Origin of the sequence: Actinospineispora spinosispora DSM 44797, from assembly GCF_000429025.1 — a bacterium.
GTDB lineage: Bacteria > Actinomycetota > Actinomycetes > Mycobacteriales > Pseudonocardiaceae > Pseudonocardia > Pseudonocardia spinosispora.
On the sequence record NZ_KE386834.1, the window covers coordinates 274,891 to 329,949 of the forward strand.

Genomic DNA, 55,059 nt, shown 5'->3' on the forward strand with positions numbered 1-55,059 from the left:
GCGACTCGCGCCGCGGAGTCTGGCGACTCGCGCTGCCGAGGAGGCGCTCTTAGGAGCCGAGCTGGAGTGCCTGGGCGGCGTTCGTGCGCATCATCTCCACCAATGCCGGGGGCGCGGTCTTCGGGCCGCCCGCGTTGTACGGCGGCTGGGGGTCGTACTCGATCATCAGCTGGATCATCTGCGCCGAGTCGTCCCCGGCGATCCTGCCGGCGAGGGTCAGCGCCATGTCGATGCCCGCCGACACCCCGGCCCCGGTGACGTACTTCCCGTCGATCACCACTCGCTCCTCGACCGGCAGGACACCGTGCGCGGGCAGCTCGTCCATGGCCAGCCAGTGGGTGACCGCGCGTCGGTCCTTGAGCAGCCCGGCGGCGGCCAGCACCAGGGAGCCGGTACACACCGACGTCGTCCAGGTGCTGGTGAGGTCGGCGGCGCGCAGCCAGTCCTGGGTCGCTTTGCTGGTCATCGGACCGGTCACGTCGGGGCCGCCCGGCACCACGAGGATGTCCGGCGAGGGCACCTCGTCGAGCGAGGCGGTCGCGTTGACCGACAGCGTGCCCACGTCGTTGGTGACCGGGCCCTTCCGTTCGGCGACGAAGACCGTCTCGGCCCCGGGTAGCCCGCTGAGCACCTGGTAGGGCCCGATGATGTCGAGGGCGGTGAACCTGTCGTAGAGCAAGAAGGCGATCTGCATGGTGATGACCCTGCCGCCCGAGCCGTGCGGCAGCAATGCCGCACACCCCACCTTTCCTGCCACGTGGCTCAGTGGTGGTGGGCGTGAACGACCGCGTGGCCCTTCCCTCGGCTGATCATCCACCGGTTGACCGGGAGCGCGGCGACGAACGCGACACCCAGTGAGATCACCAGTGAGACCCAGAACAGCCACTGGCCGAGGCCGGCGTTCATGGCTCCGGGGATGACCAGCATGACCAGGTTGTCGGCCACCTCCATGACCGCGATGGACACCGTGTCGGCGGCCAGCGCGACCGCCGCCGCGCGCCGTAGGTCGAGGCCGGCGCGCAGCATGCCGCTCATCGTGAGCGCGTAGCCGAACACGAAGGCCAGCGCGATCGACAGCACGACGGTCGGGCCGTTCGACCAGCTCGCGGCCGTTCCGACGACCATCCCGACGATCTCGCCGATGGCACACCCGGTCAGGCAGTGCCTCGTGGCCATGACCGCCGTTCCCCAACTCGCCTGTTCGCTCATGACCGCGAAGCTACCCCTGGGGGGTATCTGTGTCGAGTGGATGTCAGAAAAGGTGGGGGAGTAGACATTGCTGCCATGCCCGTGCCCGGGCAGCCTGGGACCATGGCGCCGCGTTCAGTCCTGTTCGTGCTGTTCGACGATCTGCAGAGCCTCGACCTCACCGGCCCGATGGAGGTCTTCACCGGCGCCAACCTGTGCCTGAGGTCGCAGCGGGAGGAACCGCTCTACGAGCTGCGGACGGCGAGCCTCGGCGGGGCGCCGGTCCGCTCCTCGAGCGGGCTGCGCATCACCCCGGACGCCGATCTGACCGACGAGCCCACACCCGACATCCTGATCGTGCCCGGCGGTCACGGCGCGCACAGCGACAACCCGGCGCTCGTCGAGTGGCTACGGGACAACGGCCGGAAGGCCGGCCTGCTGGTGTCGGTGTGCAGCGGGGCGTACCTGCTCGCCGAAGCGGGGCTGCTCGACGGGCGGCGGGTCACCACACACTGGGACTACGCCGACCGGCTCGCCGCGAGACACCCGGAGGTCACCGTCGACGCGGAGCCGATCTTCATCAGGGACGGTGACGACCTCGCCACCTCGGCAGGCGTCACCGCGGGCATCGACCTCGCGCTCGACCTCGTCGAACGGGACCTGGGGCACCAGGTCGCGCTGACCATCGCCCGCCACCTGGTGGTGTTCCTGCGCAGACCGGGCAACCAGTCGCAGTTCAGCGCCCAGCTCGCGGCGCAGATCGCGCACCGCGAACCGCTGCGCGACGTGCAGCGCTGGATCGCCGAGCGGCCCGACGCCGACCTGTCGGTCGAAGCGCTGGCGAAGCGTGCGCACCTGTCACCGCGCCAGTTCGCGCGGTCCTTCACCGCCGAGGTCGGCATGACGCCGGGCCGCTACGTCGACCTCACGAGGCTGGAGGCCGCGCGCCGGCGCCTGGAGGACACCAGGGACGGCATCGCGGCGACCGCGAAGGCTTGCGGCTACGGCACACCCGAGGCGATGCGCAGGGCGTTCGTCCGGGTGCTCGACCTCAGTCCAGCGGAATATCGCCGGAGGTATTCGTAGCCAGCAGCACCGCGAGCGGGATCCCGGGGTCCTCGGCGATCGGCGCCAGGGCGGTCAGGGTCGGGAAACCGGCCGCGAGCAGCGCGACGTCGCTGTCCGGACCGTGTTCCTGGGCCGGCCCGAGCAGGCGTACCCCCAGGTACTCGCCGTCCAGGTCGTCCACCCGGCCCTGCATCTTGCCCAGTGCGGCCAGCGGTGCGGCGGTCAGCTCGCCGAGCCTGTCCGGCGACACGTCGGGGACGTTGAGCGAGAGCACGGTGCCCTGGGGCGTGTCGGCCAGCACCTTCAGCACCTCGGGCAGCAGCGCGGCGGCCGTCGACCAGCCGGGCTCGGTGCCTGGTTCGAGGTGATCGGAGTCCAGGGACACGGCGAGCGCCCGGATACCGAACCGTCCGGCGGTGAGCGCCGCGCCGACCGTGCCGGAGTGCAGCACCGCGCGGCCCAGGTTCGGGCCTTCGTTGATGCCGGACAGCACCAGCTCGGGCGGCTCCGCGAACCACCCGTTGGCCGCCGCGTAGGTGATGAACGCGGGCTGCGCGGCCACCGCCCACGCGGTCACCGAGCCGAGGCCTGGCAGCGTGTGACGTTGGACCGGCACCCGCCCGGAGTCCATCGTGGCGATGACCGAGGCGCCGGCCCCGCTGGACTGCTCGGTGGGGGCGGCGACCACGACGTCCAGCCCCGCCGCGACCGCGGCGGCGGCCAGCGCATGGAGCCCGGGTGCCGCGATGCCGTCGTCGTTGGTGACCAATGTCCAGCTCACGGGGTGTGACGCTACCGGTTACCGTCAGAGCATGACGAGTGAGCGGCGGTCGGAGTCGGGCGCGGTGAGCGCGGTACGCGAGGGTGACGAGCTTGACTGGGCGAAGATCGGGCGGTGGCTGCGTGACACGGTCCCCGAGCTGACCGGCCCGCTGAGTGTGCTGCAGTTCCCGCACGGCAGGGCGAACCTGACCTACCTGCTGGAGATCGGCGGCACCCAGGTCGTGCTGCGCCGCCCCCCGTTCGGCAAGCTCCCGCCCGGTGCGCACGACATGCGCCGCGAGCACCGCGTCCTGTCCCGGCTGTGGCGCGCCTACGACCGCGCGCCGAGGGCGTACGCGTTCACCGACGACCACTCGATCGCGGGCGCGGACTGTTTCGTCATGGAGTACCGCACCGGCGAGGTGATCCGCGAGGACCTGCCCGCCTCGATGCGCGACTACGACGACCTCGGCCGCAGGCTCATGTTCGCGCTGACCGACGCGATGGCGGACCTGCACCTGGTCGACCCGGGCGAGTGCGACCTGGAGGAGCTGGGCAAACCGGAGGGCTTCGTCGCGCGGCAGGTCTCCGGGTGGGCGCGGCGCTGGGAGCTCGCCGCCCCCGACGGCGCTGACCCGCTCATGGTTGCGGTCGGCGAGCGGCTGGCGAAGACCCAGCCGGAGACGCAGACGCACGGCATCGTGCACAACGACCTGAAGATCGACAACTGCCAGTTCGACGCGGCCGACCCGGACCGGGTGAAATCGGTGTTCGACTGGGACATGGCGACACTGGGCGACCCGCTCGTCGACCTCGGCACGCTGCTGCACTACACCCCGAACACCGACGACCCCGAGCTGATCCAGGGCGGCGTCCGGTACCCGAAGGAACTGACGCTGCCCACCCAGGCCGAGGTCGCGGAACGCTATGCGCAACGCACCGGAGCGGACACCTCACAGATCACCTGGTACCTCGCGTTCGCCAGGTGGAAGACCGCCACCGTCTACCAGCAGCTGGCCAACCGGTCCCTGCGCGGCGAGTCGAAAGACGCCCGCAACGCCGAGCTCGGCGATACGGTCTCGGTGCTGGCCCGCAGCGCGGACACGCTGCTGGACGGTTTGACCTGACGACTACTCACAGGGGGCACGCGTGGCCGATCTCCTCACCTACCGGGCGGTTGCCGACCAGAAGCGGGCCGAGGCGCTCGCCGAGACCAGCTCACCGTTCACCATCGAGGTCCGGTTCCTCGGCGGCCTGAACGACCGCCAGCAGCAGGCGTTCAAGGTCGCCGCCGACCGCTGGTCCAGGATGATCGTCGGTGACCTGCCGAGCGCGGTCGTCGACGGCGAGGAGATCGACGACGTCCGGATCGACGCGAAGGGCAGCTCCATCGACGGACCCAGGGGCGTCCTGGGCCAGGCGGGCCCGACCCGGCTGCGGCCCGCCTCGGCGGGCGCGGCCGCGTACCTGCCGATCACCGGGACGATGGAGTTCGACTCCGCCGACCTCGCCGACATGGAGTCCGACGGCACGCTCAACGACGTCATCACGCACGAGATGGGGCACGTGCTCGGGTTCGGCACGATCTGGGACCAGAAGAAGGTCCTGGCCGGTGCCGGCACCAACAACCCGACGTTCACCGGTGCCGGCGCGGTCGCCGCCTACGCCGCGCTGCGCGGGGACAAGGCCAAGACCGCGATCCCGGTGGAGAACACCGGCGGCGAAGGCACCAGGGACTCGCACTGGCGCGAGTCGGTGTTCATCAACGAGCTGATGACCGGCTTCGTCGGCGAGCAGGGCAACCCGCTGAGCAGCCTCACCGTGGCCAGCATGGGCGACCTGGGCTACCAGGTCGACCTGGCAGCCGCCGAGCCGTACACGCTGCCGGCCCCCGGCACGAAGCCACAGGCCCGCAGGGCGGCCGTACACGCCCGCACCACGAGGCCGTCGATCATCGAGTAGCGACCCGTGAGTGGCGAGTGGTCCCATAGGACCACTCGCCACTCACGGCTCCTGGCCGTCCTCCGGCTCGGGGTCCTTCGGCAGCTCGTCGAAGTAGGTGTGCAGGTTCGTGAGCAGACCCTCGTACACCGAGCGCAGTGCGAGCTGCTCCTTCTGCCTGCTCATCAGCGCGCCGAAGCCGTCCGGGCCCTCCCAGTTCGCCTCGACCCGGACCGCCGTGCGGTCATCGCCGGCGTCACTCATCGTCCAGGTGGTCACCAGCGACGACGTGGTGTCCCGCTCGACGATCGAGTTCTCGCCCGCCTCGACGCGCACCAGACACTCCCGGGGTGGGCCCTTCTGCTTCTTCGGCTTCTTGCCCCGCTTGTTGCGGATCGCCTCGTCCAGCGCGATCGTCCAGTGCACCTCGTCGTCGGCGCGGACCTCGTAGTCGGCGAACTCGGCGGTCAGCAGCTTCGGTCGGGTCTCGCGGTAGTCGATCAGCGCGTCGTAGACCTGCTGGATCGGTCCGTTGATCATCGCCACCGCGGTTGCGGCGAGTTGAGCCATGCGGTCATCCTGCCGTCCGGCCCGGCGGCTGCTCCTTCCGGGCCACCACCGCGTAGCCACTGGACTGCGCGGTTCCGGTCTCCTGCTCGGGCCGCCACTCGTGGACCGGCACCAAACCGGGTGGCGTGGGGACGAAATCGCCGAGCAGCGCAAGGATCTCGTCCGGCTCCCTGATGAGCAGCGGGGTCGTCGTGTTCCGGGTCAGCTCCAACAGGGCCTCGACCTGCTCGGGCGTGCCGTAATTGCTGCTGAAATGGGTGAGCACCAGACAGCTGCCCGGCACGGTGTGCGCGGTCAGCCTGCTCAGCAGCTCCGCCGGACCGTCGGAGTCCGGAATGACGTGCAGCAACGCGACGAGCAGCACCGCGACCGGCCGGTCGAAGTCGATCAGCGACCGGGTCGCCGGGTCGTCGAGGATGGCCTCCGGCTGCCGCAGGTCGGCGTTGACGACACCGCTGAGCTCGTCGCCCTCCAGGATCGTCCGGCTCTGCATCACCGCGACCGGGTCGAGGTCGACGTAGACCACACGCGCGTCCGGGTTCACCGACCGCGCGATCTCGTGCACGTTGCCCTCGGTCGGGATACCGGAGCCGATGTCGAGGAACTGGTCGATGCCCTGCGCCGTGCAGAACTGCACCGCGCGCCGCAGGAACGCCCGGTTCTCCCACGCCGTCCGGATCGTGCCCGGAACGGCCCGCTCGATCCGGTCAGCCGCCTCACGGTCCACGGCGAAGTTGTGCGCACCGCCGAGCATGTAGTCGTAGATGCGGGCAAGCGTCGCCGTGTTGACGTCGATGTCCATCTTTTGGCCTCTTCCGCGCTCAAAATCCTCAAGAGGCCCCCTCCGGGGGCCGTCTTTAGGATTTTCGGCCTTCGGCCCAGGCGCGCGCTTGGTGGAACCTGGGGAGCCGCCTCCTTACGGTGGCGAGGTTGTTGCGGACATGCACTGCGCAGTGCTCCGCACTGAACCCCCTTCGGGGTGACTCGCGGAGCCAACTTTGCAGACCTTCTGGCCCACCTCGCAGAGCCTCATGTCACGTCGCAGATGCTGCAACGTCTGCGACGCGACATGAAGCTCTGCGAAGTCACCCAAAACACTTCCTGGACCCCGGGGCGGCCTGCGGCTGAGGGGCGCGGCGCAGCCGTGGCCGCTTTGGGCGCGCAGACTGCCCCCTTCCCCGCGATCCTGGCCTGCACTTGGCGTGGGTGGGTGGTGTCAACCCGGAACCCTCGCCCCTGAACGCGTGCAACCAGGAGCGGGCGCGAGGCCGGCGCCAGCCGGGGGTTGATACCACCCACCCACGCCAAGACACTGGATGGCCAGCGGGGATGAACCACCACAATCCCGACCCCCAGCCACCGAGCTGGTCAGGTGACGTCGCCGGGGTGCAGTTGGGGGGCTGTCACGCCGCAGTGGGGGTACTCGGAGAGCTTCAGGGGCTCGGGGGCCACGCGCGGCGGGCGGACCAGCACCGCGGACAGCACGGCGGCCACGGCGAGCAGGGCGGCGCCGATCAGCATGGCGTGCCGGAAGCCGGCGTTGAACGCGACCGGGTCGGTGTAGTCGGCGCCGGCGAGCCCGGCGGCGACCGGGATGACCGCGACGGCCAGCAGGCCGGCCGACCGGGCCACCGCGTTGTTGATGCCCGACGCGACGCCGCTGTGGTGGTCGTCGGCCGACGCCAGAACGGTTGCGGTCAGCGGCGCGACGGTGAGCGACAGCCCCAGTCCGAGCGCGATCGCGCAGGGCAGCACCTCGGTCAGGTACGACGCACCCGGCCCGACCCTGATCGCCAGTAGGAACCCCGCGCAGGCCAGCAGTGGCCCGACCGTCATCGGCAGCCGGGGCCCGATCCGGTCGGCGAGCGCACCCGCCTTGGACGACAGCAGCAGCATCAGCACGGTGACCGGCAGCAGCGACGTGCCGGACACGGTGGGCGAGAACCCCGCGACGGTCTGCATCTGCAGCACCAGCAGGAAGAAGAACACCCCGAGCGCACCGTAGACCAGCAGCGTCACGACGTTCGCCGCCCGGAACAGACCGTTCGAGAACATCGACAACGGGACCAGCGGATGCGGCGACCGCATCTCCACGACCAGGAACGCGACCAGCGCACCGATCCCGACCACCCCGGAGACGATCACCGGGACGGTCCACGCACCTCCGGTCAGCGCGAACGTCACACCACCCAGGCCGAGCGCGGCGAGCGCCGCGCCGAGCGCGTCGATACCGCCGGTCGCATCCGGGTCGCGGCTCTCCGGAACGTGGCGCAGCGCGATGACCACGACGGCGATCGCGACCGGCACGTTGATCCAGAACACCGCACGCCAGTTCCACGCGACCAGCGCGCCACCCAGGAACGGCCCGATCGCGCCCGCCACCCCGCCGAGCCCGGACCACGCTCCGACCGCCCGAGAGCGATCCTCCGGCCGGAACGACGCCGCGATGAGCGCCAAGCTCCCGGGGGCCAGCAACGCCCCACCGATGCCCTGCAGGACCCGCGCGGCGACCAGCAGCGGCGCGGTCGGCGCCAGACCGCACAGCGCGGACGCGGCGGCGAACCACACCACCCCGATGACGAAGACCCGGCGGCGGCCGAACCGGTCACCGAGTGCGCCACCGAGCAGGATCAGCGCGGCCAGCGACAGCGTGTAGCCGTTGATGATCCACTGCAGTGCGCCGAAATCCGCTCCGAGGTCCCGGCCGAGGCGTTCCAGCGCGACGTTGACGACCGTCGCGTCGAGCATGGCCAGCCCGGAACCACCGACCGTGGCGAACAGCACCCACCGACCCGCGGCCTGGTCCATCCGCAGCTGACCGGTCATCTAGGGTCCCGCGTCGAGAAGTCGCACCGTGATTCCGGCGCCCAGATGCCGTATGTCTGGACCGTCGTCGCGAGTACCAGGTACGAGCTGCCTCCGGCGGTCCGGCCAGACGACATCTGGATCATCGGACTCATGGCACGAACTTCCGGCGCGAGACACTGGTCACCGGTCGGATTCCAGCCGATCCCGCAGCCGGACGAGAGTCTGGGACAGCAGGCGCGAGACGTGCATCTGCGACACGCCGACCCGGTCGGCGATCTGGGTCTGGGTCATGTTGCCGAAGAAGCGCAACATCAGGATGCTGCGCTCACGGTCGGGCAGCTCGGCGAGCAGCGGCTGCAGCGCCTGCTGGTAGTCGACGCGCTCCAGCTCGGCGTCCGCCTCGCCGAGCAGGTCGCCCAGCGTCGTGCCGCTCTCGTCGGTCGACAACATCTCGTCGAGCGACGAGCTGCGGTACGCCTGCGCCGCTTCGAGGCCTTCGAGGACCTCGTTGGTCGGCACCCCGAGCCGCTCGGCGATCTCACTGGGCTTCGGCGCCCGCCCGAGCCCCTGGGACAGCTCGGACACCGCCGAGTTGATCGAGACGTGCAGGTCCTTGAGCCGGCGGGGCACCCGCATCGACCAGCCCTGGTCGCGGAAGTGCCGCCGGACCTCGCCGCTGATCGTCGGCACGGCGAAGGAGAAGAAGTCGCTGCCCCGGTCCGGCTGGAACCGGTCCACGGCGTTGATCAGGCCGACGGTCGCCACTTGGACCAGGTCGTCCAGCGGTTCACCCCGATGGGCGAACCTTCTGGCGATGTGCTGCGCCACCGGCAGATAGCCGGTGACGAGCCGGTCGCGCAGCGACTCCCGGCGCGGGTCGTCGGCCTCGAGCTCTGCGTACTCGGCCAGCAACGGCACGAGGTGCTCGTACTCCGAGTCCCGGTTCGACCGCGCCGTATCAGGATCGGGCTCGGCCGAGGCCGGGCTCACTGCACCGCACCGGCGTGCTTGGTCAGCTGGATGAACAGAGAGTCGGGGGCGCTGTCAATGCCCCGTCCGGTGCTGACCTCGTCGGCCAGCGTCTCGAGCACGCGCCAGCCGAAGCTGTCGGTGTTGACCGACGTCAGGGTCGGCTCGGCCTTGGCGCTGACGGTCACCTCGATACGATCGGTGGCCAGCACGAAGCGGCAGCTCAGCACCTCGTCCTGATCGGCGACACCGATCAGCGTCGTGCACGCCTCGTCGACCGCCATGCGCAGGTCAGAGATGGCATCGAGGTCGAAATCGGCGCGCCCGGCAAGGTCGGAGGCAACCGCGCGGACAGTGGGGATCAGCGCGGGGCGGGCCGAGATGCGCACCTCGACTACCGCCTCGCCGCTCTCGGCAACGGACACAGGCAGAATCCTCTCCCGCACGGCCGCGGACGTGCGCACCGGGGTCGCCCTGGCAGTCCCTGAAAGTGCGGACAGGGTGAACTTGAGCTCTCGATCGCGGGGTTTCGCGCGCTGTGCGGTCGGCTAGTCTCAGCACGCCCGAACGGGGTATGAAACGCTGACCGCTCATGGATCTTTGGCAACCGTTTGTCGTTTTTCGGACGGTTCTGCCCATGGATCGGTTTTCGCGCGGTTAAGTAGTCCCCAAGAACTCACGGGGGAGCAGATGGCAGCGGGCGATCTCATGCCGGGACCGAAACCGGGTTCCACGCATACCGGAGGCCTGCCCGAGGCACTCAACGGGTGCCTCCGGGTGGTGGCCGTCACGGTGCACCTCCCGGAATTCCTGCTCTCCGCCGCGGGTCTGATTCAGCGCTTCGGTGACGCGGGCATCCCGGTGGATGTCCTGGTGTCCGCCGCGTCGGACCACGACGTCGACGAAGCGGCCGCGCTGGGTCTCAAAGAGCTGCGGGTCGCCGATGTGTCCCGCCACCGTCTCGCCTTACCGGCGCCGTTCGGCAGCGAGCGTGAGGACGATCTGGTGGCCGCGATGAGCGAGCTCGTGGGATTCGACCCCGAGCCCGGTGTCGTGTGCCTGGCACCGGACGCGGACTGTTCGGACCCGAGCCGCACCACCGTGCGGGACGCGGCGCGGCGAATCGCGTCGGTTTACAAGCTGCCGTTGCTGCGTTTCGCGGCGATGCCCGACGAGGCCTCGGTGAGCCTCGAATTGGATCAAGAAGAATGGGCCCGCAAATGTGCCGGCCTCGCCGCGTGCGCGACTCAGGTGACGCCGCTCAGCGGCCGTCTGGAGTATTTCGCGCTGTAATCGCGTGCACACGGAATCCCTGCCGGACGGGCCCCCCGGGTGCCGTCCGGCAGGGACCCGTTACTGGTGGAGGCCGTCGTTGTGAGACGGTCCGGCCCGCACCACTGGGCAGGCCCGCGTGATGCGGGCCGTGAGGACTCTGTGGAACTGGCGGGCGTTCAGCTCGCCACCGCACTGCGCTCGATGATGGCGCGGCGCTCGGCTTCAGCGAGGCCACCCCAGACACCGAAGGGCTCCTGCGTGCGCAATGCGAACTCACGGCACGGTTCGAGCACCGGGCAACGGGAGCAGACTTCCTTGGCAGCGGCGGTACGCCGCGCTCGGGAGGGGTTCCGCTCACCATCCGGGTGGAAGAAGGTAGCGCTGTCCATGCCTCGACACGACCCAAGCCGCTGCCACTGCCACTCGTGATCCATCGGGCCCGGCAGTCGTGACACGTCGCTCACGGTGATCACCTCGTCTCTGGGGTCGGTGGACCCCGACCGAGGTGGCTGTTCCCCGCCCGCGAAGCGCTCAAACGTCGCGCTGGTCAGATAATTATTTCGCCGCGTCCAAAATCTGTGTCGCGCTGTCGGTGATCCGGAAGAGCTCCACGAGGCCCGCGATCTCCAGTGGTCGTAACACCTGGCGGGACGAGCAGATGAGCCACAGCTCCACCTCGTGCGACAACGCCTGCTCCCGGGCTTCGACGAGCGCGGCGAGCCCGCTCGTCCCGAGGAACTCCACGCCGTCGAGATCGATCAGCAGGCGTCCGCTGGTCAGCTGGTCCGCGATCGCTCTGCGCAGACTGGGTGAGGTCAGCATGTCGACCTCGCCGTCCACCCGCAGCAGCGTCGTGCCCGGCACCGGCTCTTCGAGCTGGATGCTGATGGGGTCTTCGGTCGACGCATGGGCCACGTCGCGCACGGTAAGCCCGTCAGCGTGTGTCCTCAACTCGTGGCGCCTCACATCGTGTTGACGATGAGACCGATGTGAGTGAAGTAATTGAGTGCGCCGAACAACAAGAAGATTGCGCCTGCAACTGTCCAGGCGAGTCCTGTGATGCTGAGCACAACGCCCCGGCGCGCCCGCAGTGCGAACGGAAACAGGACGGCACCGACCCCGACCAGGGCGTACAGCAGCGAGATGAACGTGGCCTCGACCCACGGCACACCCGCGAACACACCCGTGAGCGGCTCCTGAGGCGGAGCGGCGAACAGCTGATAACGCACCCCGGCGGCCGCGATCCCGAAACAGGCCAGCCCCATGGCGAACACGAACAGCGAGAGCGGCCCCGCCACCCGGGCCGCGGTGCCGAGCGGGTCGGCGTCGGCGAGCACGTCACCGCGCCGCCACAGGTAGAACGAGGTGGCGAGCAGCATGACGCCGAACGCCAGCGAAGGCTCCCCGAAGATGATGTTGTCGAACGGGAACCCCTGCCCGGCGAGCGGCCAGGTCAGCGTCATGTGCAGTCCGGTGGCGGTCAGGATGAACCCGAGCACCCCGAACGCGAGCGCCCACCCGTCGGCGGTGGTGGGCTGCTCCTTGACCAGCCGCCGCCCCAGGGCGACGACCAGCAACAACCCGCACCCCGCCGCGACAGCCATCACGGTGTTGTAGGTGGGCATCTCGACCCACTTGATCTTCAGCTCGTCCACCGGATGAGCGTAGATCGATCGTGGTTGATTCGCCTCACAATCAACCTCCGGGACTGCCGCTCAGAAGGGCGGCAGGTCGTCTTCCGGGGCTGTGAGCGGCGGGATGATCACCGGGTCGCCTCGGGTGCGGTGGACCTGGCCGAGCGGGCTGGTCCAGAGGAAGACGCCGGGTTCGGGTTGCTTCAGACACCAGTGGCCGCGGGTTTTCAGGTCATGGTCGTGGGCGCACAGCTGCCCGCCGTTGGCGTCGGTGGTCGGGCCGCCGCGTGCATGGTCGACCGTGTGGTCGAACTGGGACTCGGTGGCCGGGCGCCGGCATCCCGGCCCCCGGCACGTGCGGTCACGCATCCGGTTGGCGCGGCGGAGCCCCGCTGTCGGGAACCGGCGCCCCGGCTGGGAGTCGAAGGCGGCGCTGGCGGTGGGCCACGCCGCGTACTGGGCGGCGATGTCGGCGATCACCGCCTCCCAGCCCACCGGAGGACTCTCCATCAACCGGGCCAGCAGCGAGGTCGAGACCTGCAGCTCGACCATGCCGCCGTCGCGCAGATCACGAGCCTGGAGCGGGCGGCGGCGGGTGATGCCCGGTACGAGGAGGTAGCCGTCGTCGTCGCAGACCGCGAAGTACCAGGAGCCGCCGCGCTGGGCCAGGACGGCGGACCGCGTGTTGTCCGCCAGGAGCGGTCCCCAGCCCGGAAGCTCTCCCGGACGTCGGCTGATGCCGAGCAGCGTGCCCAGCTCGGCTCGCACCTCGATGCCTTGGGCCTTGCCCGAGGGGACCGAGCCGAGGAAGTGGTCGATGATCTCGGTGCGGCTGAGGGAGTGCAGGGTGCCGTCGAGCAGCCCGCAGAACAGGTCGGCCCGCAGCTGATCCATCCGCGCGGGGTGGCCGCGTCGTTTGACGGCGGCGGCGAGCCTGCTGATCCGGGTACACGCGGCCGCCATGTCCTCCGGGGCGATGTCGTTCGCGGACAGGACCGCGGTACCGGCGGAGTCGAGGTAGCCGACCACGCGGCGGCGGGCGAGCGCCTTCTCGTACAGCTCGCGGGCACTCTGCGGGTCGGCGCTGATCACCAGCTTGCGCAGGTGCGCCGCCAGTCGCCCGGTGGTCCAGCCCGGCGCCTTCGGCAGCACCGCGGCGCAGATCTCCGTGCGCCGGGCGAGTGGAAGGTCGGCGAGATAGGTGGCGAACACCCGAGCCTTGGGTAGATCGATGTCGCCGGAGTCGAGGGCGTCGAACACCCAGGGCAGCCGGACGGTCAGCTCCCAGGAGAAGTCCAGCTCGGCCTCGGCGCGGCGGCGGGTCCACGACAGCGCGGGCCGCAGCTCATCGGCGGCGAACTGCCCAGGCTCCGGCAGATACGCCACCGAGCCCCGATCACTCCGCGGGTCACGCAACCCGATGTCGGCGATGTCGGCGGCGAGCTGAGCATCCAGATGCGCCCGCAGCCGATACCGGGCCCGCAGCACCTCGATCATGTCCCCATTGGACACCCGCGCACGATCGATGCAGGCCAGAGCAGCGGCCAACGACGGCCCCGGCGGCATCTCCGCCAGGCCAGCTGCATCAGTGACTGCGCTCATGACAAGAACGCTACGACCACCCACCGACAAAAACCGCAGCAAAGGAGCAGCCCAAGACTAGGCCATTAGGGTGATAATATAACGCAAGAGCAGGAGCGAAGCCGAGCCCCCAAGTGCGCAGCCCAAAGTGCGTAGCCCGGTATCACAAGCCGCGCACACTCCACCCATCCCCGCGATCCTGGCCCGCACTTGGCGTGGCCGGGCGCTGTCAACCCTGAAACCTCGCCCCCGAACCCGCGCAACCAGGAACCCGTGCGAGGCCGGCGCCAGCCGGGGGTTGATAGCGCCCGGCCACGCCAAGACACTGATCGGCCAGCGGGGATTGCTCAACTACACCTTGACGGCCGCGACGAACGCAGCCCACGAGCTACGCGGAACAGCGAGCACGGGCCCTGAAGGCCCCATCTTCGTGTCCCGGACACCGATCCACTGTCCGACCCGACCTACCGCCACGCAATCGCCGGTAGACGTGCTGTGCGACGACTTCCGATAAGTCGCGGCGCGCAGTTCGGACAGTGGACCGTGAGTCATTCCAGCTCCTCGATCAGGCTCTCGATCAGCACCAGAGAGTCACGGACCGGCAGCGCCGCGGTCTGGGCGCTGGCGAATGCGTGCAGGTACTGACGGATCAGGCCGACGCGCTCGTGCACCGTCCAACTGGTCTGACCGTCGACGTAGACCGATTGTGGATCTTGCTCATCGGCCCACTCGATGATCGCGAACTGGTCGCCCAGTGCTGCGTGCGCGTCGGCTGTGAACGGTACAACCTGGATCGTGACGTCGTGCTGCTGAGTGACCGCGATCAGGTGGCGCAGCTGCTCCGTGTAGATCTCGACCCCGCCGACCCGCCAACGAACGACCGCCTCCGAGACAACGGCGCGCACCTGCATGCCTTCCTGCAGGCGCCGCTGGCGCCGCATCCGCAGCTCCAGGTAGCGATCAATGTCCCCGATCCTCAGGTGGGGAGCGCCCGCCGTGATGATTCGCTCGGCGTACCGGCGGGTCTGAAGCAGGCCGGGCACGACGGAGCCTTGATAGGTCGACACGCGTGACGCCGCCGCTTCGAGTTCGATCAGCATCTGGACCGGCTCTGAGAGCACGTCCCCGTAGTCCTGCCACCACCCCTGCTCCTCGGCCCGCTGACGAAGCTTCTCCAGTGCCTCACGCTCGTCCACGGGCACGTCGAAAAGCTCCATGACCTGCTTCAGATGCTCAGGGCTGATCCGAGCCTTACCGGTCTCGATCTTCGACCAGTGCGGCTGCTGCACCCCCAACTCACCTGCCACGACGGCGCCCGAGAGCCCCTTCCCCTGTCGATGGACGTTCAACCGGGTGCCGAGCCGACGGCTGCGGACGGTGGGCCGCATGAGATCCTCCGCTACATCTGATATCACCTGATTGGGTCGCTATACTTCATACAGCGAGCCGCGGCATTATTCCCAGCATGTTAGAACCAACGAGTGACGAGCCGTACGACCCTGACCTCGACACGACCTTCGGCGGTGCGGCCCAGCTGATCGCGAATCAGCCCGACGGCCCCGACCTGCTGCTCGCCGAACATCGCAGGACGAGCACCGGCGAATGCGCGGCGTGCAGCGTCTACCGGCCGACGGACTGGCCGTGCGTGCTGGTGACGATCGCCCGGCTCGCGCAACGCATCGTGCTCAGACAGGTCGGCCGGTGACGGTCATGCGAAGCGTCACGACGGCCACCGCGGCGCAGCAGACGACGGCGACGGCGCCGTCCCAGGACCGTTCTCCCGGCGAGGACGGCGCCCGGGTCACGCCGAGGATCAACGGCAGCAGGGCGACCGAGGCGATCAAGTACGCCACGTGCACCGACGGCTCCGCGACCGACCGGCCGGCCAGCAGTGCGGAACCGTCCAGGATCGCGCGTAAGAGCAGCATCAGCTCCAGCAGGATCATTCCACCGAGATTCGCCGGACCGGGCCTGACGCGGCGCACAGCGCTGCCCAGGGCCCACAGGCCGAGCATGGCCGAGTAGAGCAGCACGAAGACGGACAGCGCCGGGATCATGACCCCGTTGCGGCCGCCCGGCGGCGCCGTTTGCGGTTGCGGGCACTGCGCGACTTGGTCAGCCACACGGTCACGCCGGTGATCCCCAGCAGGACCGGGGTCAGTCCGAAGACCAGCCAGATCAGCCGGGGAATCGGCGACACGACGGTGCCGAAGTGCAGGCCGTAGTAGAAGCCGGTCTCCCACAGGTTCTGCGCGGCCGGGTCCTCCGGCCGGTTCGGCGCGTAGTCCTGCATGCCGCCGCCGTGGCTGTCCACGCTGACGAAGATGCTGCCCGCGTAGTTCCAGTAGTGGTACGGGTCGAAGCCCTGGTGCAGACGGAACGAGTACGTGCCGCCCGGCTCGGCCGGCTTGTCCAGGGTGAACGCGTCGAACTCCGCCCCCGGGTGCGCGGCCAGCACCTGGGCCTGCGCCTGCTCGAGGGTCAGCATCGGTCCGGTGCCGGGCTTGGGCGCCTCCCGGACGTCCTGCACCGCGCCGGGCAGCAGCGCCGAGTAGACCTGTGCGGGCCACTGGTAGTAGAACGCGGCCCCGGTGATGCCCCACATCAGCAGGAACGGCACCGCGACGATGCCGACGAGGCGGTGCAGGTCCAGGTCACGGGCGTACGGGCCACGGCCGCGGCGGACCACGAACCCCGCGACCAGCCCGCGCAGCCCGGGCCACCACACGATCGCGCCGGAGATCGCCAGGAAGATCGTCAACGCGCCCAGCAGGCCGAGCAGGTAGCCGCCGACCGTGGCGCCCTTGCCGAAGAGACTCGGCAGGGACGTCGTCATCCAGGCCTGGTAGCCGGGCAGTCCTTCGCAGGTGAGGGCACAGTCGTGGATGTTGATCAGGAACAGGATCGGGCGGGGCAGCTCGGGGCCCAGCCCGTTGATGCGTCCGGTGCCGGGGTCGACGAACGCGTCGGTCTGGTCGCGGCCGTTGCCCTCGCCGCGCACCAGGTAGATGTCCTCGAAACGCTGCACGCCGGTCGGGTTGATCTCCGGATGCGCGGCCTGGACCAGCGCCAACGCGGCGACCGGAGTGATCGGCGTCGCGCTGGGCGTCGAGGCGTAGCGCTGCGGGTGCAGCACCCGCGCGATGTCGTTGCCGTACAGCAACACCGCGCCGGTGACCGCCTCGGCCAGGAACAGCAGGCCCAGCGCGAGCGACGTCCAGCGGTGCGTCCTGATCCACCACTTGTTGATCGGACCGTGCGTGCGGCGTGCTCGCAGCCGCGTGCGTCGCTTCCCCGGTGCGGGTTCGAGATGGGTGTGTCCGTTGCGGGAGCCGCCAGTACCCGGCTGACTGGTGAGCAGCTCGCTCGACACCGCACCTCCCGCTGAGTTAGCGTCCCCTAAGTCAGGGCAGGTTAACCTGTGCATGGGCGCCGGGGGAACCTCACAGCAGTGATCGAGGAGTGACCGTGGCCATGCCTCCCACTGACGTGCGCACCCGCACCCGTCGGACCTCCGCCTACCGTGCGTTCCGGCTCGGCGACGGCTCCCCGACCGACGGCTGGAGCCCAGCGGGGCCCGCACACCGGCTCGCCGCGTGGTGCGTCGACATCGGCCTGTTCGTGTTGACGTTCGGCATCGGCTGGAGCCTCCTGACCTGGCAGAGCTGGGCGCGAGGCAGCACACCGGGCAAGGCGCTGCTCGGGATCACCGCGTTCGGCAGCGACACCGGTCGCCCCGCCACCCGCTCCCGGATGGCGTTGCGGGCGTTCGTCTACCAGGGCGTCGCGGTGCTGATCGGCATCGCCACACTCGGGTTCGGCTGGCTGTACTGCATCGCCTCGGCCCTGGGAACCAAGCACCGCACGCTGTACGACGAGTGGTCCCAGGTCGTCCTGCTGCGACGTCCCTGACGGCGCCGAAGAGCCGTGAGTGTTTTGGGCTGCCCTGGCAGCCCAAAACACTCACGGCTCTAGCGCTGCAGCGCTGTGGCCAGGTCGGGAGAGATCTCGAACAGCTCACGCAGGCCGGTGGCCTCCAGCGCGCGCAGCACGATGCGCGACGAACACACCAGCCGCAGCTCGCCGGAGCTGCGCTGCGCCTGGTCGCGGGCTTCGACCAGGACGGCCAGGCCGGAGGAACCGAGGAAGTTCACCCCGGACATGTCGAGCACGACGGACTCGGCAGCCTCCAGCGCCGGCAGCAGTGCCGCCCGCAGCGCGGGAGCACTGATGATGTCGATCTCACCGGTCGCGCTCAGTACACGCGTGCCTTCATGCTCGGAAACGTCCAGCGTGTAGGCGTCCGAGGACGCGTCGTCGCCGGTCGGCTCTGCGTGCATGCCGCCTTCACTGCGCACCGCGGCTGCTCCTTTTCGATGACGTCTGTTCGGCCTCGCAAACGCTGAGTGGGGAGCTCGCGTTTTGTTGTACCTCAGCGTAATGGCCAGCCCGCTCGTGCAATGCTGCCGGGGTGCCTGCGCAATTCAGTCTCCGTGTCACCGTACGTAGTTACGAGGTCGACTTCATGGGTCACGTCAACCATGCGGTCTACCACCAGTACGGAGAACATGCCCGGTCGCAGCACCTGCTCGCCGCCGGTTTCAGTCTTCATGAGCAGCGCGTGGAGCACGTCGGGATCGTACTGCTCGAATCCCGCATCCGATACCTGCGCGAACTGACCCTGGGTGACGACGTCGAGGTCACCTCGGACGTCGAGTTCGGCGAGGGCAAGACGTTCCGCATCGAGCACATGATCATGCGCGGCGACACCCGGTGCGCCGAGATCAGCTGTGTGCTCGGGCTGCTGGACACCGAGGCCCGCAGGCTGCTGCCGGAACCGAAGAAGCGGCTGATGGCGCTCACCCCGGATCCGGCGCTCCTCGGCGGTTGAGGCCCCTGTGGTCGGTGTGCCGTAACAAAAACAGGTTGTGCTCCGTCATACATGCATGACGGAGACGTGCCTGCCCCACGACAGTGCTGTCCCGGGCCGGGCGTCCATCGGGGCGCCGCACCTGTCGCTGCGGGTCGGCGACCCCGTGACCACAGCCGCCTGGTGGTGTCGCACGCTCGGATTCGAACTGGTCGACCCACAGGACGGCCCGCTGTCGACGCGGTCGGCCATCGTCGTGCGTCACCCGGACTCCGGTCTGGTGCTGCGACTGTTGCCCGGTGGTGTGGTGTTCGACCCGTGGGCGTTCCTGTCACTGCGGGTGGACAGCCAGCAGGCGCTCGCCGACTGGGCGACGCACCTGCGGCGGCTCGGCGTCGTGCACTCGTCGGTCAAGGACAACGGCGACGAGCATTCGCTCACCCTGATCGGGCCCGAAGGCATCGGCCTCGAGCTGTGGTGGAGACGGCCCGTGTCGACGGGCGAAGTGGCGTGACGCGGGTACTGTCGCGGCAGTGAGCGACGGAGTACGCGCGGGCATCGTTGTCACCGGTAGCGAGCTGCTGACCGGGCATGTTCAGGATCGCAACGGCCCATGGCTGGCCGACCGGCTCGGCGCGCTCGGCGTCGAGGTCACCGATGTGATGCTGGTCGGCGACCGCCGCGACGATCTCGCCGCCGGACTGCGGTTCCTCGCGGACCAGCGGGTCGATCTGATCATCACCAGCGGTGGGCTCGGTCCGACCGCCGACGACGTGACCGCCGAGGTCGTCGCGGGCTTCGCGGGCGTCGACCTGGTGGTGGACACCGCGATGGAACAGCACATCGCGACGATCCTCGCCAAGTGGGCCGCTCGGCACGGCTTCGACGGTGAGGCACTGGTCGCGGCGAACCGGAAGCAGGCCACCGTGCCCGCCGGCGCGGTGCTGCTCGACCCGGTCGGGACCGCCCCTGGGCTGGTCGTCACGGTGCCCGGCGGTCCCGTCGTGCTGGTGCTGCCCGGGCCGCCGCGCGAGCTGCAACGCATGTGGGACGCCGCGGTCGCCACCGTGCCGATGACCGAGCTGCTGGCACGGACACCGCCGTTCACCGCGGTTCACCTGCGGATGTTCGGCCTGCCCGAGTCGGAGATCGCGCAGACGCTACGGGACGTGTCGGCGCGGGTGGACCTCAGCGGCGTCGAGGTCATCACGTGCCTGCGCCGTTCGGAGCTCGAGGTCGACCTGCACTACGGGCCCGGTGCCGACACGGCGAGCGAGGAGCTGGTCGCCGAGATCGAACGGCGGCACGGGCGCTACATCGTGAGCAGGGACGGCACGTCCACCGACGAGCAGGTGGCCCAGCTGCTGCTCGCCGGGCACACCATCGGCCTCGGTGAGTCGTGCACGGCCGGGATGCTGGCCAGCCGCCTCGCGGACCGAGCCGGGTCGTCGGCGTACCTGCTCGGCGGTGTGGTGGCGTACTCGAACGCGGCCAAGACGGCGCTGCTCGGCGTGCCCGCTCTGCTGATCGAGACGCACGGGGCGGTCTCGACCCAGGTGGCGAGGGCAATGGCCGACGGCGCGCGGGCGACGTTCGGCACCGACGTCGGCGTCGGGATCACCGGGGTGGCCGGGCCGGGTGGCGGCACCGAGGCGAAGCCCGTCGGGTACGTCTGCCTGTGCGTCACCACGTCCGACGGCGTGGTCCGCGAACGGGACGGTGTCTTCCCCGGCGGCCGCGCGGACGTCCGCGAACGCTCGACCGACGCCGCCATGCACCTGATCCGCCGAGCCCTCACCTCCTGACCCCACGCCCCGCCCGCGAGTCGGGCATGTGAGCACACCGACTCGGTGCTGTCAGCACGGCGAGTCGGGCACGTCAGCACGGCGAGTCGGGTGCTTGAGCACGGCGAGTCGGGTGCTTGAGCACGGCGAGTCGGGTGCTTGAGCACGGCGAGTCGGGGGCATGAGCACGGCGAGTCGGGGGTACCGGTAGAGCATCGGGCTCCTTTAGGTGCCGGCGCGACACCGAGCCCGACGCGAGGTTGCCCTGGATCGGGGGTGCCCGGGTCCGGCACACCTTCCAAGGGTCTTTACTCGCTGCGCTCGGATGCCTCGACTCGCGCTGTTGGGCCGCCCGACTCGCGGTGCCCTGGTGCCCGACTCGCTGTGCTCAGGTGCCCGACTCGGTGTGCTCAGACGCCCGACTCGCGGGAGGTGGGGAGCTCGGGGGAGAGGGGACGCGTTAGCGTCCGAGGTATGACTGCCGCACCGTCGATCACGCTGGATTTCACCGCCGACCCGGTCGACCTGACCGCCGCGCTCGTGGACGTACCCAGCGTGTCGGGGGACGAGAGCGTGCTCGCCGGTGCGGTCGAGGCCGCGCTGCGCAGCCAGGCTCCGCACCTCGAGGTGGTCCGCAACGGCAACGCCGTGCTGGCCAGGACCACCGGGAACCGGGAGCGTCGCGTCCTGCTCGCCGGCCACCTGGACACCGTCCCGATCGCCGCGAACGTGCCGAGCCACCGGGCGAACGGGCGTCTCTACGGCTGCGGCACCTCCGACATGAAGGCGGGCGACGCGATGATCGCCCACCTGGTCGCCACGATCGACGACCCGGCGTACGAGCTGAGCGTCGTCTTCTACGACTGCGAGGAGATCGAGGCCGAGCGCAACGGCCTCGGCCGTATCGAACGGGAGCTGCCCGACTGGCTCCAGGCCGACCTGGCGATCCTCGCCGAACCGACCAGCGGCGCGGTGGAGGCAGGCTGCCAGGGCACGTTGCGCGCGGTGATCAGCACGTCGGGCCGCCGCGCGCACAGCGCTCGCTCATGGCTCGGCACCAACGCGATCCACGCCGCGTCCGAGGTGCTCGACCGGCTCAACCGCTACCAGGCGCGCCAGGTCGACATCGACGGCTGCGTGTACCGCGAAGGTCTGCAGGCGGTGCGCATCGCGGGCGGCGTGGCCGGGAACGTCGTGCCGGACGCGTGCGACGTCACGGTGAACTTCCGGTTCGCGCCGGACCGCACGGTGCAGGCCGCGATGGACCACGTGCGCGAGGTCTTCGACGGCCTGGAGGCGGTGTTCACCGATCGCTCGCCCGGTGCGCTGCCCGGCCTGTCCGCCCCGGCCGCCCAGCGCTTCCTGACCGTCACCGGCACCGACCCGGTGGCCAAGTACGGCTGGACGGACGTCTCCCGTTTCGCCGCACTCGGCATCCCGGCGATCAACTTCGGCCCCGGCGACCCGAACCTGGCCCACACCCGCGAGGAACACGTCGAGGTGGCCCGGATCACCGAGTGCACCGAGCTGCTCCGGCGCTTCCTCACCACCCCCTAGACATCGTGGTGGTCGGCCACGCAGAACTGGTTGCCCTCCGGGTCTTCGAGGGTCGTCCAGTCGATGCCGGGCACCACGCCCACCTGCTCGTGGACCACGGTGGCACCGAGCTCGACGAGCCGACCCACCTCGGCCACCCGCCCCGTGCCGCCGCCCAGGTCCATGTGCACCCGGTTCTTCCCCGGCGTCGGGTCGGAGACCCTCTGGAACCCGAAGTTGATCTGTCCGCCGTCGGTGGGGGCGAGGAACACGAAGTCCCCGTAGTCGCCCGCCACCGACGTACCGAGCGCCGAGGCCCAGAAGGCAGAGAGCTTCTGAGGGTCCGCGCAGTCGAACGTCACCATGCCCAGTGAAAGCGTCATGCTGGCGACGGTATCGGGGGAGACCGACAGAAATGTGCGGACGACCGGCAGTAGGGTCGATGCTGTGTCCGTTCCCCCCGCACCGGGCTCGCCCGGACTGCCCTCGTCGCACGCCGACGAGCCGGCCGACCATTCCGTTTCGTCCGAGGACGAGCGTCCCAACGAGAGGCTCCGAGGCCCGGTAGTTCTGCGCCGGGACCGTCGTCAGGAGCTCACCACCACCGATCAGCGGCTGCTGGACTCGCGCGGCCCCTCCGACTGGGTGCACACCGACCCGTGGCGGGTGCTGCGCATCCAGGCCGAGTTCGTCGAGGGCTTCGGCATGCTCGCCGAGCTGCCGCGCGCGGTCACCGTGTTCGGCTCGGCCCGCACGAAGCGGGAGCACCCGGAGTACCAGCTCGGCCGCAAACTCGGCGGCGCGCTCGCCGAGGCCGGTTTCGCGGTGGTCACCGGCGGTGGCCCGGGCGCGATGGAAGCCGTCAACCGGGGCTGTTCCGACGCGGGTGGCCTGTCCGTCGGGCTGGGCATCGAGCTGCCGTTCGAGCAGGGCCTCAACCCGTGGGTCGACCTGGGTATCAACTTCCGCTACTTCTTCATCCGCAAGACGATGTTCGTGAAGTACTCGCAGGCCTTCGTGTGCCTGCCCGGCGGGTTCGGCACGCTCGACGAGCTGTTCGAGGCGCTGACCCTGGTCCAGACGAAGAAGGTCACCAAGTTCCCGGTCGTGCTGCTCGGCACCGAGTACTGGGGCGGCCTGTACGACTGGCTCAACACCTCGGTACTGGAGAGCGGCAAGATCGGTGAGAAGGACCTGGCGCTGCTGCACCTGACCGACGACATCGACGAGGCCGTCAAGGTGGTCAACGAGGCCTACCGGGCGTGGGAAGAGGCGCATTGAGCGGGTACTCCGTCTGCGTGTACTGCGCGTCGTCGGACGGCGTCGCGCAGGAGAACATCACGTTGGCCGAGGAGCTCGGCAGCGCGATCGCCGCGCGCGGCTGGACGTTGGTGTCCGGCGGCGGCAAGCGTTCGATGATGGGTGCTGTCGCCCGCGCCGCCCGGGAGGGCGGTGCCCGCACCGTCGGGGTGATCCCGCGTTCGATGGTGGAGCGCGAGTGGGCCGACCACGACTCGGACGAGCTGCTCATCACCGACACGATGCGCGAGCGCAAGGGTCTGATGGACGCGCACGCCGACGCGTTCATCACGTTGCCGGGGGGCCTGGGCACGCTGGAGGAGCTGTTCGAGACCTGGAGCGCCCGGGTTCTCGACCTGCACACCAAACCGGTCGTGCTGCTCGACCCCGACGGCCATTACACCGGCATGCTCCACTGGCTGAAGACCTTGGTCGACGGCGGTTTCGCCCGCCCAGGAGCCCTGGACCGCCTGACGGTCACGAGGGACGTCACCGCGGCGCTGGACGCCTGCAAAGGCTGACGAAGGCGGATCAACCCCGGCCACACCGCGCACCTCCCGCTCACACCGCGCTACGTGCACATGGCGCGGTGTGACCACAAGATGCGCGGCGTGCGACAAGGTGCGCGGTGTGCGAGCGGTGCGCGGTGTGGGCGAGGGGCGGGACCACGCCAACGGCCGAAGTCGGCTCCGCAAGAGCTCCGAAGGAGTTCCGGCGAAGGCGGGCGTAGTGAATGTCCGCAACTAGGCTCCCAGCGAGAGCGGCGGCTCCCGGGGTGACGACAAGCGCGCGCCTGGCGACGAAGGAGCGTGTTTTTCTGGGAGTACCCCCGAAGCGAAGCGAGGGGGTGGTCACAGAAAAACTCCGCGCGGAACAGGCCCGAAAGGACAGCATGCATCCAGAGCTCGAGGAGTGGTTCGCGCGGCGGACCTGGCAGCGTCCGGCGTGGACGGTGGAGGAGCTGCGCGAGGCCAAGCGGGGCCGCCGGGTGTCGGTGGTGCTGCCGGCGTTGAACGAGGAGGCGACCGTCGGGGCGATCGTCGCCGAGATCGTTCCGCTGACCCTCGGACCGGATCCGCTGGTGGACGAGCTCGTGGTTCTCGACTCGGGGTCGACCGACGACACCCGGGTCGTCGCCGAGGCGGCGGGCGCGCGGGTGGTGGGGCGCGAGGAGGCGTTGCCGGGCATCGAGCCGTGGCCCGGTAAGGGTGAGGTGCTGTGGCGTTCGCTGGCCGCGACCGACGGCGACCTGGTGGTGTTCCTCGACTCCGACCTGATCGACTTCGACGCCGCGTTCGTGCCCGCGCTGCTCGGCCCGCTACTCGTGGAACCGGGCGTTGCGATGGTGAAGGGCTTCTACCGGCGCCCGCTGCGCGTCGAGACCGCCGAGCTCGACGCGGGTGGCGGCCGGGTGACCGAGCTGCTGGTGCGTCCGCTGCTCGCCGCGCTGCACCCGAGGCTGACGGCTGTCGTCCAGCCGCTCGGCGGTGAGTACGCGGCCACGCGGCAGCTGCTGGAGTCGGTGCCGTTCTCCGCCGGCTACGGCGTGGAGATCGGTCTGCTGCTCGATACCGAGGCCACCCGGGGGCTCGACGCGTTGGCGCAGGTCAACCTCGGCGTCCGCAAGCACCGGAACCGGTCGCTGTTGCAGCTGGGTGTGATGGCGCGCCAGATCCTGTCCGCCGTGCTCGGCCGGGGCGGGCCGCACGACCGGGGTGCGGCGATCACCCAGTTCCGGCAGGTGGCCGACGAATGGCTGCCGACCAGCAGCGATGTCGAGATGCGGCAACGTCCCCCGATGCGTGAGGTGCTGCTGCGCAGCTCGGCGCGAGACGCCGACTAGCGGGACACTAGGCTCCTGGCGATGGGTACCGCGCTGATTTACCTCGTGGTGCTGCTGGTGGTCGCGGCCGCTTTCTTCGCGGGGGCCGCCGCGGTCTTCGGACGGGGCGAGGAGCTCGCGCCGATCCCGCCGGGTGCGTCACCGACGTGGCTGCCGGACCGGGACGTGCGCGCCGGGCACGTGCGAGCGGTGCGCTTCCAGCAGGCAGTACGCGGCTACAAGATGGCCGAGGTCGACTGGGTCCTCGAACAGCTCGCCGAGGAGCTGGACCGCGGCGCCGCCGAGACCGAGCGGCTACGGATGCGGGTGGTCGAGCTGGAGTCCGCGGTAGCCGGGGCCAAGCAGGCCGATGTGATGCTCGGGCTCGGAAGCCCGCTCGATCCGGAGAAGACCGGCGACGAGGAAACCGACCCGGCCGAGCCGAGTGAGAAGGCGACATGACCGCCGAACTGGAACTGACCGTCGACGTCGATGCGTCCCCGGAGCAGACGTGGCTGGCGACGACCGACTGGGCCCGGCAGGGCGAGTGGATGCTCGGCACGACCGTCGAGGTCACCGGCGGGGACGGCCGTTCGGTCGGCTCCACGTTGTCCGCGCGGACCGGGTACGGACCGCTCGCATTCGTCGACACGATGCGGATCACCGAGTGGAACCCCACCGCCAGGCGGTGCGTCGTGCTGCACACCGGTCGTCTGGTGCGCGGCGACGGCGTGTTCGCGGTGGAGGCGCGGCCGGGTGGTTCGCTCGTGCGCTGGACCGAGCGTCTGGAACTGCCGTTCGGGCCGGTCGGAAGGCTGGGCTGGCCGCTGGTCCGACCCGCGTTCGCCGGCGGCGTGCGCTGGTCGCTGCGCCGGCTCGCGCGCTTCAGCGAGGGTTACCGGAATGGCTGAACTCGATCAGGACAACCCGAACGGTGCGATCGCCGGCCCGGACGGCCGGCCGCGGTGCCCGTGGGGGCTGTCCGCGCCCGACTACGTCGACTACCACGACCAGGAGTGGGGCCGGCCGCTGCGCGGTGTCACCGAGATGTTCGAGCGGCTGTGCCTCGAAGGGTTCCAGTCGGGGCTGTCCTGGCTGGTCATCCTGCGTAAGCGGGAGGCGTTCCGCCGGGCGTTCGCCGGCTTCGACCCGGCGGTCGTCGCGGAGTTCGGCGACGACGACACCGCGCGCCTGCTGAACGATCCCGGCATCGTGCGCAACCGGGCCAAGATCGAGGCTGCCAGGCGAAACGCCCGCGCGGTGCTGGCGCTCGACGAACCGCTCGACGAGCTGTTGTGGTCGTTCGCGCCGGACCCGGCGGGGCGCACCCGGCCGCGCACGCTCGCCGACGTACCCGCGGTGACACCCGAGTCGACCGCGATGGCGAAGGCCCTCAAGAAACGCGGTTTCAGTTTCGTCGGCCCCACCACGTGTTATGCGTTGATGCAGGCCACCGGACTGGTGAATGATCACCTCGAGGGTTGCTCGGTGAACCACCTCGTGAACAACACGAATTAGCGTCAATGCGTCGAGTGATCGCGCCGGTTGCAGCTCTCATTCCGTGATGAGGGAGAATGAATGCAGCTGAACATGGATGGAGGGAGCTCGACATGGCGGCCATGAAGCCCCGGACCGGTGACGGTCCCCTCGAAGTTACCAAGGAGGGGCGGGGCATCGTGATGCGCGTACCGCTGGAAGGCGGTGGACGTCTCGTCGTCGAAATGTCGACCGAGGAAGCCAGTGCCCTGGGTGACGCGTTGAAGGCGGCTTCGGGCTGAGCGCGCCGATGGCCGATGCCAGGTCGGCGGCCGGCGCTGTTCCCGTGCCGGCCGGCTTGGTTCCTTCCCCGGTTCCCGACCTCCCCACTTCACTTCTGACGGTGGCCGCGGTGGCCCGTCCGGACGACACGTCCGTGCGGGTCGTGCTGCTCACCGGCGACGGTGACCAGACCGACCTGGACGGCTCGCCCGTCGAGTCCGGTCTGCTCGACACCCTGGGTGCCACCGGCAAGGCGGGGCAGGTGCATGCGCTGCCCGACGGCCGCCTGCTGCTCGGTGTCGGCGACGGCTCCGACGTGGCGCTGCGGCGTGCCGGCGCGTCGTTGTCCGGCGCCCTGCGGTCGCGCGCCGAGCGAGGCGCGGACGAACCAGGCTCCGCCGAGCTGCTCCAGGCCGCGCTCGCCGCCTCCGAGCTGCCCGAAGCAGGCCTGTCCGCGCTGGTCATCGGCCTGGTGCTCGGCTCGTACCAGTTCCGGGTCAGTCACAAGGCCCGGTCAGCTCCCGGACGCGTCGAGCTGGTGACCACCGACCCGGCCGCGGTGGGCGCGCGGATCGAGGCGGCCTCGGCCAAGGCGTGGGCGACGGCGGTCGCGCGCGACCTCGCCAACACCCCGTCCGACGTCAAGACCCCCACCTGGCTCGTACGCACCGCAGAGCGTCTGGCGAACGAGATCCCCGGACTGTCCACGACGACCTGGTCGGTCGAGCAGCTCACCGAGCAGGGTTTCGGCGGTCTGCTCGCGGTCGGCGGCGGATCGACCCGGCCGCCGGCTTTCCTGCGGGTCGACTGGGCGCCGGGCGACACGACCGACTCCCGGCACCTCGTGCTGATCGGCAAGGGCATCACGTTCGACACCGGCGGAATCTCGATCAAGCCGGCCGCCGGGATGCACCTGATGCGGACCGACATGGCCGGTGGCGCCGCGGTGATCGGCGCGATCCTGGCGATCGCCCGGCTCGGTGTGCCGATGCGGGTGACCGCGCTGGTCCCGGCCGCCGAGAACCACGTGTCCGGTTCGGCCTACCGGCCCGGCGACATCGTGCGGCACTACGACGGCACCACGACCGAGGTCACCAACACCGACGCCGAGGGCCGCATGGTGCTCGCCGACGCGATCGGGTACGCGGTGGCCGAGCTCGAACCCGACCTGATCGTCGACGCGGCCACGTTGACCGGCGCGATGAAGGTGGCGCTCGGCATGCGTACCGGCGGGCTGCTGGCCAGCGACGACGACCTGGCCGACGCGCTGCTCGCGGCGTCCGCGCGGACCGGTGAGCAGCTGTGGCGGATGCCGCTGCTCGACCACGTCGCCGAGGAGGTTCCCTCGGAGATCGCGGACCTGCGACAGGCGCCGCCCGGCCCCGGAGGCATCGGAGCGGCGCTGTTCCTGCGCGAGTTCACCCGAGGCGTGCCGTGGGCCCATCTGGACATCGCCGGCCCGGCGCGCTGCGAGAAGGCCTACGACGAGGTGGCGGTCGGAGCCACCGGGTTCGCCGCGCGGACCCTGGTCGAGCTGGCGCTCGGGTACGCGGGCTCCTGAAACCGCAGCGCCTGGATCGTCACCTGCCCGCACGGGCAGCGCAGGTAGCGAACGACCCCCTCGGACGTGTGGTGCGCCGAGAGCAGCTGTGCCTCGGACATCGGCCAGTCGCACAGCGGGCAAGCCATGACGCCCCCAGAGTAGGCAGCTGTGAGTAATACTTGTCATCGAGTAGTCCCTTACAGTCAAGCAGGCGCGAGGTAAGAGGTCAATGGACTTCATCGGTTACCGCAGTGATGCGCTCGGCATGGCGGTCGATCTCGTCAACGCGCTGCGCGACGAGCCGAGACCCGCCGTGCCCGAGCTGGTCGCCGAACACCGGTACCTCGTCGACCAGCCCTGGGGTGCCGAGCACGACCAGGTGCTGTGGGACTGGGCCGCGCGGTTGCGCGACGTCTTCGCCGCAACGGACATGTCGACGCTCGCGGAACTGATCAACGCGCTGCTCGCGGATGCCGTGGTGACCCCCCACCTCAGTTCGCACGACGGCCAGCCCTGGCACCTGCACTACAGCCGGCCACACGCGGACACGACCGAGCGGGTCAAGGCGACCACCGCGTTCGCCATGGCCACCCTGGTGTCGACGCACGGGATGGACCGGCACGGCGAATGCTCGGCCGAAGGGTGCGGGAGGGTTTACGCGGACACCTCGCGCAACGCCCGCCGGCGGTACTGCTCGGCCGCGTGCGCCAACCGGTCCGCCGTCGCGGCTCACCGCGCGCGCCGCCGTGGCACTCTGGAGCGGGATCAGTTGGCCCAGTAGTGTCATTACTGAAAATGTTGATCGTCAAAACTGTGCGCGAGTCGGGTCCGGCAACGGCGGACGGGGTAGTGGATGAGTTCAGTGCGCTTCCCGGTGGGTATGCCGGGCAACGTGCTAGGTGGGGTACTCGGAATCGTGCTCGCCGGCGGCGAGGGCAAGCGGCTGTGGCCGCTGACCGCCGACCGGGCCAAACCGGCCGTCCCGTTCGGCGGTAACTACCGGTTGATCGACTTCGTGCTGTCCAACCTGGTCAACGCGGGCATGCACCGCATCTGCGTGCTCACCCAGTACAAGTCGCACTCCCTGGACCGGCACATCTCCACCACCTGGCGCCTGTCCAGCGTCCTGGGGCAGTACATCACCACGGTTCCCGCGCAGCAGCGTCTCGGCAGGCGCTGGTACACCGGCAGCGCCGATGCGATCTTCCAGAGCCTGAACCTGGTGTACGACGAGCGGCCCGACTACATCGCCGTCTTCGGTGCCGACCACGTGTACCGGATGGACCCGTCGCAGATGCTCGCCCAGCACATCGTGAGCGGCGCGGGCGTCACCGTGGCGGGGATCCGGGTGCCGCGCGCGGAGGCCAAGGGGTTCGGCTGCATCTCCTCGAACGCCGACGGTCAGATCACCGCGTTCCTGGAGAAACCGTCCGATCCGCCGGGGACACCGGACGATCCCGATGTGACGTTCGCCTCAATGGGCAACTACCTGTTCTCGACCGACGTGCTCCTCGCGGCGCTCAAGGCCGACGCCGAGGACAGCGACTCCGACCACGACATGGGCGGCGACATCATCCCCAGGCTCGTTCGTGAGGGCGAGGCCGCGGTCTACGACTTCGCCGACAACGTCGTGCCCGGTGCCACCGACCGCGACGCCGGCTACTGGCGTGACGTCGGAACGTTGGACGCCTACTACGACGCGCACCTCGATCTGGTGTCCGTGCACCCGATCTTCAACCTGTACAACCAGCGCTGGCCGATCCGGACCGCCTCGCCGCCGCTCCCGCCTGCCAAGTTCGTCGAAGAGGGCCGCGCGGAGAACTCGATCGTCGGCGCGGGCACCATCATCTCGGGCGGAGGGGTCCGGCGGTCGGTGGTCAGCTCCGGCGTGCTGGTCGAGGCCGGGGCGGAGGTCGAGGACTCGGTGCTGCTGCCCGGTGTGCGGATCGGCAAGGGCGCGGTCGTGCGGCGCGCGATCCTGGACAAGAACGTCGTGGTGCCCGACGGTGTGCAGATCGGTGTCGACCTGGCGCTGGACCGCGCCCGCTATGCGGTCAGCACGGGCAACGTCGTGGTCCTCGGCAAGGGCGTCACCGCAGGTTAGAACCCGTGAGTGGCGAGTGGTCTCAGGGGACCACTCGCCACTCACGGGTCTAGACCAGGGCTTTTGCGGCTACCAGCAGGCCGTCGCCCAGGGGCATCGGCAGCGCCACGAGCGCGTCGTCCTCCTGGCAGACGCGCAGGACCTCCCGCACGGCGTGCGTCTCGGGGCCGAACAGCGGACCGTCGTCCGGGTCCAGCATGCCGCTCAGCGCGAGCACCCCGCCGGGGCGCAGCAGTCGCACGGCTTCGCGCAGGTACATCGGGTACTCGACCAGTACGGCGTCGACGAAGACCAGGTCGTACACCCCGTCGGCGAGCCTCGGCAGCACGTCGAGCGCCATGCCGTTGATCAGCCGCAGACGCGACGTCGGATAGCGGGCCTCGCGGAACGCCGCGCGCGCGGCACGCAGGTGCTCCGGCTCGATGTCGATGGACGTCAGCACACCGTCGGCGGGCATGCCCCGCAGCAGCCACAGGCCACTGACCCCCGCGCCGGTACCGACCTCGACCACGGCCTTGGCGCGTAGCGACGTCGCCAGGAACCGCAGCGCGGCGCCCTCGACCGGGTCGATCGGGTCGCAGCCGAACTCCGCGCCCTGCATCCGGGCCTCGGTCAGCACCTCGTCCTCATCGAGGTAGCCGCTCAGCAGCCCGTCGCCATTCACGCGCTGAGATTACTCGGTTGAGCCGATATGATCATGTATTGACGGGCCGCTCATGGCCGGCCAATGTTCTTACTCGTCTCTCAGGCTGACCTAACCAGCCCCTAACCTGCGTACGGCAGGCTTTGGGTACGTCAGATACGACGGAAGGAACAAACGGGCCCGGCCGGCCGTTGACCAGACGGCAGACCCGCCCACAGGAGGTGCGAACAGCCACCATGGCCGATCGACCGAGCGCGGCCGCGCTACCCGACGCGGCGGCACAGTGGACGCCACCCAGCTGGGACGAGGTGGTCCGCGAGCACGCGGACCGGGTCTACCGTCTCGCCTACCGGCTCACGGGCAACGCCCACGACGCCGAGGACCTCACCCAGGAGACGTTCATCCGGGTGTTCCGGTCGCTGGCGTCCTACCAGCCGGGCACGTTCGAGGGCTGGCTGCACCGCATCACGACGAACCTGTTCCTGGACATGGTCCGTCGTCGTAGCCGGTTGCGCATGGAGGGCCTGCCCGAGGACACCGACCGGTTGCCCGGCGGTGGCCCCGACCCCGAGCAGATCTACTCCGACACCCACCTGGACCCCGCGCTGCAGGCCTCGCTGGACGAGCTTGCGCCGGAGTTCCGCGCGGCCGTGGTCCTGTGCGACATCGAAGGTCTGTCGTACGAGGAGATCGGCGCGACACTGGGTGTCAAACTGGGTACCGTACGGAGTCGAATCCACCGGGGGCGCGCCGCGCTGCGGTCGTCCCTCGAACGCCACCGCGCGGCCAGGGAAGCGGCGGCGCGGGTCGACGAGCCGGCCCTCGAGGTCACGGGAGGTTAACGGATGACGGAGCTCCGGGGACAGCCCACGACCGGTTCGGCGTGGGGTGGGGGACACCTCGCTCTGGACGCCATCGTCGCGTACGTCGACGAGGAGCTGTCGTCGGGCGCGCAGCGAAGGGCGCTGGGGCATCTGGCCAGCTGTCCCGAGTGCGCCTCCGAGGTCGTCGCGCAGACCCAGGCGCGGCTCGCGCTGCGGGCTTCGGTGACGCCCACTCTGTCGTCTTCTCTGCTGCACAACCTGCGCAACATCCCGACCGACACCGAGCTGCCCGAACCTCCCGCCGGTCTGGCCATGGGCCCTGACGGCGAACTGGTCGCCCTCCTTCGTGAACCACGGCCGCTCAGCTCCCGCCGCCGTCCGCTCGCGCGCCTCGGTGCCGGCGCGATGGTCTCCGGCCTCGCCATCGGCGCGCTGATGATGGTCAGCCAGCCGAGTGCGCCCGCCCAGTCCGCGACGGCCTCGCCGCCGAGGAACGGTGTGCTGCCCGGCACCGCGCTCGACGCGCGGATGCAGGTCAACGGCCCCTCGGCGGGTGCCACCACGATCAACGGAGCCGTGTTCGACACCGCGCGCGTGACCCCGAGTCACGCCGAGCGCCGGGGTGCCTCCCCGCTGCGCAACGCGACGTCGTTCATCCCGATCCGCCACGATCGCTGACCGGCGTCTAACACCCGGTTCACTCCTGCCAAGGCATGCTGTCGTAGAGCATGCTTTCCTCAAGACCAGGAGACCGGCCGGTAATGAGTGATGACCAGCCCGATCAGGGGCAGGAGCCGCCTCGGTTGGGGCCACGGCCGCTGTACGTGCCGCCGGTCCAGCCCGGTGCGGTGGAGGTTTTCGGCCGTCCCGACGGTGTGAACGGCGCGTTCGAGTCGTCCCGCAACGGCAGCGCCGCGCGGGCCACTCAGCAGGTCGCGACCCAGCCACCGCCGCATCACGCGCTGGCCAGCGCGTTCGGCCGGCCGAGCGGCGAGCCCACCGACCTGCAGCGCCCTCCTGGCGACCAGGACGACGCGGACGAGCCGGACCCGTTCTGGGCGGGCGGCACCACCCGCGACCCGTGGCGCGACCCCGACGCCTCGGTGCTCCTCGGCCCGCCCGCGGTCACCGAGCAGGAACGGCCGGCCTCGGTCGCGCCGGAGGGCGCCCGGCTGAGCGCCAGGGAGGTGCTGTTCGGGAAGCGGGTGAAGCCGACGGCGCTGGCGTTGCTGGGTGTGATCGCGCTGCTGATCGGCGCGGTCGGCGGCCTGGTCGGCAAATGGGCCAGCGACTCGAGCTCTGCGTTGACCGAGCCCGGTGCCACGATCGCCGAGGTCGCGCCCGGCAAGGAGCGTCCCCCCGGCTCGGTCGCCGGTATCGCGGCGAGGGTCGTCCCGTCCGTCGTGTCGATCGAGATCCGGGTCGGTGACCAGGCGGGCACCGGCTCGGGTGTGGTGATCGACCCCGAGGGGCACATCCTGACGAACAACCACGTCGTATCGGCGGCGGCCGGTCTGCCCAACGCGCAGATCAAGGCCATCTTCCATGACGGCAGCCAGGTCGCGGCGAAGATCGTCGGGCGCGACCCGAAGACCGACCTCGCGGTGGTCAAGGTCAACGTGCCGAACCCGACGGTCGCCCAGATGGGTAAGTCGGCCGACCTCGCGGTGGGCGACACGGTCATCGCGATCGGGTCCCCGCTCGGCCTGGTCGGGACCGTCACCGACGGCATCGTCAGCGCGCTGCACCGGCCGATGCGGCTGTCCGGCGACGGTTCGGACACCAACGCGGTGATCGACGCGATCCAGACCGACGCGGCGATCAACCACGGCAACTCCGGTGGTCCGCTGGTGGACTCGACCGGCGCGGTCGTCGGGCTGAACGCGGCCATCCGGACCGGTGGCCAGGGCGACGGTGGGTCGATCGGTCTGGGCTTCGCGATCCCGATCGACTACGCCAGGGAGATCGCCCAGCAGCTGATCCGCAGCGGGTCGGTCAAGCACCCCGACCTCGGTGTTGCGGCGAACAAGCGGGGCGTTACTGATGACACCCGCGACGGAGCTCAGGTTCAGAACGTTCGCCCTGGGAGCGCCGGCGCCGAGGCAGGTATCCTCGAGCAGGACATTGTGGTGAAGGTCGGCGATCGCTCGATCGGTTCGGCGGAAGAGCTGCAGGTTGCCGTCCAGGAACACCAGATCGGTGACAAGGTGCAGATCCAGCTGATCAGGCAGGGGCGCCCGCTGACGGTGACGGCAACGCTGCGTTCAGACTGAGAGGCAGTCCGGGTGTTCGAGAACATCGGCTGGGGCGAGATCCTGGTTCTGCTCGTGGCCGCGCTGTTCATCCTCGGCCCGGAGCGTCTGCCCGAGGCCGCGGCGTGGCTTGGCCGCACGATCCGCCAGGTCAAGGACTTCGCCAGCGGAGCGCGGGATCAGCTCAGCCGTGAGCTCGGTCCGGAGTTCGACGAGCTGCGCAAACCGCTGCAGGAGCTGCGCAACCTGCGTGACTTCGACCCTCGGCGCGCGGCGGTCCGCACGTTGTTCGAGGACGACGAGCCGAAGCCGAACGGTTTCTCGACGAGCAGCAACGGCAGCTCCTCGGTGGCCCCGCCCCCCGCCTTCCAGCCGCCGCCCCGCCCAACCCCCCTGTCCCCAGGCGAACGCCCCCCGATAGACCCCGACGCAACCTGACCCACGTGAGCCACGTGAGTGGCAAGGGTGTCTACCGCGAAGCGGCGCCGGAGGCGTAGGCGCTCGGAGCACTCACGACAGCTTTTCCGTCGTGAGTGGTCCGGGCGCCTATAGGCGCCCTTGCCACTCACGAGTCGACGGCGAAGCCGAGATGCCTTGGAGCCGGGTACGGGGTTGCACGTAGTGGGAGTTGCGCTGCCTCGGGGTACCTCGTGAGTGCTGAGGCCGCCTATAGCCGGTCTAGGCACTCACGACGGTAAAGCTGTCGTGAGTGCCTAGACCGGCTACCGCTTCGCGGCCCCTGCGGGGTAGACGCCCTCATCACTCACGAGAAGTGCTGAGACCGGCTACGCCTGCGGCGCCGCTTCGCGGTAGACGGCCTCATCACTCACGAGAGGAGTGGGGGCTTGCGGGTGTGGTGGGTGGTTGCCTTCTGGAAGGCGTGGGCCGCCGCCAGTACGGCTGCATCGGCGTGGCGCGGGCCGACGATCTGCAGGCCGATCGGGAGGCCGTCCGAGGTGAACCCGCAGGGCACGCTCGCGGCGGGCTGCTGGGTCATGTTGAACGGGTAGGTGAACGGCGTCCAGCTCGTCCAGCGCGGTGACGTCGAACCGGGCGGAACCTCCAGCCCGCCCTGGAACGCCGGGATCGGCAGGGTCGGGGTGAGCAGCAGCTGGTGGCGCTGGTGGAACTCGCCCATCAGCGTGCCCAGCTCGTTGCGCACCGCCATCGCCCCGAGGTAGTCGGTCGCGCTGTACTGCCTGCCCTGCTCGATGATCTCCGCCAGACCCGGGTCCAGCTTCGCGCGGGCGGCGTCGTCGAGCTGGTCGGTCGACTTCGCGGCGCCGGCGAACCACAGCACGTGGAACGCCTCGACCGGATCGCTGAAACCGGGGTCCTCCGCCGTGACCTGTGCGCCGAGCGTCCGGAACACCTCGACGGCGGCGTCGAACGCGGCCGCGACCTCCGGGTGCACCGAGACGAACCCGAACGTCCGGCTCGCCGCGATCGACAGACCCTCGACGCCGTCCTCCAACGCGGAGGTGCAGGTGCGCGGTGACGCGGCGAGCGCCCAGGCGTCCCGGGCGTCGAATCCGGAGATCACGTCGAGCAGCAGCGCCGAGTCGGCGGCGGTCCTGGTCATCGGGCCGACGTGGGCGAGCGTTCCGAACGGGCTGCCCGGGTGGTGCGGCACCTTCCCGTAGGTCGGCTTGTGCGCCACGATCCCGCTGAACGCCGCCGGGATGCGGACCGAGCCACCGCCGTCGGTGCCCAGGCTCAGCGGCCCCATGCCCAGACCGACCGCCGCGGCCGCGCCACCGCTCGAACCACCGGCGGTCAGCTGCGGGTTCCACGGGTTGCCGGTGATGCCGTACAGCGGCGAGTCGGTGACGCCCTTCCAGGCCAGCTCGGGAGTGGTGGTCTTGCCGAGCAGCACCGCCCCCTGCTCCTTGACCCGTGCCACCGGCGGACCGTCGACCAGCCACGGCCCATCGGGATCCACGGTCTTCGAACCGCGCAGGGTCGGCCAGCCGACGGTCAGCAGGATGTCCTTGATCGAGGTCGGGACACCGTCGAGCACGCCCATCGGCTCACCCCGGCGCCAACGCTCCTCGCTCGCCTTGGCGGCCTGGATCGCGCCGGCCGGGTCGAGCAGGCAGTAGGCGTTGACCTCGGGGTTCAGCTTCTCGGCACGGTCGAGCGCGTCCTGCGTGGCGCGAACCGGGGACAGTTCGCCGGATCGGTAGGCGGCCAGCAGCTCGGTTGCGCTGAGGTCGGCGGTGGTGCCGGTCATTATCGGGCTCCCTGCGGTGATGTGTCCCGGACGTATCCGTGGTTCTTGTCGACGACGTTGCGCAGCGGCTCGCCGTTGCGGTACCGCGTCAGGTTGTCGGCGAACAACCCGACCAATGACTGTCGCCAGCCGATGACGTCGCCGGACATGTGCGGCGAGACGATCACGTTCGGCAGCGTCCACAGTCGTGAGTCCGCCGGCAGCGGCTCGGTCTCGAACACGTCCAGGGCGGCACCCGCCACGGTTCCCGCCTCGAGCGCGGCAACCAGGTCCTTCTCGACGATCAGCGGGCCGCGCCCGACGTTGATCACCCGCGCGTGCCCGGGCAACCGGCCGAGCAGGTCGGCGTTGACCATGCCCCTGGTCTGTTCGGTCAGCGGTGCGGCCAGCACCAGATAGTCGGTGTCACCGAGCAGCCCGGTGAGCTCCTCGGCGGCCAGCACGCCGGGACGCGCGCGTCGACCGACCAGATGTACCCGCATTCCGACGGCGCGAAGCAGCTCGGCGGTGCGCGCGCCGATCGGACCCCCGCCGACGACCACGGCGGTCTTGTCACCGATCGTCTCGGTCTCCCGGTGCCGCCACTCGCCGCGATCCTGCTGCCGCAGCGTCCTGGGCAGGTCCTTCGCGTAGGCCAGCACCAGCCCGAGCACGTACTCGGCCATGGCGGTGTCGAAGACGCCCCGCGAGTTGGTGATCATGATGTCGCTGGCCCGCATCTCGTCGAAGATCAGCCGATCGACACCGGCGCTCGCGGTGTGCACCCAGCGCAACGCGTCGACCGAGGCCCAACTGTCGCGCACGACGTCGCCGATCGTGAAATCCCATACCAGCAGTGCGTCGGCGCCGGGAAGCGAATCCGCCAATTTATCAGCTGTGGCGTAGCGAACAGTGGTTGTTCCGTCCGTGGCTATGCGCTCGTCGAGGCCAGGGGGAAGGTCTGAGGAGTGCAGCACCACCAGGGTCGGATCAGGGTGCTGAGCTGCGGATTCTTTCAAACTGGGAAACCTCGTGACGGTCGTGTTACGCGGAACTCGGGACCATTGACACGCTAGGAAGCGCTCGTATGATTGTCAACAATCCGCCGAGTCGGTAATCGGTGTGAGAGGTCATATTCACGCACGTTCTGCAGGGGAGCCCATGTCACGTCTGCTCCGTATCACCTTGGCGAAGCGGGGAGTGTCCTGCATCGCCGAGCTCCTCGAGAAGGAGGCACCGCGCACCTGCGAGGCGGTGTGGAACGCACTGCCCCAGGGCGGTGACGCGCAACACGCCAAGTACGCCCGCAACGAGGTGTACACCATGGTGCCCCGATTCTCCGAGTCCTCGATCGGCCAGGAGAACCCGACGGTGACGCCGATCCCCGGCGACGTCGTGCTCTTCGACTTCCCCGGCGGGATGCTCGACGAGGAGTTCAAGTCGGACAAGGGCGTCTCGGGTCTGCCGGGTGTCATCGACCTGGCGATCTTCTACGGCCGCAACAACCTGCTGCTCAACGGTGACGTGGGCTGGGTTCCCGGCAACGTCTACGCGACCATCGTCGAAGGGCTGGACCAGATGGCCCAGGCCTGTCACGACGTGTGGCGGTCGGGCAGCGTCGGTGAGCGGTTGGTTTACGAGCGGCACACCGAGGCCTAGGGCAGCCCAGAGTGCCCACCGAACTCTCCGTCGCCTTCACCGAGGCGGACAACAACCAGCGGGGCATCGGAGTGGTAGCCCCGTTCGACTTCGCGCTCGACCGAGAGCTCTGGCGCTGGGTGCCGGACAACGTCTCGCTCTACCTGACCCGCATGCCGTTCTTCACCACGCTCGTCACGGTGGAGATGGCCGCGACGGTCAGCGAGCGAGGCGTCGTCCGGCGTGCCACCAGGGACGTACTGACACCCGAACCCGACGTGGTCGCCTACGCGTGCGCGTCGGGCAGCTTCGTCAACGGGGTCCTGGGGGAGCGGCTGCTCACCCGGACCATGGTGGATGCCGGCGCGCCCGCCGCGTGCACCACCTCCGGCGCGCTCGTCGAGGCGTTGACCACGCTCGGTGTCCGCAAGCTGGCGATCGCCACGCCGTACGTCGACGAGGTCACCTCCAGGCTGGTCAGCTACCTGGAGGAGTACAACGTGCAGACCGTGTCCAGCAGCGGGCTAGGTCTGCTCGGCAACATCTGGCGCGTCCCGTACTCGAAGGTCGTCGAGATCGTCTCGTCGGTCGACACACCCGAGGCGGACGCCCTGTTCATCAGCTGCACGAATCTGCCCACCTACGACGTGATCGAGCCGCTGGAGCAGGCGCTCGGCAAGCCGGTGATCACCGCGAACCAGGTCACCATGTGGTCCGCGCTGCGGGCTATGGGGCTGCAGGGCATCGGCACCGGACAGAGCCTGTTGCAGGCCGGTCAGCAGTCGGCGGCGTGAGAAGGAACCCAGGTCCACCTTTATGCACACAATCGGCTTTCTCTACCCCGGTTACAGCGCCGAGGACGACTACCCGACGGCGCAGAAGCTGTTCGACGCGCACGACGGAACGGACGCCCCACAGCTGCTGCTGACCCACACCGAGATGCGCGAGGACGCCCACCGGGTGGACGCGCTGCTCGACATCGGCGGTGACGACGTGCTCGCCGCCGGTGTGCGTGACCTGGAGGCGCGCTCCGCGTGCGACTCGGTGATCTGGGCGTGTACGTCCGGGAGCTTCGTCTTCGGCTGGGACGGCGCGGGTGCCCAGGTGCGTGCACTGGCCGAGGCGGCGGGCGTGCCGACGTCGAGCACGTCGTTCGCCTTCGCCGACGCCTGCATCCGGCTGGGGCTGCGCAGGGTCGCGGTCGCCGCGACCTACCCGGACGACGTGGCGGAGCGGTTCGTCACGTTCCTCGCCACGGCGGGCATCTCGGTGGTCAGGCTGTCCACGCTGGGCATCATCACCGCGGCGGAGGTCGGTACCCTGGGCCGCGAGCGCGTGCTGGAGGTCGCCGAGGCCGGTGACCACCCGGACGCCGAAGCATTGTTGCTGCCGGACACGGCGCTGCACACGATGGCCTGGCTCGACGATCTCGAGGAGAGGCTGGGCAAGCCGGTGCTCACCGCCAACCAGGTGAGTATCTGGCAGGGCCTGCGGCTCGCCGGCGACACGGTCGCCAGGACCGGGTTCGGGCAGCTGTTCAGCACGCCGCCGGCGGCGGAACCTTCGGAGGAACCGAGTGAGCCTCGTTGACGGTGAGTTGACCCCGGTCAACCGCAAGTCCACCCCCGCGCTGATCGCCGACCAGCTCCGGTCGGCGATCATGCGCGGTGTCATCTCGCCCGGCAGCCAGCTGGGCGAGGTCGACCTGGCGAGCCAGCTCGGGGTGAGCCGGGGGCCGCTGCGTGAGGCCATGCAGCGGCTGGTCGCCGAGGGTCTGCTGCGCAGTGAGCGGCACCGGGGCATCTTCGTGCGCGACCTGGACGACGCCGACGTGCGCGATGTGTACTTCGCGCGGCTCGCGGTCGAGCAGGCGGCGGGCCGGCTGATCATCCTGCACGGCGAGCCGACCGTCGCCGCGACCCAGCTGACCAGCGCGTTGTCCACGATGGAAGCCGCCGCGCGGGCGGGCGACCCGATGGCGCTCGCCGACGCCGACCACGCGTTCCACGCCACGTTCGTCGCGGCGTCCGGCAGTCCCCGGCTGCGCCGGATGGCCGAGGCGCTGCTGGTGGAGACCCGGATGTGCCTGGCCGCGCTGCAGAAGACGGCGCCCCCGGCGGACGAGCTGGTGGCCGAGCACCGCCTGCTGCGCGACGCGGTCCTCTCCGGCGACCTGACCCGCCTGTCGGCGGCCCTGGAAGCCCACATGAACGACGCGGTGGACCGCATAGTCTCGGTCCCCGCAACCGCCCCCCTGAGCCCCGCCGGCTGACCTCTCACCAGGCACTTCGCACACCTAGGTGCTGCGTCGCACACGTCCGGACATGTGCGACGCAGCACGTAGGTGTGCGAAGTGTGCGTTGGAGCCAGTCGACTGAATGGATAGGTCGCGGCCGGGAGTGTGTACGGATCAGCGCTGGACAGGGGACCGGCTGGATGTGACGATGGGATTGTCGACAATCGACAATGATCAGTCCCCACACGTTCGGCAGGAGTAAGAGATGGCGCGGTTGTCCCCGGTCCTGAAGCAGGCCACCCCGGTGCGGGCGGTGCGAGGCGAGGGCGTGTACCTCTACGACGCCGATGACCGGCGATACCTGGACTTCACCGCCGGCATCGGGGTCACCAGCACCGGTCACTGCCACCCCCGGGTGGTGGCGGCCGCGCAGGACCAGGTCGGAAAGCTGATCCACGGTCAGTACACGACCATCATGCACGAGCCGCTGCTGAAGCTGGCCGACCGTCTCGGCGACGTCCTGCCCGAGCAGCTGGACAGCGTGTTCTTCATGAACTCCGGCAGCGAAGCCGTCGAGGCCTCGGTGCGCCTCGCCCGCCACGCCACCGGCCGCCCCGGGATCATCAGCTTCACCGGCGGCTTCCACGGCCGTTCGATGGGTGCCGCGGCGCTCACCACCTCCGGCGCCAAGATCCGCGCGGGTCTCGGCCCCTTGATGCCGGGCGTGTCCGTCGCGCCGTTCCCGTACGCGTTCCGTTACGGCTGGTCGGAGCAGGAGGCCGTCGAGTTCAGCCTCCGCGAGCTCGACTACCTGCTGGCCACGTCGGCGCCCGCGTCGGACACCGCCGCGTTCATCGTCGAGCCGGTCCTCGGCGAGGGTGGCTACGTGCCGACGCCGGCGTCCTTCCTGGCCGGCCTGCGCGAGCGTGCCGACCAGCACGGCATCCTGCTGATCGCCGACGAGGTGCAGACCGGCGTCGGTCGCACCGGCAAGTTCTGGGGCCACCAGCACTCCGAGGTCGTGCCGGACATCCTGGTCACGGCGAAGGGCATCGCCAGCGGCTTCCCCATCTCCGGGATCGCGGCCTCGACCGAGCTGATGTCGAAGGCGTGGCCCGGCTCGCAGGGCGGCACCTACGGCGGCAACGCGGTCGCCTGCGCCGCCGCGCTGGCCACCCTGGACGTCGTGCGCGACGAGAACCTGGTGGACAACGCCGCGGAGCAGGGCGTGCGCCTGCTGGAGGGCCTGCGCAAGGTCGCCGCCGACCGTCCGGTGATTGCCGACGTGCGCGGCCGGGGCCTGATGGTCGGGAACGAGTTCCGCACGGCGGACGGCGCCCCGGACACCGCGACCGCGACCAAGGCACACGCCGCGGCCGCTGACCGCGGCTTGCTGCTGCTCACCTGCGGTCCGTACGGCAACGTCGTGCGGATGATCCCGGCCCTGGTCGTCAACGAGGGTCAGATCGACGATGCAATCGGGCTTTGGGCGGATGCGGTGGCCGACGCAACGAGCTAGGTTCTCGCAGTGACCAGCGACACAACGCCCAGTGGCACTACGCAGGGTGACACTCCATCGGGTGAGCCCACCGGCGCCGAAGGCGCTGGTGGGCTGCGCCCCAATCTGAGACAACGACACGTTCGGATGATCGCGCTCGGCGGGATCATCGGCGCGAGCCTCTTCATCGGCAGCGGCGCGGTGATCCACACGGTGGGTCCGGCGGCGGTGCTGTCCTACGCCATCGGCGGCCTGCTGGTCGTGCTCGTCATGCGCATGCTGGGTGAGATGGCGACGGCGTCGCCCTCGGTCGGCTCGTTCATGGAGTACGCCAGGTCCTCGCTCGGTGGCTGGGCCGGCTTCGCCATCGGGTGGCTGTACTGGTACTTCTGGGTCGGCGTCGTCGCGTTCGAGGCGGTCGCCGGGTCGAAGATCCTGATCACCTGGATTCCGTCGGTCCCCGCGTGGGTGTTCTCGCTGGTCCTGATGCTGTTGCTGACCGCGACGAACCTGGCCTCGGCCCGTTCGTTCGGCGAGACCGAGTTCTGGCTGGCCTCGGTCAAGGTGGCCACCATCGTGGTCTTCATGGTCGTCGGCCTGCTGTTCGTGTTCGGGCTTTGGCCGCGGTCGACCCTGTCGGTCGGCAACATCGTCAACGACGGTTTCGTGGTCAACGGCGGGTTCTCGGTCATCCACGGTGTGGTGATCGTGATCTTCTCCTACTTCGGTGCGGAGATCGTCACGATCGCGGCGGCGGAGTCGCGGGAGCCGGAGAACGCGGTCCGCAAGGCCACCGCCACGGTCGCGTGGCGAGTGGTGCTGTTCTACGTGGGGTCGATCGCACTGCTGGTGATGATCACGCCGTGGCGCGACATCCCGGCGGAGACCAGCCCCTTCGCGGCCGCGTTCGGCAAGTTCGGCATCCCGGCCGCGGAGACCGTGGTCAGCGTCGTGGTGCTGACCGCTGTGCTGTCGGTGCTGAACTCCGGGCTCTACACGGCGTCGCGCATGTTGTTCGCCATGCGCCGCCACGGCTATGCGCCGAGCTGGGTGTCGCACACCAGCCGTCGTGGCGTGCCGTGGAAGGGCATCCTGCTCTCGACCGCGGTCGGTTACGTCGCGGTGGCGATGAACTACGTCGCGCCCAAGGAGGTCTTCGGGTTCATCATGGACTCGGCGGGCGCTGTCGCGTTGTTCGTCTACGCGATCATCGCCGGATCACAGATCCGGATGCGGCGCAGGCTCGAACGGGAGGCCCCGGAGCGGCTGACGCTGCGCATGTGGGGCTACCCGTGGCTGAGCTGGCTGACCCTGGTCGGAACGCTCGTGGTGGTCGCGTCCATGGCGTTCGTCGAGGACGCCCGGCCGCAGCTGTACCTGAGCGTGATCAGCGTCGTGGTGATCCTCGCCGTGTACCTGCTGGTGCGCCGCCGCAATGCTCGTGGTGGAGCGACGGCGCCACAGGCTGCTACTTCTTCCGAACCGGGCTGATGTTGAGCGACATCCCGGCGAGCCCCCGCGAGCGGGTGGTGAGCCGGGATGCCACGCCGGCCAACGCCTTCGCGGCGGCGGTGTCGGGCTGCGACAGCACCAGCGGGATGCCGCTGTCGCCCGACTCGCGCAGCCGTGGGTCCAGCGGGATCTGGCCGAGCAGCGGCACCGAGGCGCCCAACGCGGTGGACAGCGAGTCGGACACCGCCTGACCGCCGCCGGAGCCGAACACCTCCATCCGGCTGCCGTCGGGCATCTCCATCCACGACATGTTCTCCACCACGCCGACCAGGCGCTGATGGGTCTGCAGCGCGATCGACCCGGCGCGCTCGGCGACCTCGGCCGCCGCCTGCTGCGGAGTGGTGACCACCAGGATCTCGGCGTTCGGGATCAGCTGCGCGCAGGAGATCGCCACGTCACCGGTGCCCGGCGGCAGGTCGAGCAGCAGCACGTCCAGGTCGCCCCAGAACACGTCGGCCAGGAACTGCTGCAACGCACGGTGCAGCATCGGGCCGCGCCAGGTGACCGGCGAGTTGCCCTGGGTGAACATGCCGATCGAGATGACCTTCACGCCGTGCGCCTGCGGCGGCATGATCATCTCTTCGACCTTGGTCGGGCGGGTGTTCGCGCCGAGCATCCGAGGCACCGAGTGGCCGTAGATGTCCGCGTCGAGCACACCGACGGACAGGCCGCTGGCGGCCATCGACGCGGCGAGGTTGACCGTCACCGACGACTTGCCGACACCGCCCTTGCCCGAGGCGACGCAGTACACCCTGGTCAGCGAGCCGGGGTCGGCGAACGGAATGGTCGGCTCGTCGGAGCCACCACGCAGCGACTTGCGCAGCGCGGTGCGCTGCTCGTCGCTCATCACGTCCAGCTCGACCTCGACCACGCGCACGCCGGGGACCTCGGACACCGCGGTGCGGACCCGGTTGGTGATCGTCTCGCGCATCGGACACCCCGCGACCGTCAACCAGACCGCGACCGCGACCGAGCCGTCGGGACGGATCGTGACGTCCTTGACCATGCCGAGCTCGGTGATCGGCTTGTGGATCTCCGGATCCTCGACCGTGGCCAGCGCGGCCCGGACGGCATCGTCACTGATCCCGGTCTCTGTGTGCGACATGGTGCTCATCGCTCCCATCGTACGTGCGATGGACCGGGTCGCGCCGTTCGGTCGGCCGCTCGCCGCGGGAATGGCCAAGCCGCCGAACGGGTGCCTCTGGATTTATGAGTAATTAAAAATAGTTAAGGGACCTGGCAACGAGCTGAGTTATCTGTAATATCTGATTACATGCCGTCGATGGTCGTATCTGCCAGCGCTGACTCAGTCGTGGGTTCGCCCCGTCGTACCGACCCTGCGGCCGATTGCTTGCTCACCGCGCCGATCGGAGGCGACATGTCCGTGCCAGAGCTCGTGTCGAACACGGAGCGCTCGTCGATGAAGGAGCCTCTTCGTGTGGTCGGTGGCACCACCGGCGCGACCCAGCTTTCCCCGGACTCGAACGGGCTCGCCGTCTGGCGGGCCTATTTGCGTGGACATGCAACTGTAACCAGGTCGTTGGAGGCGGAGCTACTAGCTGACCAAAGATTGTCGCTCGCCGCGTATGACGTGTTGGTCCAGCTGGCAGAGGCTCCGGAGCGGCGGTTGCGGATGACCGAGCTCGCCGACGCGGTGTTGCTGTCCCGCTCCGGGGTCACTCGGCTCGTCGACCGGCTCGAGCGTGTGGGGCTGGTGACTCGTAGCCGGGTTCGGGAGGACGGGCGTGGCGTGGCGGCGACGTTGACGGACCGTGGGTTGGAACGGGTCCGTCGTGCGTCGCACACGCATCAGGACGGTGTGGTTCGGCATTTCACCGAGCGGTTGGATGACGCTGACCTGGCTGCGCTTCGGCGGATCAGTCAGCGGTTGGCTGACTGATCCGGTTTCATTCCCGGCGGCTTTTCAGCGTGGCTCGGGGTGAGGTGCACTCGTATCCCCTGCTGGCTCGTCAGTGTGCTCGGGGTGGGTGCAGTCGTATCCCCGCTGGCCATCGAGTGTGCTTGGCGTGGCCGCCCGCTATCAACCCCCGGCTGGCGCCGGCCTCGCGCAGGCTCCTGGTTGCGCGGGTTCGGGGGCGAGGTTTCAGGGTTGACAGCGGGCGGCCACGCCAAGTGCTGGCCAGGATCGCGGGGGAAGGGGAGCTGTGCGGCGCTGTTGTTGGTCGCGGCTGCGCCGCGCCCCCCTCACGGTCTCGGGGTGCACCGTGCTCGTTGTGTGCGCGTGCCCGGCGCCCAAGATCACCCCATCTGTCACACGCGTAACGCGGCGGGTGACTTCGCAGAGGCTCATGTCGCGTCGCAGATGTTGGAACATCTGCGACGCAACACGTAGCTCTGCGAGGCGGGACAAAAGTGACTACAGAGACTCCTGGGGCTACGCGCAGCGCGCGAGGGCGCAGCCCGATGCGCAAAGAAAGCGCGATCGGCCCGCCACCACCTACGACGTGCACGCACACCTGCCCCTTCCCCGCGATCCTGGCTAAGCACTTGGCGTGGCCGCCCGCTGTCAACCCTGAAACCTCGCCCCTGAGGCAGTGCAACCAGGAGCCTGCGCGAGGCCGGCGCCAGCCGGGGGTTGAGAGCGGGCGGCCACGCCAAGACAATTCGAGCCAGCGGGGATGGAGCCCCGGAGGCCGATGCCACCGGGAAGCCAGCGAGGACTACCGACCGTTCTCCGAAGCCCGAGACCGCGAAGACTTGGTGGGACGCTCAACCGAGGCGAGCTGAGCAGCCAACCGGTCGATCTCCCCGCGCAGGTAGTCCCGAGTGGCGACCTCACCGATGGCTAGCCGCAGCGCGGCCAGCTCCCGAGCCAGGTACTCGGTGTCCGCCTTCGTCCGCTCCGCGCGGTTGCGGTCCTCCTCCAGCGACACCCGGTCCCGGTCGTCCTGCCGGTTCTGTGCCAGCAGGATCAACGGCGCCGCGTACGCGGCCTGTGTCGAGAACGCCAGGTTCAGCAGGATGAACGGGTACGGGTCCCAGTGGTAGACCAGGCCGGTGAGGTTCAGTGCGATCCAGACCGTCACGATGACCGTCTGGATCGCCAGGAACCGGCCGGTGCCCAGGAAGCGGGCCACCCGCTCGGACAACCGGGCGAACGCGTCCGGGTCCAGCTCGAACCGGGGTGAACGCCCGGCTCGGGGCTGGTCCAGGCGGCGACTCGAATGGATTTCAGGCATCGCTCGCCACCACCTGTCCGGACCCGTTGAGGCCGTTCTCTCGCTCCCGCCACCCGGAGGGCAGCAGATGATCCAGCACGTCGTCCACCGTGACCGCGCCCAGCAGGTGATCGTCGTCGTCGACGACCGGGCCGCACACCAGGTTGTACGCCGCGAAGTAGCGGGTCACCTCGCTCAGCGGCGCCTCGGGATGAAGTCGCGCCAGCTCGGCGTCCACGACTCCGGCGACCAGCTCCGAAGGCGGTTCCCTCAGTAGCCGCTGCAGGTGCACGCAGCCCAGATATCGGCCGGTCGGCGTCGCGGTCGGGGGACGGCACACGAACACCATGCTCGCCAGCGCGGGCGGCACATCGGGGTTGCGGACGCGGGCCAGTGCCTCGGCGACCGTCGCGTCCGGTTGCAGGATCAGCGGCTGCGGCGTCATCAGACCACCCGCGGTGTCGGCCGAGTAGCTCAGCAGGCGGCGCAGCGGCGCGCTGTCCTCGGGTTCCATCAGTTCCAGCAGGCGGTCCGACTCGGCCTCCGGTAGCTCGCCGAGCAGGTCGGCCGCGTCGTCGGGGTCCATCGCTTCCAGGACGTCGGCCGCGCGGTCGGGGTCGAGGTGGCGCAGCAGGTCGCGCTGGTCGGACTCGGACAGCTCCTGGAACACGTCGGCCAGCCGCTCGTCGTGCAACGAGTCGACGACCTCGTGCCTGCGTTTCTCCGGCAGCTCGCGCAGCGCGGCGGCCACGTCGGCGGCGCGCATGTTCTCGAAGACCGCGAGCAGGCCCTCGGTGCCCTGGTCCTCCTCGGACAGCGACAGGCCGGTCAGCGCCGACCAGTCCATGACCTGCACGTGCCCGCGCCGGGAGAGCCGGTTGCGGCGCTGCCGCACGGCCAGGCGCCCGACCACCCAGTCCCGCGACCTGGTGCGTTCGATCGCGGCGTCCACCACCACCGCGTCCGCACCGGTCTCCGCCACGCGCACGCGGGCGTCCAGCATCTGACCGACGACCAGCACCTCGTTGGGGCGCTGGGCGAACTTGCGCAGATTGACCATTCCGGTGGTCAGCGTGATGGCCCCGGGGTCGATCGCGGTGACCCGCAGCATCGGCACGAAGATCCGCTGCCGGGTCATCAGATCGACCACCAGACCGAGCACCCTCGGCGGCAACTGGTCCACCCGGATGCCCGCCACCGCGTCCCGGACCTTGCCGATGCGTTCACCGTCCGGCCCGAACACGGCGAGGCCCACCATCTGTGCCACGAACACCCTCGCCGCTGCCATGCCCTCAGGCTAGCGTCGTCACTGTGAAGCCCCTTGATGAGCTGCTGAGATTCGACGTGGTCGACGTGTTCACCGATCGGCCCTTCGCCGGAAACCCCCTCGCCGTCGTGCATGGCGCCGAGGGATTGTCGACTGAGCAACTACATGCGATCGCCCGCGAGTTCAACCTCTCCGAGACGGTTTTCCCGCTCCCGCCGACCACTCCCGAGGCGACCTACCGGGCCCGGATCTTCACGCCCGAGAAGGAACTGCCGTTCGCCGGACACCCGAGCGTGGGCGTCGCCTGGGTACTCGCCCGCGACGGTGTCATCGAGGCGGGCGACGCTGTCCAGGAGTGCGGCGCCGGACTGCTGCCCGTCACGGTCGACGCTTCGGGCGCACGGATCACCGGCGGTCCGCCGACGATCGGCCCGGAGTTCGACGCGGTGGTGATGGCCGAAGCGATCGGGCTGAGTGCCTCCGACGTCGACACCTCGGTCCGCGCCGGCCTGGCCAGCGCGGGGCTGGAATTCCCGATCCTGCCGGTCCGGCCCGATGCGGTGAGCCGCGCGAGGGTCCCGCTGCGCGGCGCGCTTCCCTCGGAGGCCCAGGCGAGCGGCCACGTGCTGGTGGTGGCCTTCGACGCGACCACGAGATCCGCGCACGTGCGCATGTTCGGTCCCGGGTCGGGCGTCGACGAGGACCCGGCAACCGGGTCGGCGTCCGTGGCGCTCGCGGTGTTCCTGGTCGACAGAGGGCTGCTGCCGGCGGACGGCCACTCCGGGTTCACCTCGTACCAAGGAGCCGAGATCCATCGGCCTTCCCGACTGGACGTCGAGGTCACGGCGGAGGGCGGCACCGCGATCAGGACCTCGGTCGGTGGCCGGGTGGTCGCGGTGTCCTCGGGACAGATCGCGATCCCGCCTGCCTAACTCGCGGGTAATGTCCTCTGACCTCCGTTGGGTGAGAAACCAATCACCTCGAGGCGCCTAATGGGGCAACCCGTGGAAGCATCCACCCCGAGTCACGTCAACGTAGACAAGGAGCCTTGCCTTGAGCACCGTGAGCGCTAGGAAGACCCGTCCCCGCCGGTCCTGTCTGGCGGTGCCGGGCTCCAGCCAGAAGATGATCGACAAGGCGCGCGGGCTGAACGCGGACCAGGTCTTCCTCGACCTGGAGGACGCGTGCGCCCCGCTGGCGAAGCCGGATGCGCGCAAGACGATCGTCGCGGCGCTGAACGAGGGCGGCTGGGACGGTAAGACCCGCGTCGTGCGGGTCAACGACTGGACGACCGAGTGGACCTACCGCGACGTCACCGAGGTCGTCGAAGGCGCGGGCGCCAACCTGGACTGCCTCATGCTGCCCAAGGTCCAGACGGCCGAGCAGGTCATCGCGCTCGACCTGCTGATCACCCAGATCGAGAAGACCATGGGCTACGAGGTCGGCAAGATCGGCATCGAGGCGCAGATCGAGAACGCGCTCGGCCTGACCAACGTCAACGCGATCGCCGCCGCCTCGCCGCGCGTCGAGACCATCATCTTCGGCCCGGCCGACTTCATGGCCAGCATCAACATGAAGAGTCTCGTCGTCGGTGAGCAGCCGCCCGGCTACGACGTCGGCGATGCATACCACCACATCCTGATGAGCATCCTGATGGCCGCTCGCGCGTACGACAAGCAGGCCATCGACGGGCCGTACCTGCAGATCAAGGACGTCGACGGGTTCCGTCGGGTCGCCGGCCGGTCCGCCGCTCTCGGCTTCGACGGCAAGTGGGTGCTGCACCCCGGCCAACTCGACGCGGCGAACGAGACGTTCAGCCCGGGACAGTCCGACTACGACCACGCGGAGAACATCCTCGACGCGTACGACTGGTACACCTCCGAGGCCGGTGGGAAGCGGGGCGCGGCGATGCTCGGCGACGAGATGATCGACGAGGCGTCGCGCAAGATGGCGCTGGTCATCTCGGGCAAGGGCCGCGCGGCGGGTATGCAGCGCAACGACAAGTGGTCCCCGCCGGAGAGCTGAGCTCGCCCCACCCCATCCGTTCGCACGCCAGGAGGCACCCATGGCCCGGCTCGCCCAAACCGCCGGTCTGACCGACATCCAGCAGGAGATCCTGTCCACCGTCAAGACGTTCGTGGACAAGGAGATCATTCCGAACGCCCAGGAGCTGGAGCACTCCGACACCTATCCACAGGAGATCGTGGACGGGATGAAGGAGATGGGCCTGTTCGGGCTCACCATCGCCGAGGAGTACGGCGGCCTCGGCGAGTCGCTGCTCACCTACGCGCTCGTGGTCGAGCAGATCGCGCGCGGCTGGATGAGCGTGTCCGGTGTGATCAACACCCACTTCATCGTGGCGCACATGATCAGCCACCACGGCACCGAGGAGCAGAAGAAGTACTACCTGCCCAAGATGGCGACCGGTGAGATCCGGGGCGCGTTCTCCATGTCGGAGCCCGACCTCGGCTCTGACGTCGCCGCGATCAAGACGCGCGCCAAGCAGGACGGTGACGAGTTCGTCATCGACGGCGCCAAGATGTGGCTGACCAACGGCGGCACGTCGAACCTGATCGCGCTGCTGGTCAAGACCGACGAAGGTGCCGACCGCCCACACCAGAACCTGACCTGCTTCCTGGTCGAGAAGCCCGAGGGCTACGGCGAGGTCACCAAGGGACTGACGATCCCGGGCAAGCTCGACAAGATGGGTTACAAGGGCGTCGACACCACCGAGGCGGTGTTCGACGGCTTCCGCATCGGCGCCGATGCGATCCTCGGCGGCAAGCGCGGCGGCGGCTTCGCCCAGATGATGGACGGCGTCGAGGTCGGTCGGGTCAACGTGTCGGCGCGTGCCTGCGGCATCTCGATCCGCGCGTTCGAGCTGGCCGTCGACTACGCCCAGCAGCGCAGCACGTTCGGCAAGCCCATCGCCGAGCACCAGGCCATTGCTTTCAAACTGGCCGAAATGGGTACGAAGGTGGAAGCAGCGCACCTGATGATGGTCAACGCGGCCAGGTTGAAGGACTCCGGTGAGCGCTTCGACGTGGAGGCGGGCATGGCCAAACTGCTGGCCAGCGAGTACTGCGCGGAGGTGACGCAGGAGTCGTTCCGGATCCACGGCGGCTACGGGTTCTCCAAGGAGTACGAGATCGAGCGCCTCATGCGCGAGGCTCCGTTCCTCCTGATCGGTGAAGGAACGTCCGAGATCCAGAAGACGATCATCAGCCGTGGTTTGCTGCGGGAGTACCGTGCTCGGTAACTGATCTATGCACGTCTAGGAGATGGACACCGTGACTGTTCCGCCGTTCGGCGGCGCCGGGGGTCGCACGACCCCCGGCCTACCCAACATGCCGACCCCGCCCACGGGGTGGCCGGTGGGTTCGTTCGCCACCTACGCCGAGGCCCAGCAAGCGGTCGACTACCTGGCCGACAACGAGTTCCCGGTCGCCGACGTGACGATCGTCGGGGTCGACCTCATGCTGGTCGAGCGGGTCACCGGGCGGCTGACCTGGGGACGGGTGCTCGGCAGTGGTGCGCTCAGCGGCATCTGGATGGGTCTGTTCGTCGGGCTGCTGCTGTCGTACTTCAACAACAACTACGGCGCGATCATCGTCGGTGTCGTCGGTGGTGTGCTGTTCAGCATGGTGTTCGCGGCGCTGGGCTACGCGGCGACGAAGGGTGGACGGGACTTCACCTCGTCCAGCCAGCTCGTCGCGGGTCGCTACGACGTGCTGAGCCAGGCACGCAACGCCGAACGGGCCAAGGAAATGCTGGCGAAGCTCGCGTTGGGGTCGGGTTCGACCTGACGTGGCGGACGCTGAGGGGGGAGCGTCGCCTCCGGCAGGGGCGCCGAGAGTGACCTCGGCGACCGTGCCGGAGGCGTTCGACGCGGTGGCCAAGGGTTACGACCGGCTGGTCGGGAGCAACCCGGGCTACCACGAGCACCTGCGCATGTCCGCGCGGCGGATGGGCCTGGCGAACGAGGGCGAGGGGCTGCGGCTGCTCGACCTCGGCTGCGGAACCGGTGCGTCGACGGCCGCGCTGCTGTCGGTCGCGCCGAAGGCGAAGATCGTCGCGGTCGACGCGTCCGCCGGCATGCTCGCGGTGGCGCGGGCGAAGTCGTGGCCGAGCTCGGTGCGGTTCGTCGAAGGACGGCTGACCACGAAGCTCGAAGTGGCCGAGCCGGCGAAGGTACGTGGCCAGTACGACGCCGTGTTCGCGGCGTACCTGGTGCGGAACCTGCCCGGGCGGGACGCCGGTCTCGGCGCGATCCACGAGCTGCTCCGGCCCGGCGCGCCGCTGGCCGTGCACGACTACTCGGTGGCCGACTCGATCCGCGCCAGGCTCATCTGGACGGCGGTCAGCTGGGGGATCATCATCCCGGCCGGTTCGCTGGTCACCGGGTCGGCCGCGCTGTACCGGTACCTGTGGCGCAGTGTGCTGCGCTTCGACGGGGCCGAGGAGTTCGAACGTCGCCTCGGCGCGGCGGGGTTCGTCGACCAGCGCACCCAGACGATGCCGGGCTGGCAGCAGGGCATAGTCCACACCTGGCTGGCCCGCCGCCCTCGTGAGTGATGAGGCCGTCTACCCCGAAGCGGCGCGAAGCGTAGCCGCTCTACGCACTCACGACAGCTTTACCGTCGTGAGTGCGTAGACCGGCTATAGGCGGCCTCAGCACTCACGAGGGCACCCCGAGGCAGCGCAACTCTGTGCACGCGGTCGGGACCACGGCCGTCGTACCCGGCTTAGCCCGTGCCCGGCTTCACGGCATCTCGGCTTCGCCGTCGACTCGTGAGTGGCAAGGGCGCCTATAGGCGCCCGGAGCACTCACGACGGAAAAGCTGTCGTGAGTGCTCCGAGCGCCTACGCCTTCGGCGCCGCTTCGCGGTAGGCACCCTTGCCACTCACGAGGGGCGGCTGGTGCGTTGGGTGTAGCGGCGTTCCGCGTAGGCCAGGTCGTCGCGCCACAGGCGGGCGGCTGCCCGGCGCATCAGCGGGCGTAGGGCCGGCGCGAGGGCCCGGGCCACCGTGAAGCCGGGGCGGTCGGAGTGCGCGACCGTGGCCTCGACGACCGCGGTGCGGTGGATGCCGTCGCGCCCGGGGCCCAGCGGGGTCGCATGCGTCTCCACGACGCTGCCCGCACCGTCACCGTCGACGATCGTCATCACCACGGTGCGCGGCTCGGGGCAGCTGAACTCGGCGGTCACCGGCACCCCCAGCGGACCGCCCACCCGGTAGGCGACCTGGACCACGAACCGGTCCTCGGCGTCCGCGCAGTCGAGCCCGGGAGCGGACACGACCCGCAGGTTGGCGAACGAGTACGGATGGAACCAGGAGCCGTGCCACGGGTCGAGGCGGTTGGCCACCACATCGGCGGGCTCGCAGCGCCCGATCATCGTCATCACGGCACTCACGCTGCTCTCGGCGGGCGGCCGCGTGGTCAGCACGGGCGCCGGCAACGAGTCCTGTCCGCCGATCTCGTCGAGCCGCACCCAGATCAGCACACCGTCGTCATGGGCGGGCCACGGCCGCCAGCCGGGCCGTCCCGCCCCGTCCAGCGACAGTCCGTGCCAGCGGCACAGCAGCCGCCCCTCGGTGACCGCGGCGTCACAGAGCGGCGCCCCCAGGTGCGGGCACGCCCCTGGTCCCACGTGCGGAGCGCCCTCGCTGTCGCGCCACACGACCAGCTCGATGCCCGCGACGCCGCGCCCCAGCGCCCGGCCCGGTCGCAGCTCGCTGCTGGCCCCCAGAACGAACCAGTTGCCCGACGGCCGTGCCTCGGCGCGACGCAGCGCGGCGTCGATCACGGCGGGCTTCGCGTCCGCCCACGTCGGAGCCTGGTCCGGCCACGCGGGTGTGCGTAGCAGGCGTAACGGATTGAACCGGGCGGTCAGAGCCACTTGTTCCGGCGGAAGGTCCGGTAGAGGAAGGTGCAGACGGTGCCGACCACCAGCCACACCCCGTAGTAGCCGTAGTGCCAGTGCAGCTCGGGCATGTTGTCGAAGTTCATGCCGTAGATGCCGGCGATCATGGTCGGCACCGAGATGATCGCCGCCCACGAGGTGATCTTGCGCATGTCGTCGTTCTGCCGCAGCGTGATCTTCGCCAGCACCGCGTCGACGAGCGTGGTGAGCAGCTCGTCGAACCCGGTGACCCGCTCCGCGACGCTGGTCAGGTGATCGTCGACGTCCCGGAAGTAGGAGCGCACGTCGTGCGGGATCAGCGAGCTGTAGCCCTCCGCGAGGCGCCGCAGCGGCGGGCCGAGCGGCATGACCGCACGACGCAGCTCCAGCACCTCGCGCTTCATGACGTAAATCTGCTCGGAGTCGACCTTCGAGCGCGGCTCGAAGACCTCGCCCTCCATCAGGTCGATGTCCCGCTCGATCGCGTCGGTGACCTCCAGATAGCTGTCCACCACGTGGTCGGCGATCGCGTGCAGCACCGAGGCCGGGCCGAGCGCGAGCTGCTCCTCGTCCTCCTCCAGCGCACGCCGTACCTCGTGCAGCCCGGAGTGGTTGCCGTGCCGGACCGTGACCACGAAGTCGTGCCCGACGAAGGCCATCACCTCGCCGGTCTCCACCAGCTCGGCCGCTGTCGTCGGTTCCGCGTGGCCGACGTAACAGACCGTTTTGAGCACGGCGAACAGCATGTCGTCGTAGCGCTCGAGCTTCGGCCGGTTGTGCGCGTGCACGGCGTCCTCGACGGCCAGCTCGTGCAACCCGAAAGTTTCCGCGATGCCGGTGATCTGTTCATCATCCGGTTCGTGCAGACCGATCCAGACGAACGCGTCGTCGCGGCCGCGAACCTCCTGCACCGCACGTTCGTGGCTCCAGCGACCCGGAAGGCGGCGGCCCTGGACGTAGACCGCGCAGTCGACGACATAGGCCGACAACGGGACCGGGATCGCACGGGGGACTGTGGTGGTGGCCCGTCCGGTGAGGCGCATACGAGAACGCGGCACGCGGATGGAGGACAAGTTCGGCACGGCAACCTCCAGGTCAGAGACCCGGAGCCGACGCTCGGGGTACTGACACTTCAAGGGTCAGGGGGCGATGGGCGCCGTGGTCCCCGCGCGATGCGTCCGATTCAGCCGGACCCTGCGACGAGGCCACGGCTACTACTACAACCAGGTACGGAGTCCATGGCCCCACCTCCCGCACAGTGATCTCGCCTGCATCGGCGTCGATGTCCGCTACCGACTGCATAGGGTACCCCCAGAAGTTGAACCCAGACGCTGAACCCAGAAGCAACCCAGACGCAAGGAGGCGTGTGACGTGCAGTTCGGG

The 55,059-nt window shown here is 69.6% G+C and carries 63 protein-coding genes (1 of these 63 only partly in view); 37 read left to right on the forward strand and 26 right to left on the reverse strand.

The genetic code is table 11. The features are described 5' to 3' along the window. Nucleotides 1–49: 49 nt before the first annotated feature. Nucleotides 50–757: a DJ-1/PfpI family protein gene (locus G406_RS0130720; protein ID WP_342666251.1), complete on the reverse strand. Its 708-nt coding sequence runs from the start codon at nt 755–757 to the stop codon at nt 50–52. A 5-nt stretch (nt 758–762) separates the two neighbouring features. Beyond that, nucleotides 763–1,209 (reverse strand): DUF4396 domain-containing protein, encoded by a 447-nt coding sequence (locus G406_RS0130725; RefSeq protein WP_028936768.1) that lies wholly within the window; start codon nt 1,207–1,209, stop codon nt 763–765. Between the two features lie 102 nt (nt 1,210–1,311). Between G406_RS0130725 and G406_RS0130730 the strand changes: the two genes are divergently transcribed. After that, the gene (locus tag G406_RS0130730; RefSeq protein ID WP_028936769.1) at nt 1,312–2,274 is read left to right on the forward strand and encodes a GlxA family transcriptional regulator; all 963 of its coding nucleotides are present in this window, start codon (nt 1,312–1,314) and stop codon (nt 2,272–2,274) included. Here the strand turns inward: G406_RS0130730 and surE are convergent. After that, nucleotides 2,240–3,037: a 5'/3'-nucleotidase SurE gene (gene surE / locus G406_RS50920; protein ID WP_156935242.1), complete on the reverse strand. Its 798-nt coding sequence runs from the start codon at nt 3,035–3,037 to the stop codon at nt 2,240–2,242. The two genes, G406_RS0130730 and surE, sit on opposite strands and share 35 nt — an antisense overlap. Nucleotides 3,038–3,068: 31 nt before the next feature. Between surE and G406_RS0130740 the strand changes: the two genes are divergently transcribed. Then, nucleotides 3,069–4,145 (forward strand): phosphotransferase family protein, encoded by a 1,077-nt coding sequence (locus tag G406_RS0130740; RefSeq protein ID WP_028936770.1) that lies wholly within the window; start codon nt 3,069–3,071, stop codon nt 4,143–4,145. A 22-nt stretch (nt 4,146–4,167) separates the two neighbouring features. Continuing rightward, nucleotides 4,168–4,980, forward strand: coding sequence for a leishmanolysin-related zinc metalloendopeptidase (locus tag G406_RS50925; RefSeq protein ID WP_051342914.1), 813 nt, complete (start codon nt 4,168–4,170; stop codon nt 4,978–4,980). 42 nt (nt 4,981–5,022) lie between these two features. Here G406_RS50925 and G406_RS50930 read toward each other — a convergent pair whose 3' ends face one another. The 5 genes from G406_RS50930 to G406_RS50935 form a co-directional block, all read right to left on the reverse strand. After that, a complete protein-coding gene (locus G406_RS50930; protein ID WP_051342915.1) occupies nt 5,023–5,529 on the reverse strand; it encodes a hypothetical protein in 507 nt (168 codons plus the stop codon). A 4-nt stretch (nt 5,530–5,533) separates the two neighbouring features. Next, complete coding sequence (locus G406_RS0130755; protein ID WP_028936771.1) at nt 5,534–6,331, reverse strand: SAM-dependent methyltransferase; 798 nt, start codon at nt 6,329–6,331, stop codon at nt 5,534–5,536. 566 nt (nt 6,332–6,897) lie between these two features. After that, nucleotides 6,898–8,355 (reverse strand): MFS transporter, encoded by a 1,458-nt coding sequence (locus G406_RS0130760; protein ID WP_028936772.1) that lies wholly within the window; start codon nt 8,353–8,355, stop codon nt 6,898–6,900. Nucleotides 8,356–8,517: 162 nt separating this feature from the next. Next, a complete protein-coding gene (locus G406_RS0130765) occupies nt 8,518–9,327 on the reverse strand; it encodes a SigB/SigF/SigG family RNA polymerase sigma factor (protein WP_051342916.1) in 810 nt (269 codons plus the stop codon). Continuing rightward, nucleotides 9,324–9,731, reverse strand: coding sequence for an ATP-binding protein (locus G406_RS50935; protein ID WP_037079397.1), 408 nt, complete (start codon nt 9,729–9,731; stop codon nt 9,324–9,326). The genes G406_RS0130765 and G406_RS50935 overlap by 4 nt, the downstream gene beginning before the upstream one ends. Before the next feature lie 265 nt (nt 9,732–9,996). Between G406_RS50935 and G406_RS0130775 the strand changes: the two genes are divergently transcribed. After that, on the forward strand, nt 9,997–10,599 hold the full coding sequence (locus tag G406_RS0130775; protein WP_037079399.1) for a hypothetical protein: 603 nt from the start codon (nt 9,997–9,999) through the stop codon (nt 10,597–10,599). A 158-nt stretch (nt 10,600–10,757) separates the two neighbouring features. On the opposite strand, the gene G406_RS0130780 is transcribed toward G406_RS0130775, so the two are convergent. The 6 genes from G406_RS0130780 to G406_RS0130800 form a co-directional block, all read right to left on the reverse strand. Then, nucleotides 10,758–11,015 carry a WhiB family transcriptional regulator gene (locus tag G406_RS0130780; protein ID WP_084216557.1) on the reverse strand — a complete coding sequence of 86 codons (258 nt, stop codon included), beginning with the start codon at nt 11,013–11,015 and terminating at the stop codon, nt 10,758–10,760. A 121-nt stretch (nt 11,016–11,136) separates the two neighbouring features. Continuing rightward, a complete protein-coding gene (locus tag G406_RS50940) occupies nt 11,137–11,496 on the reverse strand; it encodes an STAS domain-containing protein (RefSeq protein ID WP_156935243.1) in 360 nt (119 codons plus the stop codon). A gap of 47 nt (nt 11,497–11,543) precedes the next feature. Then, entirely contained in the window at nt 11,544–12,236 is a 693-nt protein-coding gene (locus G406_RS0130790) for a DUF981 domain-containing protein (RefSeq protein ID WP_211241324.1), read from the reverse strand. A gap of 60 nt (nt 12,237–12,296) precedes the next feature. After that, nucleotides 12,297–13,817, reverse strand: a complete 1,521-nt coding sequence (locus G406_RS54705; protein ID WP_084216487.1) for an HNH endonuclease signature motif containing protein — start codon at nt 13,815–13,817, stop codon at nt 12,297–12,299. A 330-nt stretch (nt 13,818–14,147) separates the two neighbouring features. Beyond that, nucleotides 14,148–14,348 (reverse strand): DUF397 domain-containing protein, encoded by a 201-nt coding sequence (locus G406_RS56210; protein WP_084216488.1) that lies wholly within the window; start codon nt 14,346–14,348, stop codon nt 14,148–14,150. Next, the gene (locus G406_RS0130800) at nt 14,345–15,184 is read right to left on the reverse strand and encodes a helix-turn-helix domain-containing protein (RefSeq protein ID WP_028936777.1); all 840 of its coding nucleotides are present in this window, start codon (nt 15,182–15,184) and stop codon (nt 14,345–14,347) included. The genes G406_RS56210 and G406_RS0130800 overlap by 4 nt, the downstream gene beginning before the upstream one ends. Before the next feature lie 77 nt (nt 15,185–15,261). Between G406_RS0130800 and G406_RS0130805 the strand changes: the two genes are divergently transcribed. After that, nucleotides 15,262–15,501: a hypothetical protein gene (locus G406_RS0130805; protein ID WP_028936778.1), complete on the forward strand. Its 240-nt coding sequence runs from the start codon at nt 15,262–15,264 to the stop codon at nt 15,499–15,501. On the opposite strand, the gene G406_RS0130810 is transcribed toward G406_RS0130805, so the two are convergent. Both G406_RS0130810 and G406_RS0130815 read right to left on the reverse strand, forming a co-directional pair. Then, the gene (locus G406_RS0130810; protein WP_028936779.1) at nt 15,482–15,853 is read right to left on the reverse strand and encodes a hypothetical protein; all 372 of its coding nucleotides are present in this window, start codon (nt 15,851–15,853) and stop codon (nt 15,482–15,484) included. The two genes, G406_RS0130805 and G406_RS0130810, sit on opposite strands and share 20 nt — an antisense overlap. Beyond that, entirely contained in the window at nt 15,850–17,169 is a 1,320-nt protein-coding gene (locus G406_RS0130815) for a PepSY-associated TM helix domain-containing protein (RefSeq protein ID WP_028936780.1), read from the reverse strand. The genes G406_RS0130810 and G406_RS0130815 overlap by 4 nt, the downstream gene beginning before the upstream one ends. A 101-nt stretch (nt 17,170–17,270) precedes the next feature. Between G406_RS0130815 and G406_RS0130820 the strand changes: the two genes are divergently transcribed. Beyond that, nucleotides 17,271–17,708 (forward strand): RDD family protein, encoded by a 438-nt coding sequence (locus G406_RS0130820; protein ID WP_156935245.1) that lies wholly within the window; start codon nt 17,271–17,273, stop codon nt 17,706–17,708. Nucleotides 17,709–17,767: 59 nt separating this feature from the next. Here the strand turns inward: G406_RS0130820 and G406_RS50950 are convergent, their stop codons facing one another. After that, the gene (locus G406_RS50950) at nt 17,768–18,154 is read right to left on the reverse strand and encodes an STAS domain-containing protein (protein WP_245607273.1); all 387 of its coding nucleotides are present in this window, start codon (nt 18,152–18,154) and stop codon (nt 17,768–17,770) included. A 113-nt stretch (nt 18,155–18,267) separates the two neighbouring features. On the opposite strand from G406_RS50950, the gene G406_RS0130830 reads away from it, so the two are divergent. The 4 genes from G406_RS0130830 to dapE all read left to right on the forward strand — a co-directional run bounded on the left by G406_RS0130830 (nt 18,268) and on the right by dapE (nt 22,007). Beyond that, nucleotides 18,268–18,687 (forward strand): acyl-CoA thioesterase, encoded by a 420-nt coding sequence (locus G406_RS0130830; RefSeq protein WP_028936782.1) that lies wholly within the window; start codon nt 18,268–18,270, stop codon nt 18,685–18,687. A 55-nt stretch (nt 18,688–18,742) separates the two neighbouring features. Beyond that, the gene (locus G406_RS0130835; RefSeq protein ID WP_028936783.1) at nt 18,743–19,180 is read left to right on the forward strand and encodes a VOC family protein; all 438 of its coding nucleotides are present in this window, start codon (nt 18,743–18,745) and stop codon (nt 19,178–19,180) included. A 19-nt stretch (nt 19,181–19,199) separates the two neighbouring features. Beyond that, a complete protein-coding gene (locus tag G406_RS0130840; RefSeq protein WP_028936784.1) occupies nt 19,200–20,471 on the forward strand; it encodes a competence/damage-inducible protein A in 1,272 nt (423 codons plus the stop codon). A gap of 453 nt (nt 20,472–20,924) precedes the next feature. Next, the gene (gene dapE, locus G406_RS0130845) at nt 20,925–22,007 is read left to right on the forward strand and encodes a succinyl-diaminopimelate desuccinylase (protein ID WP_037079402.1); all 1,083 of its coding nucleotides are present in this window, start codon (nt 20,925–20,927) and stop codon (nt 22,005–22,007) included. On the opposite strand, the gene G406_RS0130850 is transcribed toward dapE, so the two are convergent. Continuing rightward, nucleotides 22,004–22,369, reverse strand: a complete 366-nt coding sequence (locus G406_RS0130850) for a VOC family protein (protein ID WP_028936786.1) — start codon at nt 22,367–22,369, stop codon at nt 22,004–22,006. The genes dapE and G406_RS0130850 overlap by 4 nt on opposite strands. 97 nt (nt 22,370–22,466) lie before the next feature. Here G406_RS0130850 and G406_RS0130855 point away from each other — a divergent pair, with 97 nt between their 5' ends. From G406_RS0130855 to glgC, 10 genes are all read left to right on the forward strand, one after another. Beyond that, nucleotides 22,467–23,267: an LOG family protein gene (locus G406_RS0130855; RefSeq protein WP_037079720.1), complete on the forward strand. Its 801-nt coding sequence runs from the start codon at nt 22,467–22,469 to the stop codon at nt 23,265–23,267. Then, the gene (locus G406_RS0130860; protein WP_037079405.1) at nt 23,264–23,806 is read left to right on the forward strand and encodes an LOG family protein; all 543 of its coding nucleotides are present in this window, start codon (nt 23,264–23,266) and stop codon (nt 23,804–23,806) included. The genes G406_RS0130855 and G406_RS0130860 overlap by 4 nt, the downstream gene beginning before the upstream one ends. A gap of 371 nt (nt 23,807–24,177) precedes the next feature. Continuing rightward, on the forward strand, nt 24,178–25,128 hold the full coding sequence (locus tag G406_RS0130865; RefSeq protein WP_028936789.1) for a glucosyl-3-phosphoglycerate synthase: 951 nt from the start codon (nt 24,178–24,180) through the stop codon (nt 25,126–25,128). 21 nt (nt 25,129–25,149) lie between these two features. Then, nucleotides 25,150–25,569, forward strand: a complete 420-nt coding sequence (locus G406_RS59875) for a DivIVA domain-containing protein (RefSeq protein ID WP_064743101.1) — start codon at nt 25,150–25,152, stop codon at nt 25,567–25,569. After that, nucleotides 25,566–26,018, forward strand: coding sequence for an SRPBCC family protein (locus tag G406_RS0130875; RefSeq protein ID WP_028936790.1), 453 nt, complete (start codon nt 25,566–25,568; stop codon nt 26,016–26,018). Before G406_RS59875 ends, G406_RS0130875 begins: the two co-directional genes overlap by 4 nt. Beyond that, nucleotides 26,011–26,625 carry a DNA-3-methyladenine glycosylase I gene (locus tag G406_RS0130880; RefSeq protein ID WP_051342920.1) on the forward strand — a complete coding sequence of 205 codons (615 nt, stop codon included), beginning with the start codon at nt 26,011–26,013 and terminating at the stop codon, nt 26,623–26,625. The genes G406_RS0130875 and G406_RS0130880 overlap by 8 nt, the downstream gene beginning before the upstream one ends. Before the next feature lie 92 nt (nt 26,626–26,717). Continuing rightward, the gene (locus tag G406_RS56215; RefSeq protein WP_084216492.1) at nt 26,718–26,885 is read left to right on the forward strand and encodes a DUF3117 domain-containing protein; all 168 of its coding nucleotides are present in this window, start codon (nt 26,718–26,720) and stop codon (nt 26,883–26,885) included. Nucleotides 26,886–26,893: 8 nt separating this feature from the next. Then, nucleotides 26,894–28,426 carry a leucyl aminopeptidase family protein gene (locus G406_RS0130890; RefSeq protein ID WP_051342921.1) on the forward strand — a complete coding sequence of 511 codons (1,533 nt, stop codon included), beginning with the start codon at nt 26,894–26,896 and terminating at the stop codon, nt 28,424–28,426. Between the two features lie 211 nt (nt 28,427–28,637). Beyond that, on the forward strand, nt 28,638–29,189 hold the full coding sequence (locus G406_RS0130895; protein WP_028936793.1) for a CGNR zinc finger domain-containing protein: 552 nt from the start codon (nt 28,638–28,640) through the stop codon (nt 29,187–29,189). Nucleotides 29,190–29,261: 72 nt separating this feature from the next. Beyond that, nucleotides 29,262–30,512, forward strand: a complete 1,251-nt coding sequence (gene glgC / locus G406_RS0130900; RefSeq protein ID WP_245607274.1) for a glucose-1-phosphate adenylyltransferase — start codon at nt 29,262–29,264, stop codon at nt 30,510–30,512. A 49-nt stretch (nt 30,513–30,561) separates the two neighbouring features. Here glgC and G406_RS0130905 read toward each other — a convergent pair whose 3' ends face one another. Beyond that, nucleotides 30,562–31,176, reverse strand: a complete 615-nt coding sequence (locus G406_RS0130905) for an O-methyltransferase (protein WP_028936795.1) — start codon at nt 31,174–31,176, stop codon at nt 30,562–30,564. Nucleotides 31,177–31,346: 170 nt separating this feature from the next. Here G406_RS0130905 and sigE point away from each other — a divergent pair, with 170 nt between their 5' ends. From sigE to tatB, 4 genes are all read left to right on the forward strand, one after another. Further along, nucleotides 31,347–31,997: an RNA polymerase sigma factor SigE gene (sigE, locus tag G406_RS0130910; protein ID WP_084216493.1), complete on the forward strand. Its 651-nt coding sequence runs from the start codon at nt 31,347–31,349 to the stop codon at nt 31,995–31,997. A 3-nt stretch (nt 31,998–32,000) separates the two neighbouring features. Then, the gene (locus tag G406_RS54710; protein WP_051342922.1) at nt 32,001–32,657 is read left to right on the forward strand and encodes an anti-sigma factor; all 657 of its coding nucleotides are present in this window, start codon (nt 32,001–32,003) and stop codon (nt 32,655–32,657) included. An 83-nt stretch (nt 32,658–32,740) separates the two neighbouring features. Beyond that, a complete protein-coding gene (locus G406_RS0130920) occupies nt 32,741–34,252 on the forward strand; it encodes a S1C family serine protease (protein WP_028936797.1) in 1,512 nt (503 codons plus the stop codon). A 12-nt stretch (nt 34,253–34,264) separates the two neighbouring features. Further along, on the forward strand, nt 34,265–34,669 hold the full coding sequence (tatB, locus tag G406_RS0130925; RefSeq protein ID WP_028936798.1) for a Sec-independent protein translocase protein TatB: 405 nt from the start codon (nt 34,265–34,267) through the stop codon (nt 34,667–34,669). A gap of 388 nt (nt 34,670–35,057) precedes the next feature. On the opposite strand, the gene G406_RS0130930 is transcribed toward tatB, so the two are convergent. Both G406_RS0130930 and G406_RS0130935 read right to left on the reverse strand, forming a co-directional pair. Further along, nucleotides 35,058–36,464 carry an amidase gene (locus G406_RS0130930; RefSeq protein ID WP_028936799.1) on the reverse strand — a complete coding sequence of 469 codons (1,407 nt, stop codon included), beginning with the start codon at nt 36,462–36,464 and terminating at the stop codon, nt 35,058–35,060. Further along, nucleotides 36,464–37,420 carry a D-2-hydroxyacid dehydrogenase gene (locus G406_RS0130935; protein WP_084216559.1) on the reverse strand — a complete coding sequence of 319 codons (957 nt, stop codon included), beginning with the start codon at nt 37,418–37,420 and terminating at the stop codon, nt 36,464–36,466. Before G406_RS0130935 ends, G406_RS0130930 begins: the two co-directional genes overlap by 1 nt. 184 nt (nt 37,421–37,604) lie before the next feature. Between G406_RS0130935 and G406_RS0130940 the strand changes: the two genes are divergently transcribed. The 6 genes from G406_RS0130940 (at nt 37,605) to G406_RS50965 (ending at nt 43,306) form a co-directional block, all read left to right on the forward strand. Beyond that, nucleotides 37,605–38,102, forward strand: a complete 498-nt coding sequence (locus G406_RS0130940; protein ID WP_028936801.1) for a DUF3830 family protein — start codon at nt 37,605–37,607, stop codon at nt 38,100–38,102. A gap of 11 nt (nt 38,103–38,113) precedes the next feature. Next, a complete protein-coding gene (locus tag G406_RS0130945) occupies nt 38,114–38,875 on the forward strand; it encodes a maleate cis-trans isomerase family protein (protein ID WP_051342924.1) in 762 nt (253 codons plus the stop codon). Nucleotides 38,876–38,897: 22 nt separating this feature from the next. Further along, on the forward strand, nt 38,898–39,671 hold the full coding sequence (locus G406_RS0130950) for a maleate cis-trans isomerase family protein (RefSeq protein ID WP_028936803.1): 774 nt from the start codon (nt 38,898–38,900) through the stop codon (nt 39,669–39,671). After that, a complete protein-coding gene (locus G406_RS0130955; protein ID WP_028936804.1) occupies nt 39,658–40,353 on the forward strand; it encodes a GntR family transcriptional regulator in 696 nt (231 codons plus the stop codon). Before G406_RS0130950 ends, G406_RS0130955 begins: the two co-directional genes overlap by 14 nt. Nucleotides 40,354–40,582: 229 nt before the next feature. Next, on the forward strand, nt 40,583–41,836 hold the full coding sequence (locus G406_RS0130960) for an aspartate aminotransferase family protein (protein WP_028936805.1): 1,254 nt from the start codon (nt 40,583–40,585) through the stop codon (nt 41,834–41,836). Between the two features lie 126 nt (nt 41,837–41,962). Next, nucleotides 41,963–43,306, forward strand: a complete 1,344-nt coding sequence (locus G406_RS50965; protein WP_051342925.1) for an amino acid permease — start codon at nt 41,963–41,965, stop codon at nt 43,304–43,306. On the opposite strand, the gene G406_RS0130970 is transcribed toward G406_RS50965, so the two are convergent. Further along, complete coding sequence (locus tag G406_RS0130970) at nt 43,284–44,432, reverse strand: Mrp/NBP35 family ATP-binding protein (protein ID WP_028936806.1); 1,149 nt, start codon at nt 44,430–44,432, stop codon at nt 43,284–43,286. The genes G406_RS50965 and G406_RS0130970 overlap by 23 nt on opposite strands. A gap of 315 nt (nt 44,433–44,747) precedes the next feature. Between G406_RS0130970 and G406_RS0130980 the strand changes: the two genes are divergently transcribed. Further along, on the forward strand, nt 44,748–45,227 hold the full coding sequence (locus G406_RS0130980) for a MarR family winged helix-turn-helix transcriptional regulator (RefSeq protein ID WP_028936807.1): 480 nt from the start codon (nt 44,748–44,750) through the stop codon (nt 45,225–45,227). Between the two features lie 781 nt (nt 45,228–46,008). Here the strand turns inward: G406_RS0130980 and G406_RS0130985 are convergent. Continuing rightward, nucleotides 46,009–46,527 (reverse strand): DUF1003 domain-containing protein, encoded by a 519-nt coding sequence (locus tag G406_RS0130985; RefSeq protein WP_028936808.1) that lies wholly within the window; start codon nt 46,525–46,527, stop codon nt 46,009–46,011. Beyond that, a complete protein-coding gene (locus G406_RS0130990; RefSeq protein ID WP_028936809.1) occupies nt 46,520–47,794 on the reverse strand; it encodes a magnesium transporter MgtE N-terminal domain-containing protein in 1,275 nt (424 codons plus the stop codon). Before G406_RS0130990 ends, G406_RS0130985 begins: the two co-directional genes overlap by 8 nt. Nucleotides 47,795–47,817: 23 nt before the next feature. On the opposite strand from G406_RS0130990, the gene G406_RS0130995 reads away from it, so the two are divergent. The 5 genes from G406_RS0130995 to G406_RS0131015 all read left to right on the forward strand — a co-directional run bounded on the left by G406_RS0130995 (nt 47,818) and on the right by G406_RS0131015 (nt 52,348). Then, nucleotides 47,818–48,705 (forward strand): PhzF family phenazine biosynthesis protein, encoded by an 888-nt coding sequence (locus G406_RS0130995; protein ID WP_211241325.1) that lies wholly within the window; start codon nt 47,818–47,820, stop codon nt 48,703–48,705. A gap of 130 nt (nt 48,706–48,835) precedes the next feature. Next, nucleotides 48,836–49,798: an HpcH/HpaI aldolase/citrate lyase family protein gene (locus tag G406_RS0131000; protein WP_028936811.1), complete on the forward strand. Its 963-nt coding sequence runs from the start codon at nt 48,836–48,838 to the stop codon at nt 49,796–49,798. 40 nt (nt 49,799–49,838) lie between these two features. Next, nucleotides 49,839–51,032, forward strand: coding sequence for an acyl-CoA dehydrogenase family protein (locus G406_RS0131005; protein WP_028936812.1), 1,194 nt, complete (start codon nt 49,839–49,841; stop codon nt 51,030–51,032). An 88-nt stretch (nt 51,033–51,120) separates the two neighbouring features. Continuing rightward, nucleotides 51,121–51,579, forward strand: coding sequence for a YflT domain-containing protein (locus G406_RS0131010; protein ID WP_245607309.1), 459 nt, complete (start codon nt 51,121–51,123; stop codon nt 51,577–51,579). A gap of 49 nt (nt 51,580–51,628) precedes the next feature. Continuing rightward, nucleotides 51,629–52,348, forward strand: a complete 720-nt coding sequence (locus G406_RS0131015; RefSeq protein ID WP_028936814.1) for a class I SAM-dependent methyltransferase — start codon at nt 51,629–51,631, stop codon at nt 52,346–52,348. Between the two features lie 329 nt (nt 52,349–52,677). On the opposite strand, the gene G406_RS0131020 is transcribed toward G406_RS0131015, so the two are convergent. Both G406_RS0131020 and G406_RS0131025 read right to left on the reverse strand, forming a co-directional pair. Further along, nucleotides 52,678–53,673, reverse strand: a complete 996-nt coding sequence (locus G406_RS0131020; protein WP_028936815.1) for a Rieske (2Fe-2S) protein — start codon at nt 53,671–53,673, stop codon at nt 52,678–52,680. Continuing rightward, nucleotides 53,664–54,719 carry a magnesium and cobalt transport protein CorA gene (locus G406_RS0131025; RefSeq protein WP_037079412.1) on the reverse strand — a complete coding sequence of 352 codons (1,056 nt, stop codon included), beginning with the start codon at nt 54,717–54,719 and terminating at the stop codon, nt 53,664–53,666. The genes G406_RS0131020 and G406_RS0131025 overlap by 10 nt, the downstream gene beginning before the upstream one ends. Before the next feature lie 328 nt (nt 54,720–55,047). Between G406_RS0131025 and G406_RS0131030 the strand changes: the two genes are divergently transcribed. Next, a protein-coding gene (locus G406_RS0131030; RefSeq protein WP_028936817.1) for a MaoC family dehydratase crosses the window boundary here: on the forward strand, nt 55,048–55,059 show its 5' portion. The gene runs 492 nt beyond the window's last position; only the first 12 of its 504 coding nucleotides appear in the window; the start codon lies at nt 55,048–55,050; its stop codon lies beyond the right edge, outside the window.

Bases quoted from the DNA above. Each gene is read 5' to 3' on its own strand.
- G406_RS0130725 (WP_028936768.1), bottom strand. From the start codon at position 1,209: ATGAGCGAACAGGCGAGTTGGGGAACGGCGGTCATGGCCACGAGGCAC.
- G406_RS0130730 (WP_028936769.1), top strand. From the start codon at position 1,312: ATGGCGCCGCGTTCAGTCCTGTTCGTGCTGTTCGACGATCTGCAGAGC.
- G406_RS0130740 (WP_028936770.1), top strand. From the start codon at position 3,069: ATGACGAGTGAGCGGCGGTCGGAGTCGGGCGCGGTGAGCGCGGTACGC.
- G406_RS50930 (WP_051342915.1), bottom strand. From the start codon at position 5,529: ATGGCTCAACTCGCCGCAACCGCGGTGGCGATGATCAACGGACCGATC.
- G406_RS0130755 (WP_028936771.1), bottom strand. From the start codon at position 6,331: ATGGACATCGACGTCAACACGGCGACGCTTGCCCGCATCTACGACTAC.
- G406_RS0130760 (WP_028936772.1), bottom strand. From the start codon at position 8,355: ATGACCGGTCAGCTGCGGATGGACCAGGCCGCGGGTCGGTGGGTGCTG.
- G406_RS0130775 (WP_037079399.1), top strand. From the start codon at position 9,997: ATGGCAGCGGGCGATCTCATGCCGGGACCGAAACCGGGTTCCACGCAT.
- G406_RS0130780 (WP_084216557.1), bottom strand. From the start codon at position 11,015: ATGGATCACGAGTGGCAGTGGCAGCGGCTTGGGTCGTGTCGAGGCATG.
- G406_RS54705 (WP_084216487.1), bottom strand. From the start codon at position 13,817: ATGAGCGCAGTCACTGATGCAGCTGGCCTGGCGGAGATGCCGCCGGGG.
- G406_RS56210 (WP_084216488.1), bottom strand. From the start codon at position 14,348: ATGACTCACGGTCCACTGTCCGAACTGCGCGCCGCGACTTATCGGAAG.
- G406_RS0130800 (WP_028936777.1), bottom strand. From the start codon at position 15,184: ATGCGGCCCACCGTCCGCAGCCGTCGGCTCGGCACCCGGTTGAACGTC.
- G406_RS0130805 (WP_028936778.1), top strand. From the start codon at position 15,262: ATGTTAGAACCAACGAGTGACGAGCCGTACGACCCTGACCTCGACACG.
- G406_RS0130810 (WP_028936779.1), bottom strand. From the start codon at position 15,853: ATGATCCCGGCGCTGTCCGTCTTCGTGCTGCTCTACTCGGCCATGCTC.
- G406_RS0130820 (WP_156935245.1), top strand. From the start codon at position 17,271: ATGCCTCCCACTGACGTGCGCACCCGCACCCGTCGGACCTCCGCCTAC.
- G406_RS0130835 (WP_028936783.1), top strand. From the start codon at position 18,743: ATGACGGAGACGTGCCTGCCCCACGACAGTGCTGTCCCGGGCCGGGCG.
- dapE (WP_037079402.1), top strand. From the start codon at position 20,925: ATGACTGCCGCACCGTCGATCACGCTGGATTTCACCGCCGACCCGGTC.
- G406_RS0130850 (WP_028936786.1), bottom strand. From the start codon at position 22,369: ATGACGCTTTCACTGGGCATGGTGACGTTCGACTGCGCGGACCCTCAG.
- G406_RS0130865 (WP_028936789.1), top strand. From the start codon at position 24,178: ATGCATCCAGAGCTCGAGGAGTGGTTCGCGCGGCGGACCTGGCAGCGT.
- G406_RS59875 (WP_064743101.1), top strand. From the start codon at position 25,150: ATGGGTACCGCGCTGATTTACCTCGTGGTGCTGCTGGTGGTCGCGGCC.
- G406_RS0130875 (WP_028936790.1), top strand. From the start codon at position 25,566: ATGACCGCCGAACTGGAACTGACCGTCGACGTCGATGCGTCCCCGGAG.
- G406_RS0130880 (WP_051342920.1), top strand. From the start codon at position 26,011: ATGGCTGAACTCGATCAGGACAACCCGAACGGTGCGATCGCCGGCCCG.
- G406_RS56215 (WP_084216492.1), top strand. From the start codon at position 26,718: ATGGCGGCCATGAAGCCCCGGACCGGTGACGGTCCCCTCGAAGTTACC.
- G406_RS0130890 (WP_051342921.1), top strand. From the start codon at position 26,894: ATGGCCGATGCCAGGTCGGCGGCCGGCGCTGTTCCCGTGCCGGCCGGC.
- G406_RS0130895 (WP_028936793.1), top strand. From the start codon at position 28,638: ATGGACTTCATCGGTTACCGCAGTGATGCGCTCGGCATGGCGGTCGAT.
- glgC (WP_245607274.1), top strand. From the start codon at position 29,262: ATGAGTTCAGTGCGCTTCCCGGTGGGTATGCCGGGCAACGTGCTAGGT.
- G406_RS54710 (WP_051342922.1), top strand. From the start codon at position 32,001: ATGACGGAGCTCCGGGGACAGCCCACGACCGGTTCGGCGTGGGGTGGG.
- G406_RS0130920 (WP_028936797.1), top strand. From the start codon at position 32,741: ATGAGTGATGACCAGCCCGATCAGGGGCAGGAGCCGCCTCGGTTGGGG.
- G406_RS0130930 (WP_028936799.1), bottom strand. From the start codon at position 36,464: ATGACCGGCACCACCGCCGACCTCAGCGCAACCGAGCTGCTGGCCGCC.
- G406_RS0130940 (WP_028936801.1), top strand. From the start codon at position 37,605: ATGTCACGTCTGCTCCGTATCACCTTGGCGAAGCGGGGAGTGTCCTGC.
- G406_RS0130950 (WP_028936803.1), top strand. From the start codon at position 38,898: ATGCACACAATCGGCTTTCTCTACCCCGGTTACAGCGCCGAGGACGAC.
- G406_RS0130960 (WP_028936805.1), top strand. From the start codon at position 40,583: ATGGCGCGGTTGTCCCCGGTCCTGAAGCAGGCCACCCCGGTGCGGGCG.
- G406_RS50965 (WP_051342925.1), top strand. From the start codon at position 41,963: ATGATCGCGCTCGGCGGGATCATCGGCGCGAGCCTCTTCATCGGCAGC.
- G406_RS0130970 (WP_028936806.1), bottom strand. From the start codon at position 44,432: ATGTCGCACACAGAGACCGGGATCAGTGACGATGCCGTCCGGGCCGCG.
- G406_RS0130980 (WP_028936807.1), top strand. From the start codon at position 44,748: ATGAAGGAGCCTCTTCGTGTGGTCGGTGGCACCACCGGCGCGACCCAG.
- G406_RS0130985 (WP_028936808.1), bottom strand. From the start codon at position 46,527: ATGCCTGAAATCCATTCGAGTCGCCGCCTGGACCAGCCCCGAGCCGGG.
- G406_RS0130990 (WP_028936809.1), bottom strand. From the start codon at position 47,794: ATGGCAGCGGCGAGGGTGTTCGTGGCACAGATGGTGGGCCTCGCCGTG.
- G406_RS0131005 (WP_028936812.1), top strand. From the start codon at position 49,839: ATGGCCCGGCTCGCCCAAACCGCCGGTCTGACCGACATCCAGCAGGAG.
- G406_RS0131010 (WP_245607309.1), top strand. From the start codon at position 51,121: ATGCCGACCCCGCCCACGGGGTGGCCGGTGGGTTCGTTCGCCACCTAC.
- G406_RS0131025 (WP_037079412.1), bottom strand. From the start codon at position 54,719: ATGCGCCTCACCGGACGGGCCACCACCACAGTCCCCCGTGCGATCCCG.